Raw genomic sequence first — 55123 nt, forward strand, 5'->3', positions numbered from 1 at the left:
CAGGAGGCTCCGTGCGGCGTCGTCACAGGCCTGAAATCGCGTGGTGGACCGCGCCGTTGCGGGGTGCGGAGACTATCCTGGAGGTATGAACAACGACGTTCTGAACACCTCGTCCAACGCTCCCGTCCTGGTGGGTATTGATGGTTCCGAGATCGCGCTGCGCGCCCTCGACCGTGCCCTCACGGAGGCGGCCGCCCGCAAAGTCCCCGTGCGCCTGTTGTGCGCGTTCCCCGTCGCGGTCGTGGGGGATCCAGGCCTGGAACAGCGCTTCCACGACGCCGTGAAGGCGGAGAGCGAATCCCATCTCGAGGCCGCCGAGGAGTACGCCCGCTCCCACGCCCCGGACGTCGAGATCCGCAAGGTCCTGGGCGAGGGCGACGCCGCTCGGGCCGTCCTGCACGCCGCCAAGGACGCGTGCCTGGTGGTCATGGGCAAGCGCGGTAAGGGCGATGCCCTGCGGGGTCGGCTGGGCTCGGTCTCCGCGGCCGTGGCGGCCCACAGCCCCGTGCCCGTGATCGTGGTCCCGCCCGGAACCCACGAGGACGACTCGGACGCCGAACTCGCCCGCGAGGAGGGCCGGGACGGCAAGGACGTGCGCGTCTCCGACGACCAGGCCCAGGGTGGAACCCGCACTCCTGCCTCCGAGATGGACTTCTCCGGCTCCGTGGTCGTGGGCGTGGACGGCGCGGGGGAGAAGAACCCCGCGGTAGCGCACGCGATCCAGTACGCCCTGTCCCATGACGCGACCCTGAGCCTCGTCTCCGTGAACGGCGCCCTGTCCGGGACCCCGGAGTGGTTCCAGGACCAGTACAACCAGACCTACTACTTCCAGGAATCGCTCGAACGGCTCTCAGAACTGGCGCGCACCATTGCTGAGCGGGAACCCCGGTTGCGGGTCACCCAGCACGCGTTCCTGGGCCGCCCCGGCCGGGTGCTCGTGCAGGCCACCCGGACCGCGGACCTTGTGGTCGTGGGCTCCCGCGGGATCGGTGGGTTCACGGGTCTGTTGCTCGGATCCGTGTCCCAGGCCGTGCTGAGCTCCGCTGCCGGGCCCGTGATGGTGGTCCCCAGCGGGCGCTGAGTCCCGATCCGCACTCCCCCTCGAAATACAGTTAAGAAACTAGGTGCAGACAGATGACACAGAACATCGTGGTGGCGTACGACGGTTCCGATCACAGTGAGCGGGCCCTGGACTGGGCGATCCTCGAGGCCCAGAAGCGGCAGGAACCGTTGAAGATCGTGCTCTCCATGGGCCGCCAGACCGGCCTGGACCAGTCCATCTATGGAGCCTTCGCGGATGCGCTGCACCAGGAGTCGGAGCGGCTGGCCACGCGCGCCGTGGAGAAGGCCAAGGCGGGCGGCGTCACCGGGCAGGGCATCATCGAGCGCGGCGACGCCGCCGGCGTGATCGTCTACGAGGCCCAGGACGCCTCCGTGGTGGTCCTCGGCAAGCGTGGGCACCACGGGGTGCGCGGGCGCGTGGGTTCGGTCTCCGCCGCGGTGGCCGCCCACTCCGCCGTGCCCGTGGTGATCCTTCCGGAGGAGTGGCGCCCTGGTGAACGTGAGACCCGGCCCGAGGGTGAGAGCTTCGAGGGTCGCGTGGTCGTGGGCGTGGACAAGCTCGGCGCCAAGAACAAGGCGGTGCCGCGGGCCGCCCGGTACGCCGCGGATCGCGGGCTGCGGCTCGCGATCGTGAGCGTGGTCCCCACCACGAGCTACCTGCCCATGAACTCCGCCGAGCTGGATCGCGCCGTGCAGGAACAGCTCATGGCCCCGGCCAAGGAGCTCACCGATTCCGTGGCCGAGGAACTGCGCAAGGACTTCCCGGGCCTGGAGATCGAGACCCGCGTGCTGGAGGGCCGCCCCGCGGACGCACTCGTGGACGCCTCCCGCACCGCCGAGCTGCTCGTCATGGGCACCCGCGGGTACGGCGGGTTCCGCGGTCTGCTCATGGGTTCGGTGTCCCAGGCCGCCCTCGCGGACGCCGAGTGCCCCGTGATGGTTGTTCCCACCGCGAAGAACTGAGGCTCCCGACGACGCGTCGCGCACGTCCCCTCCGCGGGCCGGTTTCCCTCCCGGGAGCCGGCCAGTGGCCGAGGGGCGGTCGGCAACGCCGGTTCGGGGCGGAGACCGAACCCGCGTCGGCTGCCACGCTGCCGACACGCCCGCCGGGGGCCGGGGTGATGGTTCTGTCCGCGCACGAGCGCACGTAGCCTGGCCCCAGCAACCCCGCGTGCACAGCGCCGAACCCCGAGACCCCCGGAGGACCCTCGTGACCACCGCCGAAACCCAGCCCGCGGTGCTCAGGCGCGCCACCCTGGGGGGTGCCCTGGCCGCGGTGCTCGTGGCGGGCGCCGTCGCCCCCGCCCAGGCCCTGGACGTCCCGCCGCGGCCCGAGGTGGGCGCCGTTCAGGACCAGGCCGACCTGCTGACGGACGGCCAGGAGGAGCAGCTCAACCGGCTGATCGGCGAGAAGAATGATGAAAACGAATACATCCGCGCGGCGGTCCTCAGCGTGAACGACACCCAGGGCGAGAACATCGAGGATTACTCGCGCAAGGTCGCCACAGACTGGGGCGTGGGGGACGACGGGCGCAACAACGGCGTGCTGATCGTCGCGGACATGGGGGAGCGCGAGCTGCGCATCGAGGTCGGGGACGGCGCCCGGGAGGTGCTCTCGGACTCGGACGCCGAGAACATCATGGAGAACCAGCTCGAGCCCGGGTTCAAGGACGGGGACTACGCGGACGCGTTCACAAAGACGGTCACCAAGGTCTACGACGAGGCCGATCCGCAGGCCGCGGCGGACCGGGCGGCGAAGGGGCGCGCGGTGGCCACGGTCATTTTGTCGATCGTCGGCGTGGTCGTGCTCGGGGTCCTGGTGCTCGTCTGGCGCTGCCGCCGGAGCACCAGGCAGATCATGGATCAGGCGAAGCGGGAGATTGAGCAGTACGAGCGGGAGCATCCGGGCGAGGGGATCAGCACGAGCATGCGCCGGGCCTACCTGAAGTACCGCCTGCAGAACCCCAAGGCGCCGGGCCTCAACGACGATCCCGTGCGCCGCACGGACAAGGACGGCATCGAGCGGGACGTGCACTACGCCCCCACCTTCCAGAGCTGGTTGCCGCTCTACGCGGTTTCCCCGTCCCTGTACTCCGGGGGCGTGGTCAACGCCTCGAGCTCGTCGTCCGGCGGCTCCGGCGGCACGAGCTCGTTCGGCGGGGGCGGCGGCTTCACCGGGGGCGGGGCGTCCGGGAGCTTCTGAGCGGCACGCCCGCGGCCTGGACTGTTTTCGCGATGGCAAATCAGGTCGTGGCCAGGGGGTCATGACGAGACCCGCTGTGCCCCTGGTCACCCAGGGCGGCCATCGTGATCGCCATGCTCCCGTTCGGGTCCTGAGGCTGCCGGATCCTCCTACGACCGCGCTGCGGGACACCCTCACCGCGGTGTACGACCGGGCGACCTCGCAGGCCGCCTCCGACCGCGCCTTCTCGAAGTCGGGGTTCATTCTCTGATCGGGGCGGTGCTGCTCCTTGTCGTGGCGGACGTGCCGACCTTGGTGATGCGGGGCCTGCCGCGGAGTCCCGCCGAAGGGCGGCTCCAGCGGCCCCGCGTACGGCAACAGCTCGGGCCCGTCCGATTCCTCCGGTTCCTCATGCTCGTTCGGCGGCGGTGGAGGATTCTCCGGGGGTGGCCCCTCGGGGGGGTGCCGTGGGATCCGGCCCGGTGCGCGGTTCACACTTCCCGGTTCACGACGACCCGGTGGCCGAGGAAGATCTCCCCCCACGAGGACCACCTGGTCACCAAGGGTTCCTGTTCACCGGGCCCCCTGGAGCTGTGCGCATCACACGCACCGGCGGAGGCCCCGCACCTACAGGGAGGCGGATGGCCGCCGATCCTGTGCGGACGGGGGAGGTCCGGGGAAAGCGGGGCATCATGAACCCGATCGAGCACCTGCGGCCGTCCCGGCTGCCGGCGGGACCGCTGCTGTCCGCCGTGGTCCTGGGGGCCGGCACCCACGTGCTGGTCTCCCTGGGCGACACGGGCGCCTGCCGCCGCGCTCACGGCCGTCTGGCACGCGTCCCGTCCGCGGCACCGCGAGTTCGACGCCCGCTGTGGAGGGAGGGTGCCGTGGAGATATCACGCCGTAGCGGCACCACGGGCAGCACCCGCACCGGGCGTCGTCGTCGGCACCCGCCGCCACCGGCACCGCCGCAACGGCGGGCGTCACGGGCTCACACGGCGTCGAAGACGTTGAGGTAGCGCCGGATCCGTTCACTGTCCGAGGCAAAGAAGTCCTCCGGGGCGCCGTCGAAGCCGATCCCGCCGTCCGCGAGGAAGACGATGCGGTCCGCGACCCGGCGGGCGAAGCCGATGTTGTGCGTGACTACCACCAGGGAACGGCGCTCGCGGGCCAGGTCCACCATGACCCTGATGACCTCGGCCTCCAGCTCGGGGTCCAGGGCGGAGGTGGGCTCGTCGAAGAGCAGGTAGTCCGGCTCCACGGCCAGGGCCCTGGCGATCGCCACGCGCTGCTGCTGCCCGCCGGAGAGGTTGTCCGGGTACTCCTCCAACCGGTGGCCCATTCCCACGGACTCCAGCAGCTCCACTGCGCGAGCCCGGGCCGTGGCGCGGTCCGCCTTGCCGTTCAGCGCCGGGGGCATGGCCACGTTGTCCAGCACCGTCTCGTGCGGGAAGAGGTTGTAGCCCTGGAAGACCATGGCGGAGCGGCGGCGGATCGCGGAGATCTGCCTGCGGGTCAGCTGCGCACCGAAGGTCACGGAGTCCCCGTTGATGTCCAGGCGCCCGGACTCGGGGACCTCGAGCAGGTTCATGGTGCGCAACAGGGTGGACTTCCCGGAGCCGGACGGCCCGAGGATCACGGTGGTCTCCCCGTTGGGCAGCGCCAGGGTGATCCCCCGCAGGACGGTGGTGTCCCCGAAGCTCTTGGAGACGTCTGTCAGCTCAAGCATGGGAACTCCTGATATAGCGGTTGGACACCCGTTCGAGGCGGGACTGCAGCAGCGAGAGGACAGTGAAGATCGCCAGGTAGATCACAGCCACCTCCGCGTAGAGCGCGAGGGGCTGGAAGTTGGTCGCGGCGATCTGACGGCCCACCTGGAACACGTCCGCCAGGGTGATGACCATGACCAGGGAGGTGCCCTTGACCAGGTCGATGAGGTCGTTGCCCAGGGGAGGCAGCGCGATCCGCAGGGCCTGGGGCGCGACGACGTGGCGCACCGTCTGCCAGCCCGTGTAGTTCAGCGTCCGGGCGGCTTCGAGCTGGCCCCGGGGGATGGACTGCACGGAGGCCCGCAGGGTCTCGGCCGCGTAGGCCCCCGTGTTCAGGGTGAACGCGAGGATCGCGGAGGTCCACGCGGAGAGCGTGATGCCGGCGGCGGGCAGCCCGTAGAAGATGATGAACAGCTGCACCAGGATCGGGGTGCCGCGGAACAGCCACACGTAGAAGCGGGAGATCCACTGCAGGGGGCGGATGCCGCTCAGGCGCATGGTGGTGGCGAGCACCGCCACCACCAGGGCGAGGACGAAGGCGATGATGCTCAGCGGGATGGTCACCTTGACGGTGGCCAGCAGCAGCTGCGGAAGGGAATCGGCCCAAAGGCTCAGGAAATCGGTCATGACTCCGGGGTGAGGTCGGTGGACACGTATTTCTCGAAGATCTTGGCCAGATCGCCGTTGTCCATGTGGGTGGTCAGGGACTTGTCCACGGCGGCTCGCAGCCGTGGCTGGTTGCGGGCCATGAGCACCGCGGACTCCGAGGCGTCTCCCACCTGGCCGTCCAGGAGACGGATCCTGGCGTCAGGGCGCTGCTCGAAGAACGCCTGGAACGTCACGAAATCGTTGGCGGTCATCTCCACGCGCCCGAAGGTCACGAGCATGATGGCCTCGTCGAACCCCGTGGTGGGCACCAGCTGGGCCCCCAGGGCGGCCATGCTCTTGCCGAAGTTGGAGGTCTCGGTCTGGGCGGAGGTGTGCCCGGAGATCTCGTCAACGGACGTCAGCGGGGAGTCCTGGGCGACCCCGGCGCGGCCCTGGGAGATCGCGTAGGGGATGGAGAAGTCGAAGTTCTCCCTGCGCTCGGCCGTGGGTGCGATGTTGTTCATGACAAGGTCGTAGCGGCCCGCGTCCACCCCCGCGATCAGCGAGTCCCACTGGGTCTCAACGTAGGTGGCGCGCACCCCGAGGTCCTTGGCGATCAGGTCCCCGATCTCCTTTTCATAGCCCACCAGGGCGCCGGAGTCGTCGTGGTAGCCGTACGGGCGGAACGTGCCCTCCATGCCGATGCGCACCTCACCGGTGCGCTGGATCCTGGTCAGCAGGTCCTCGGAGGCACCCGAGTCCTCGGAGCCGCCGCCCGGTGAGCAGGCGGCCAGCACGGCAACCAGCCCCGCCAGGCCGGTGCCGCTGAGCACGGCCCGGCGGGATGCTCGACGTGAGTCCACGGTGGGTTCCCCTCTCAGGCCGCGTCGAGGGCCTGGGCGAGGTCCGCGATGAGGTCCTCGACGTCCTCGATGCCCACGGCCACGCGCAGCAGGTTCTCGCTCAGGTGCGCCAGCTCGCGGTCCTCAGGTGAGTATGCCCCGTGGGTCATGGATGCGGGGAGGCAGATCAGAGACTCGATGCCGCCCAGGCTCACTGCGAAGCCGAAGATCTCCAGGCGGCCGAGGAACGCCCGGACGTCCTTGCCCGGGAGGAGCTCGAAGGAGAACAGCCCCCCGAGCCCGTCCGCCTGGGCCTCCTGGATCCGGGCCTCCTCCTCGTCGAAGGATCCGGGGACGAGGACTCGCGCCACCTCGTCCCGGCCGCGCAGGAACTCTACGATCCGGTGGGCGTTCTCCTGCTGGCGGTCCAGGCGGATGCCGAGGGTCTTCACGGACTGGATCAGTCGGTAGGAGTCGATGGGGGAGAGCACCCCGCCCGAGACCATCTGTGCCAGGTGCAGCTGCTGGGCCATCTCGTCGTCGTTGGTGCTGACCACGCCGCCCAGCAGGTCCCCGTGGCCGCCGAGGTACTTGGTGGCGGACTGCACGGTGACGTCCGCGCCCAGCTCCAGCGGGCGCTGCAGGTACGGGGTGAGGAACGTGTTGTCCACGACCACCATGGCGCCGTGGCGGTGGGCAAGCTCGACGACACGTCGGATGTCGGTCACGCGCAGCGTGGGGTTGGACGGCGTCTCGAGGAACACGATGCGCGTGCTCTCGTCGAAGTCCTCGTCCGAGAGTCGGTTGAGGTCGTCGTGGAAGTGCGTGGTGATCCCGCGCTTGGGCAGCTCAATGGTGGCCCACCGGTAGTTGCCGCCGTAGACGGGCAGGCCCATGATCACCGAGTCACCGGCGTGCAGGGTGCCGAGCACGGCCCCGGTGGCAGCCATGCCGGTGGCGAACGCGAAGGAGTGCCGGGCGCCCTCGAGCGCCGCCAGGGTGGTCTCGGCATCGGTGCGCGTGGGGTTCGACCCGCGCTGGTACTCGAAGGGACCCTCGCCGCCCTCGGTGGGCTGCAGGAACGTGGAGGCGGTGTGGATCGGGGGCACCACGGCACCCAGGGCGACGTCGTGCAGCGCGTGGATGGTGCGTGTGGTGAAGCCGGCCAAGAGTTCCTCCGTCGTGAGTAGTCAGAGAGGCCAGGTCTACACGGATCGGCGCGCCGGTGCGAGTCTGTTGCGCCGGAAGTCGTGATGTGGCGCAGCGGGGTTTCCCGTCCCGGTGCTGGTCGGGGGGCGTCCTGCGCCCTGCCCGAGTTCGTCTGGGCGCTCACCCCGACCGTGCTCACCCCCGGCGGGCGGCCACCTGCTCCAGCAGCATCCGGTGCAGGGTGGTGTCCCCCGTGAGCTCCGGGTGGAAGCTGATGCCCAGCACGCTGCCCTGGCGCACCGCCACCACCGCACCCCGGTGGCGCGCGAGAACTTCCACGCCGTCGCCCGCACGGGTCACCTCGGGGGCGCGGATGAAGGCCGCGCGCACCACGTCACCGGGCGCCACGACGTCGCTCGCTGGGCCCTCCCACGCCAGCTCCACCTCCGCAGAGGACACCTGTGAACCGAACGCGTTGCGGTTCACGCTCACGTCCAGCACCCCGAGGGACTGCTGGCCGGGGGCCGGATCCTCGATCTCGGAGGAGAGCATGATGAGCCCGGCGCACGTTCCGAGCGTGGGCAGGCCTCCGCGGACCACCCGTTGCAAGGAGTCGAACAGTCCGAACGTACGGCACAGCCGGTCCACCGTGGAGGACTCCCCGCCGGGCAGGATCAGCGCGTCGATGCGGGGGGCGCCGTCCGGGTCCACGAGGTCATCGGCGGAGCGCACCTTCACGGCGCGGGCGCCCAGGGACTCCACCGCGCGCACGTGCTCCACGACGCCGCCCTGCAGGGCGAGCACGCCCACAGTGGGGTGGGCGCTCGGGCCCGGCAGGGCGGCGTCGTCGTGCGGGTGGTGCTGCGAGGGGGACCCGCTCACCAACCGCGCTCCGCGAGGCGGTGGGGTGCGGGCAGGTCCGCCACGTTGATGCCGACCATGGCCTCGCCCAGGCCGCGGGAGGCCTCTGCGATGCGGGTGGGATCGTCGTAGTAGGCGGTCGCGGCCACGATGGCGCGGGCGCGCTCGGCGGGGTTGCCGGACTTGAAGATGCCCGAGCCCACGAACACGCCGTCCGCACCGAGCTGCATCATCATGGCGGCGTCCGCGGGGGTCGCGATCCCCCCGGCGGTGAACAGCACCACGGGGAGCTTGCCCGTGCGGGCGACCTCCGCCACCAGCTCGTACGGCGCGGACAGTTCCTTGGCCTTGACGTAGAGGGCGTCCGGGGTGGAGGTGTAGAGGCCCTGCAGCTCGGCGATCTGGGCGCGAATGGTGCGGATGTGCTTGGTGGCCTCGGAGACGTCCCCCGTTCCGGCCTCGCCCTTGGAGCGGATCATGGCCGCGCCCTCGGTGATCCGGCGCAGCGCCTCACCCAGGTTGGTCGCACCGCACACGAACGGGACGTTGAAGCGGTGCTTGTCGATGTGGTTGACGTAATCGGCGGGGGAGAGCACCTCGGACTCGTCGATGTAGTCCACCTTGAGGTGCTCGAGCACCTGGGCCTCCACGAAGTGCCCGATCCGCGCCTTGGCCATCACGGGGATGGACACCGAGTCGATGATCTGCTCGATCAGATCGGGATCACTCATGCGCGCCACGCCACCCTGGGAGCGGATGTCCGCGGGAACGCGCTCGAGCGCCATCACAGCCACGGCTCCGGAGTCCTCGGCGATCCGGGCCTGCTCAGCGGTGACCACGTCCATGATCACACCGCCCTTGAGCATGTCGGCCAGGCCGCGCTTGACGAGGCGCGATCCGGTCACGGGGGTGGGGTCCTGGGCGGAGGTCTGCAAGGTTTCGGTCATGGCCTCCATCCTGGCAGCGTGGGTGGTCCATTGACAGAGCCAAAATCGACGAAATGAAGTGGTCCACTTACGCAACGACCGGCACTTAACCCGCGGCCTCTGGCAGCCGTCGATCGATACGCTATCGAAATCTAAGTAAGTATAAAAATATTTATATAATGCTTTACACTTCGGTACATGGACCTCGCAGCCAACCCCTACAGCCCCGGATCCGGGCTGCGTCCCAAGGTGCTCAGTGGCCGGGAGGCAGAGATTTCCGCCTTCGACCTCATGATCGCGCGCGCCAAGCTCCACCGCCCCAACAGGGGCATGGTGCTCACGGGTCTACGCGGAGTCGGAAAGACCGTCCTGCTCAACGTCCTGCGTGCGCATGCGGACAATCACGGCTGGCTCACCGTCCAACTGGAGGGGCGGGCGGAGGCTCGGGGCAGGCAGGACGTGAGAGACAGGTTCGCCCGGGAACTCGTGGTGGCGGCTCGGCGTCATCTCGGCCGTCACCCCGGTCAGTTCTTCGCTGATGCGCTCACGACCATCCAGTCCTTCAGTGTCTCCGTGGGGACGAGCGGTGTCTCGGCCAGTGTCGATCTTCATCCCGTACGCGCGCAGTCCGGGCGGATCGACATCGATGTGGAAGAGCTGGTCGAGGATCTCAGTGAACCACTGAAGGCACAGCACAGCGCATTCGGCCTGTTCATCGACGAGATGCAGGACCTAGACCCGGACATGATGAGCGCAATCGTCACGGTCCAGCACATCGCGGGCCAGCGTGACTGGCCGTTCTACGTGATCTGCGCCGGTCTGCCGAACCTTCCCACGATCCTGAGCGCCACACGCAGTTATGCGGAAAGACTCTTCGACTACCGGGTCATCGGACCGCTGGACCCGGAGCAAGCGCGATACGCGGTGGCACGCCCGGCCAAGGACGTGGGCGCCGAATTCGACACCGAGGCGCTGAACGCCATCGTCGCGGCGTCGGGTGGTTATCCGTACTTCATCCAGGAGTTCGGGAAAGCAGTGTGGGAAGTCGCACCGACCACGCCGTTCACGCTCGAGGACTCGAGGGTGGCCATCGAGAAGGGGTGGGCGCAACTGGACTCCGGATTCTTCCCGGCCCGCTGGGGCAGGGCGACGCCCAAGGAGCGCGAGTACATGAGCGTCATGGCGGTGGACGGTGCGGGCCCCTCCCGCACGGGTGAACTCGCAGCCCGGCTCGGTACCAAGGCCAGCAGCCTGGGCCCTACAAGAGCGCAACTGATCCAGAAGGGGATGATCTACGCTCCCGATCACGGTCAGGTGGCGTTCACCGTTCCCGGCATGGCCGGCTTCATCGCCCGGCAGTCCCGGGAATGAGGCACGCCAGGGACACCGACCTCCCCCTGACCGTCGATCGCACCGCGAGCACGGGTCTGGGGGAGCAGCTCGTGCGGCAGATCCGCGAGCTCGTGGCGCGCGGGGTGCTGCGCCCGGGCGACCCCCTACCCTCGTCCCGGGCCCTGGCCGCCCGGTTGGGAATCTCGCGCGGAACGGTCACGTCCGCGTGGGACGTCCTCGCGGGTGAGGGCTACCTCGTGGCCGATCGCGGTGCCACGCGGATCACCCCGCATCTGGACATGCGGCGCGATACAGGGCCCGTTGCCCGTGCCGCCGCTGCGACCGCCGATGCTCCTCGAGCCCGCCCGTCCGGCCCGGTGCCCGGGGGCGACGCCGCGGCGTCGCCCCACGCCGGACAGCATTCCACCCCCACGTCGCCTCGTGCTGACATACCGGCCGCGGGCATTCCCGCCCCGACGACGTCGCCCGCGCTCCCTTCGCAGCGCACGGCCCGTCGGTCCGCCGTGCGGCCCGAGATGATCGACCTGCGCCCTGGGAAGAGCACCATCACGTCCCTGGACACCCCCGCGTGGCGCGGGGCGTGGCGGGACGCGGCGAGCGGCGTCGCCACGGGGCGCACCCTGCGCACCGATCTGCGGGACCACCTCGCGGACTACCTGCGGCTCAATCGCGGGATCGTGCGTTCTCCCGAGGACATCCTCGTCACTGCGGGCGTGCGGGACGGGTTGCAGCTCGCGTTGCGGGTGTTGGGGCTCGCACACGGCAGGAGGCTGCGCGTGGCCGTGGAGAATCCCGGGTACCCCGCGCTTCGTCGTGTGGTGCGCGCGCTCGGGCACATCGCCCTGCCGGTGGGGGTGGACGAGCACGGTCTCGTGCCCGAGCATCTGCCCAGCGGGTGGTGGGGCGCGGCGGGGCGGTGGGACGTCGCCCCCGCGCCGGACGCCATCGTGCTCACGCCCGGACACCAGTACCCGCTGGGCGGGACCATGCCCGTGACGCGCCGGATGGAACTGCTCGCGTGGGCCCGTGAGCACGGCGCGCTCGTTCTCGAGGACGACTACGACTCCGAACTGCGCCACAGCGCCCAACCCCTGCCCGCCCTCGGGGCATTGGACACCGCCCGGGACACCGTGGTGACCCTGGGCAGTTTCGCCAAGGTGCTCGGCAGTTCCGTGGGCGTGGGGCACCTCGTGGCCCCGGATTCCCTTCTCCCGGACCTCGAACGCACGCGTGCGGAGCTGGGTTCGCCCGTCTCGCTCATCGCCCAGGAAGCGCTCGCGCGGTTCGTGGATTCGGGGGAGTTCCAGCGCCACACGGCCAGGATGCGCCGCTCCTTCCGACGACGCCGCTCGCTGCTCTCCGACGTCCTCGGCGACCTCCCGCACGTGAGTGTTCTGCCCATGGCCGGCGGTGCCCACGCGGTGCTCGCCGTTCCGGACGAGGACGCCACGATCGAGCGCGCACGACGCCGCGGGGTCCTCGTGGGTGCCCTGGGCGAGTACTGGACGGGGCAGGGCCGCGAGGGTGGTGAACGTGGTGGGGCAGGGGCGTCGTCGTCGCTGGCGGAAGCGGACCGGGGACCCGACGAACGGGGCGGGGTGGTGCTGGGCCTGACCGCGCCGGACCGGGACGTGGAACGCGGTGCCCAGGTGCTGCGGGAGGTACTGGGCGAGCCCTGAACCCGTCCAGGGAAGCTCGTTAGACTGGGCGGGACATCCCCGGCAGATTCAGGAGTTCTCGGCGTGCCCCAACAGATTTCCGCACCGCACGGCGGGCAGGACCGCGGCAGGTCCCGCGGGGCCGACGTGCGCCACGACCTGTGGGGACCCACCCTGCTGCGCGCCGTGGTGGCGCTGATCTTCGCGGCGGTGACCGTCTTCTGGCAGGAACCGTCCCTCGGGGCGGGCCGGTGGGCCATGGCGTTCTTCCTGGTGGGAACGGGCGTCTCCGCGATCTTCCTGCAGCTGCGGCTGAACCGCCGCGAGGACGTGGACCTGGGCCCGAGCCGGAACATCCCGCAGTCCTACGGTGTGCTGTACGTCCTGGGCGGGGTGCTCACCGCGGTGGTTGCGAGCAGCGACTGGCTCTTCGTCCTGTTCTCCGCCGTGATCCTGGGTCTGTGCGGGATCACCGAACTGGTGTTGGGCATGCGTTTCCGTGGCCAGTTCCCGCTGGGTCGTGACTGGACGCTGTGCGGCGTGGTGACCGTGTTCGCGGCCATGGGTATGGTGCTCGTGGAGACCCTCGGAACCAAGGCAGAACTTGGTGTGGTGGGCGGTGCGGCTATCATCGTTGGCGTCACACAGCTCATCGCCGCACTGAGCCTGCGCCACGATGCGCGCGCAGCGGACAAGGCCCTGACGGACCCGGGCCGTACGGCCTGAACGCGTACACTGACACGTTGAACTCGCGGGCGGATCCCCTACCCCCGCCCCACACCCCGACCACCGCCAGGAGGAATCACGTGGCCCAGCGCACTGAGCACAATGGCCGGCGCAGAACCGATATCAAGGGGCCCCTGATCATCTCGGCCGTTCTGGCGGTCGTGGCCTTCGTGGTGGTGTCCGTGGTAGCAGCGGGCGGCACGGACAACGCCGCCCGGATGGGCCTGGGCCTGATCGCGGCGGGCATCGCGTTTATCGCCTCCGTGGTGGTGTGCGCGACCCTCATGCTGCTCGAGAAGCCCAACGCGGAAGAGCTCGGTCAGGGCACCGGCGTGAACCGGTCCTCCGCCAAGCTGTACGCGGAGAACAAGGCCCGCCGGCAGGCCGAACAGGCGCGCGGGGAAGGTTCGGCGGCGACGTCGTCCGGTACCGCCGGTGCCGCGGGGGCGGCAACCACCGATGAAACCCAGTTCGGCCAGCGCGTGCGCCCGGACACCAAGGGTGAGGAGCCGGGCTCGAGCGCTCGTTGACCGCAGGGATCAGGGCTCCTATAGAGAGCGGAGGCCCCGGGGAACCAGTGGTTCCCCGGGGCCTCGCTTTCTTACGCCGTGTCACCCGTGCCGTGCGGCTCTGGTCGCATGACCCGTGCCGTGCGGCCGTTCGGCACGTCGAGCGCACTCAGCGCGCGAACCGCTTCAGCCGCAGCGAATTCAGCACCACGAACACCGAGCTGAAGGCCATGGCGGCGCCGGCGATCATGGGGTTCAACAACCCCAGGGCCGCCACCGGAATGGCCACGGTGTTGTAGGCGAAGGCCCAGAACAGGTTGGACTTGATGATGTGCAGCGTCTGCCGGGAGAGCTTGATCGCCAGCGGGATGGCCGTGAGGTCACTGCGCACCACGGTGATGTCCGCGGCCTGCATGGCGGCATCCGTGCCGGAACCCATGGCGATGCCCAGGTCCGCGCGGGTCAGGGCGGGGGCGTCGTTGACGCCGTCACCCACCATGGCCACCACGCGGCCCTGCGACTGCAGCTCTTCCACGGCCTGGACCTTGCCGTCCGGGGTGACGTCCGCGATCACGTCTTCCGGGGCGATCCCCACGTGGGCGGCCACGGAACGGGCCACGGCGGCATTGTCCCCCGTGAGCAGCACCGGGCGCAGCCCGAGCCGCTGGAGTTCCGCGATCGCGGCCGGGGCCTCGTCCTTCACGGTGTCCTGCAGGTCGATGAACCCGGCCACGCGCCCGTCCACGGCCACGAGGATGGTGGTGAAACCGTCCTCGCGGGCGCGGCGCAGGGCCTCGGACTCGTCCGCGGTCAGCCGGATCCCGTTCTGGGTGAGCCAGGATTCCCGGCCCACCACGACGGCGCGCGCGTTCATGCCGTCCGGGACGTACCCCTTGACGCCGCCGCCCGGGGCGGACTCGAAGCGGGAGACCTCGTAGCGGTGGGGCGTGGCTGCGGTGATCGCCTGGGCGATCGGGTGCTCGGAGTAGCTCTCCACGGCCGCGGCCAGATCCAGCACCTGATCCCGCGACCACGAGTTCACCGGCGTCACGGTGGTCACCGCCATGTCCCCGTGGGTCACGGTCCCGGTCTTGTCCAGTACCACGGTGTCCACCGAGCGGGTGTCCTCCAGTACCTCCGCGGAGGTGATCAGGATGCCCAGCTGAGCGCCGCGCCCGGTCCCGGTCAGCATGGCCGTGGGGGTGGCCAGACCCAGGGCGCACGGGCACGCGATCACCAGGACGGAGACCGCCGCGACGAACGCCTGGTTCAGTTCCCCGGACACGAGCCACCAGATCGCGAAGGTCAGCACCGCGATACCCATGACCACGGGCACGAACACGGCAGAGATCCGGTCCGCGAGACGCGCCACGGGGGCCTTGGTGGCCTGCGCGCGCGCCACGGTTCGGCTCATGGAGGCGAGCACGGTGTCCGCACCCACGTGGGTCGCCCGCGCCAGCAGACGACCCGTGGTGTTCACGGTGGCACCCGTGAGTTCATCCCCCGGGCCCACCTCCACGGGAACGGATTCCCCGGTGAGCATGGAGGCGTCCACGGCGGACTCGCCCTCCACGACCACGGCGTCCGTGGCGATCTTCTCGCCCGGGCGCACCGTGAAGGTGTCCCCCACGCGCAGCTCGGACACGGGCACCGTGCGTTCGGTGCCGTCCTCATCCACCACGGTGGCTTGCTGCGCGCCGAGATCCAGCAACGCCTTGAGTGCCTCACCCGAACGGGATTTGGCGCGGGCTTCGAGCCAGCGGCCCAGCAACAAGAACGTGGTGATGATGGCCGCGGACTCGAAGTACAACTGGTGGCTGGACATGTCCATGGCCATGTCTGGATGGGCATGGGCGGTCATGTCCGGCTCCACGAGCAGGTGGCCCAGCGAGAACAGGTAGGCCGCGGTCACGCCCAGGGACACCAGGGTGTCCATGGTCGTGGAAAGGTGGCGCGCGTTCACGGCGGTGGCCTTGTGGAAAGGCCAGGCCGCCCACGTGACCACGGGCAGTGTCAGCAGCGCGGCCACCCAGCCCCAGTGGGGGAACTGCGCGCCGGGGACCATGGAGATCACGAAGACCGGCACGGAGAAGACCGCGGCCACGATGAACCGCTTCTTGAGGTCGCTCATCCGCCGTTGCGCGGGGGTGGTCTCGAGCGCGGGATCCCGGTGCTCGTTCTCGGCCCGCAGGGTCTCCTCGGCGGTTCGCTCGGGGGTTGTCTCCGAGGACGCATGCCCGCGGGGGTATGCGTCGGTCGTCCCGAGTGCCGATGACGCCCCGCCCCGCGTACCCGCGTGAGCGGCGTCGTCGGCTTGTCTGGGCGTTTCGGCAGGAGCGGAGGCCCGCTGCACGCGGTCCCCACCCGTGATCTCGGCGCCGTAACCGGCGTTGCGGATGGTGTCCAGGATCTGCTCGTCGGAGACGTCCCCGGGGACCTTGACGGACGCGGACTCCAGGGCCAGGTTGACCGCGGGATCCACGCCGTCGATCTTGCGCAGCTTCCGCTCGATCCGTCCCACGCAGGACGCACACGTCATGCCCGTGATCTGCAGGTCCAGATCACGCAGCGGCCCGTGCACCTGCGGTTCGGCCGTAGCTGGTTCAGACGACGGCATACCCGGCCTCTTCCACGGCCGCGGAGATCTCGTCCGAGGTCAGTTCGCGCGAGCTCTCGATGGTCACGGGGGAGACGCCGCCGGCGTTGAGGTCCACGGCCACGGAGGTGACGCCGGGAACCTCGGCCAGTTCCTCCTTCACGGAGGCGACGCAGTGTCCGCAGGTCATGCCGGAAACGTTGACGGTGGTGTTCATGGGATTCTCCTCAATGCTCGTGATTCTCCTGCCGGGCCGTACGGCCCGAAGTCCTGGTGGCCGCGGCGTGGGCCGACGGCGCCCGCTCAGCTCTTGACGAGCCGGGCGATCGCGGCGTTGGCCTCCGCGAGTTTGGCGTCCATGTCCGAGGGGTCCCCGGAGTCGTGGGCGGCCTCCACGGCGTGCTTGACGCAGTGACCCAGGTGCTCTTCCATGAGCCCCAGGCTCACGGATTTCAGGGCGGACTGGATGGCGGAGATCTGGGTGAGGACGTCGATGCAGTAGGTGTCCTCGTTGATCATCCGCTGCACACCGCGCACCTGACCCTCGATGCGCTTGAGGCGGCGGGCATAAGCCGCCTTGTCCTGGGTGTACCCGCGGGTGGGGGTCTCGGGGCTGCTCATGGGTCCAAATTATACCCTACGGGGGTATGGGTCAAGAGGGCCGCCGGGGGCTTCCGGCCGAGGTCCAGGCCTCACGAATCCTTGATTCGGATGGCTACTCGGGGGGTCGAGTGCCTGCCGACTCGGCAACCCTGCGGTTGTGCAGCACCCTGCCCACGGGGGAGTCATCAGCACAAAGGTGGGCACAGGATCCCGGTACCAGGCGGACGGTGACGGCCGCTTACGCCGGGCGATCCACCTGTACTCAGACCGCGATGCACGACCGGAGAACGTGGTCCCCTTGCGAGGAAGTTTCCGATGGTGCGCCACGACCCCCCCGGCTCACCGGAGGACTGTGTCGAGCGGGGAGTTTTGGGGGCGAGGACGTCATTGGGGCCTTTTTCGCGTGTGAGGACTCGAGTGGATTCGATTGCTTTTACGAATTCCGCAGATGATGCTGATCGCCCACAGGATCACAATGGGCAGGGGCGCGAGAGTCATCCAAGAGGGGTTATCGATGACCGTCATGCCATCGCCGACGTTGTCCCACGTGCAGGTATGTCCTAGGTGTACTGACCGGGGACGTTGATCAATCGTGAGAAGGGCGCCTGGTTGCCGCAGGCGGTGTGCGGCCGATGCTGGTTGTAGTGGTGCAGCCAGGCGGGCAGGGTGTCTCGGCGTTCTTGTTCGCTGGTATAACAGCGGGCGTAGGCCCACCCGTCAGCCATGGTGCGGTGGAACCGCTCGATCTTCCCGTTGGTCTGCGGCCGATACGGCCGAGTGCGCTTGTGCGTGATTCCCAAGTCGGCGCAGGTGTCGCCCCACAGGTGTGAGCGGTAAGCGCCGCCATTGTCGGAGAGGACCCGCTCGACGGTGACTCCGCAGGCGTTGAACCACTCGACAGCGCGCACGAGCACGGCGGTGGCGGTGACGGCAGTTTCGTCGTCATGGATCTCGGCGTACGCGACGCGGGAGTGGTCGTCGATGACGGTGTGGACGAAGGCCTTGCCCATCAACGGATCCCGGTACTTGTTTCTCGGCTTGTCGGGCGTGGCGGCTCTGTGCTTCTCGCCTTGTCGCCGGCCGACGTAGTGCCAGCCGCCGCCGTCGGGGATGTTGCTGAGCTTCTTCACGTCGACGTGGAGCATCGCGCCGGGATGGTCGTGCTCGTAGCGGCGCACCGGTTCGCCAGTGGCGCGGTCAACGTGGGAGAGCCGGTTCAGGCGCGCGTCAACCAGGATCCGGTGAACAGTCGAGGGAGCGATGCCCGAGCGGCAGGCCAACTGCACCGGGCTCTCTCGAAGGCGGAGCCGTAGCTGGATGCAGCGCCGAGTGACCTGAGGGCTGGTCTTGTTCGGCGACCGATATGGCCGTGAGGAGCGGTCCTGCATGGATTGGCCGGCGCGGTAGCGGTCGGCCCAGCGCTTCACGGTGGGTTAGGAAACTTGGAAGCGGGCGGCGACCTCGCTGACCGGCCAGCCTTCGTCGACGATGAGACGGCCGACGATCAGGCGGTGGCGGGGTGTGAGAGCGGCGTTGGCGTGTGACATAAAACCTCGTGCAGACATTGTCGTGGCGGCGAGCTGGTGCTCGCCGCCACGTGGGGCCTCTTCTCGGTTCAGTCGATGGGGCTGACTCGGATGAGGTTGCCGTCGGGGTCGGCGATTACGAAGGTGCGACCGAACACGTCGTCATGGGGTTCCTCGACAACGCGCACGCCCTTGGCGGTCCACTCTTGGTAGACGGCGTCGATGGCCGAGGAAGGACCGGGGACCATGAGTCCGATCTCGCTCGTGCGAGGTGTCTCAGGAGTGGTGTTCTCGTTTCCGCCGGTCCAGATGGCGAACAGCACCCCGGGTGCCACCTCGAAGGCGACGTAGCGCGGGCTGGTGAAAGTGGGTTCGATGTCGAACAGGCCGCTGTAGAAGGCGGTGGACCGTTCGGCGTCGCTGACGTAGGTCAGGAACAGGTTGGGTGCCGGCATGGATGTCTCCTTCGGATCGGTGGATCAGGTGGCTTCATCCGATCAGTCAAAGACGACATCTACTGTCATGTTTTCTGTGAGAATCGGGGCATGAAGTCCTCGAGGCTCTTGTCGATCCTGCTGCTCCTGCAGACCCATGAGCGGATGACGAGCAAAGAGCTGGCCCGGCGGTTCGAAGTATCGCCGCGCACGATCCTGCGTGATGTCGAGGCGCTGTCGGCCGCTGGCGTCCCGGTCCATACGGAGCAGGGCCGGGGCGGGGCGATTGTGCTGGACCGCCGATCCCGTCTCGATGTGGCGCGTCTCGATCCTGCCGAGCTGCAGTTGCTGACCGTCGCAGGACTGGAGGCCAACTTCTTCGAGCAGGTCGGGCTGCAGGCAGTTCACACCAGCGCCCGGGAGAAGCTGGCGGCCGTTGCCACGCGAAGGCAGGCTCCTACCACCTCGCCCATGTCCGAGGTGCTCCTCATCGACCCATCGGGGTGGTTTACGACCGGGCAGGAACTCGACCTGACCGACCTGCTGGCCGCAGCACGCGAACGACGACGCATCCTCCTCCGATATCGACGCAGCGGGGAGGCAATCGGGCAGTGGCTCACTGCAGACCCCTATGGGCTCGTGAACAAGGCCAGCTCTTGGTACCTCGTGGCTGACGTTGACGGGCAACCCCGCCTGTTCAACACCAGCCGCATCGAAGATTGTGAGTCCCTCACGGACACCGCGGCGCTGCGACCAGACTGCGATCTCCGGTCGGTGTGGCGGGACCTGCTGGCCAGCTTCCACCCGGAGCCCGGTGTCGAGGTGCACGCGCTGCTGCGCTCGACCCGTCTGGACCTGGCCCAGCGAATCCTCGGAACACGCCTGGTCAACATCACCAGTACTGAGGACGACTGGACCTCAATCGTCGTTCACTACCCCGACGTCGAATCGGTGCGACAGCTCCTCCAGTTCGGCGACCACATCCGCATCCTGAACCCGACCGAAGCGGCCGCTCGGTTCCACGACCTCGCCGCCCAAATCATGCAGGCTCACGCCGCAAGCAGCTCAACCAACGTCCCCGGGCAGTACAGCTAGACCACCGTGGTCTCTCCGGGGTGCCCGGCGATTTCCTCGGTGGCGACCGCGTGGAGGATCACGTACATGGTGTCCCGGCGGGGGATGCCGTGGCGGTCTGCGCTGCCCTTGAAGTCCATGCCCATACCTAAAGCGTGGCACAATAGACGGCTACATTAAATTGGGTGCGTCACGGGGGTGGAGTTGCCTTCGTCGATCCGTTCTGGTTGTAACGGTTACAGAATCGCGTCGATGATGATGAAGCCGGCAAGGAGGGCGTAGACGGCCGCGGCAACGTAGTTCAAGACGGTGCCCGCCCGTCGACTGGTGGTGAACCGGGTGTGAAAAGCCCCGGCCAGCACGCCGATGGCTCCATAGAGCACGAGTTCGGTGGTCACGTTCACTGCACCCAGCAGTGCCATCTGCATTGTGATGTCTGAAGCGTTGCCCGTGAAACGGGGTAGTACGGCGAGGAAGAATAAGATGAGTTTGGGATTCGTGAGACTGACCATCAGGCCACGGAGGTACCACCGCCCTGCCCTCACTTTCGCTACGGCGGATGCCGCCCGTGCATGACGCACCGTTGTGATCGCCAGCCACAGGAGGTAGGCCCCACCAAGAAGCTTCAATGCGGTCAAGAGGTGGGGGTGGGTTTCAGCGATCCTGCCGAGGCCGATGATAACGGCTGCGGCATAGATGCTCATCCCAGTGGCAATGCCAAGGATGGCCTTCACCGCTGCTCGCTTACCTCCTTGGAGACCGACGGCAAGCATGTATGCCATGTCTGGACCGGGTGGGATGAGGAACACCAGGATGACCCCGAAAAAAGGCGGGAAGGACGGTCCAATCAACCACGGGGGTGCTCCTTATCCAAGGCTCCGGGACTGCCGGCGCACCTTCAGACCATACCCGTCCCAGTGCGGCCCCACTTACAGTCCTCCAGTGGTGAAGCAGGCAGATCGCAAGTGCACAAACGGTCGTTTGAGCTCCAGTCGGCTCAGGGCGTGGTGGGGGTGCGTCCCGGACGCGTAGGTCGTGTGCCCGGCCAGGTGCGACAACGCGGCATGAGCGTAGACGGGGAGAAGGGCCCCAGGTGACGAGTCATCTGAGGCCCTTCTCAAGTCTGCGCGTAGGCGACTAGCTCACAGCCAGAGCGGTAGGGACTGCTGTACGGATAGGTGACACCGAGCCTGGCTGGCCGACGCGGGTCGGCCTGGAAGGATGATCACCGTGCCCAAGTCCTACCCTCAACAGTTCCGTGACGATGTCGTGCGTGTCGCGCGCGCCCGTGAAGCGGGCGTCACCCTCGCGCAGATCGCCAAGGACTTCGGCGTCCACGAGATGACGCTGCGCAAATGAATCCGCCAAGCAGGCATCGATGATAGGTACGCTCGATCCAGGTGATGATCCCGATGCGCAGCTCCGTGTGTGGCTGGCAGCGATACATGGCGGGCTTCTGGTGACACTGAGTGGCGCCACCCAGCCCGGGCCTACCATCGCCGGGGCTAGCGGACCTATGCTCCTCAGAAGACCGATCTCGAGCTCCTTATCCGTGGGGCACTCCTGCCGTCCGGCACTTCGCAGTTACGCGCAGTCTTCGATGAAGGCCGAACGCCGAGCCTCAGGGACGGAACTTCGCCCCCATGTCGCGTACCCGCTCACAGATGGTGATGACACGCGGTTTCCACACCGTCCCTCGCGCTTGGCCGGACGGTCTCTGAGGCGTCACTGTCAGATACCGGCCGATTCCCGTGCTGGGTACGCTTCGCTTTGGCCGCCCCAACGCGACTACCTGCTTGTCGTGAACCCCTGCAATATCGTTCATCGCCCCCGTCAAGTGCGTCATCGAGCCGGCCGACCCGTGTGCTATGGCGTTGCGGGTGGCGACCATGAGCGAGAGGACCTTCCAGTCCAAGTAGTCCAGCGACTTCGGTAGCGCAGCCAGGCTCGGTACTAGGTGATTGTTCGCCTTGGCGTCCGAGGATCGCTGATTCTTAAAGGTGAGGTTGTAGTCGTTGGGGTCGAGCATTCCCGTGATCCGCGCCATCGTCGGATGCTTGGGCAGCGCGACCTCGAAGCGTCCCTCGGGATCCGCCTGGATGCCGTCGATCAGCGCCTGGACCGTCTCGTCAGACTTCGCCGCTTCGACCACGCGGTTGGTCACCCAGGTGCGGAACTGGGTCGCGTTGCAGGCAATGGCTCGTATATGCCAGTCGGTACGGAACGACTCCCAGTTGGTGGCGCAGGCGCTCAACGTGGCCTCAGAGGTGGCATGCAGTGCGGATGGGCCGAGCACATCCGCCTGCGCCTGGATCGCCCACCAGTGGTCGATGACGCGCTGCTGCGCCTTGAGGTATGCGTCGACGGGTTTGTGGAGGTCCGGGGTTCTGGTCACCCGCCTGATGCTACCGGTGCACGACGATGAGCGTTCGTCTCCGATTCCTCTGCCGATGCGCAACTGGCATGACTACATCGATGCACAGACCGCCTAGGGTGAGCCGTAGGCGGTGGCGCGCGCACCCAAGCCGAGTTCGCCGAGCTGTTCAACGTCTCTCGCACCACCATCTATCGCGAGTTGCGCCGCACCACGGGCTAGAACTGCCCGCGTGTGCACCGCCACTGAGCGATCACAGAAGCCCGCCACCAAGCCATCACATCTACAGCTCCGTGGAGTCTTCACGGGTCTTCCCGGGACGGTTGCCGTCGTCGATGCCTGCTTGGCGGATCCATTTGCGCAGCGTCATCTCGTGGACGCCGAAGTCCTTGGCGATCTGCGCGAGGGTGACGCCCGCTTCACGGGCGCGCGCGACACGCACGACATCGTCACGGAACTGTTGAGGGTAGGACTTGGGCACGGTGATCATCCTTCCAGGCCGACCCGCGTCGGCCAGCCAGGCTCGGTGTCACCTATCCGTACAGCAGTCCCCCCCGTCACCCCTGGGGCCACTCACCCTCGTGGCCTGAAGTGAAGCTGCTGAAGGTATGGCTCCGAGCAGTGCAGAAACGGTCGAATACATGACAATGGAAGTGCAGGGTGCTGGTGGGGTACATGCGTGTGTCCAAGGCCGACGGGTCCCAGACCACCGATTTGCAGCGCGATGCCCTGCTCGCCGCCGGTGTCGAGGCTGATGCCCTGTAAGAGGACAAGGCTTCCGGCAAGACCAACGACCGCCTCGAGCTGGCCGCCTGCCTCAAGGCCCTGCGCTCCGGGGACACCTTGCTTGTATGGAAGCTGGACCGACCCGGGCGGGACCTGCGCCACTTGGTCAACATCGTGCACGACCTGACCGAGCAGGGCGTGGGATTGAAGGTGCTCACCGGCCAGGGGGCGGCGATCGACACCACCACTGCCTCGGGCAAGCTGGTGTTCGGGATCTTCGCGGCCTTGGCCGAGTTCGAGCGCGAGCTAATCTCCGAACGCACCAAGGCCGGCCTGGCCTCGGCCCGGGCTCGGGGCCGCAGGGGCGGGCGTCCCTACAAGATGACCCCGGCCAAGATCCGTCTGGCGATGGCCTCGAGGGGGAAGAGTGACACGAACGTCAGCGCGCTGTGCAAGGAACTGGGCATCACCCGCCAGACGCTCTACCGCCACGTCTCACCTACCGGTGGGCTGCGCGAGGCCGGACGCAAGGTGCTGGCCCAGCGGCGATGAACATCTGCGTGGCTGCGGGGCTGACTTGTGTCTAGGTCGTGGAGTGGCCCGGTGTTGGCGGTTCCCTCAGACTCAGGTGAGTTGGAGGGTGGTGAGGCAGGTGGCGGCTCCGTCGCTGGCGGAGAAGGTGCTCTGGCCGGTGTACCCGTCGTAGGTGACTTCGATGGTGCCGGTGATCCCTCGGGGCAGCCAAAAACCAGCGAAACCGTTGTTGAAGGTGGTGACCTGTTCTTCGATGAGGGTCTGGCCGGTCGCGTCGTCGGTGATGCGGACGGTGATCTGTTCGTTGGCCAGTTCGCCGCGACAGGTGGTCAGGGAGTGGTAGTGGCACTCGTGGGTCTGATCGAGGTAGGGGGCCAAAGACAGGTAGAACCGGTCCTGCGGCAGCGGGAGAATCAGTTCCTGTTCCGTGTCGGCGAGCAGGAGGTGATCGGCGCGGACCGAGGCCATTAGCTCGGTCGGGCGCTCAGTGACGGGGACCTGGTCGAGGTGGTCGATGATCTGCACGGCGTCCAGTCCGGCCAGATCATGATCGGCGAGGAATCCGGACTCACTGGTGGTCGCCGTGGTGCTTGTTGCTACCGGCTGGGCCTGTGGCGCGGCGGTGCATCCGGTGAGGGCCAGCAGCAGCGCCCCGGCCACGATCAGTTCTCGTTTCACTCAGTCCATTTTACGGCTGGCTCGCCGTTGATTTCGGGCGCCGCGGGACGGGGTGTATGAAGATCCGTTGAAGATTTCCGCGTTAAGGGACCTGGCTGAACCCCTCCGACGGGGGCGGGCGCGACACTGGTGGAATGGACATTCATCCGGGGCCACGGGCTCACCGTGTGCTGGTGGTCGATGACGAGAAGCCGTTGGCGGAGATGGTCGCCACGTACCTGGAGCGCGCGGGTTATCAGGTCACCACCGCGCACACCGGCCTGGAGGCTTTGCAGGCGGCACATGCCCTCGGTCCGGATGTGATCGTACTCGATCTGGGGCTTCCCGGGATGGACGGACTGGAGGTATGCCGGCAGCTGCGGACCTACTCGGAGTGCTATGTGGTGATACTGACCGCGCGCGGTCAGGAGGAGGACAAGCTGGCCGGGCTGGCCGCCGGGGCCGATGACTACCTGACCAAGCCGTTCAGCGTGCGGGAGCTGGTGGCCCGGGTGCAGGCGGTGCTGCGTCGGCCGCGCACTACCGTGGACGGCACTGAACCGGCACAGGTGTTTGAGGACCTGGTGGTGGATCTGGTCGCTCATGAAGTTCGGGCACAGGATGCGGCGGTGGCGCTGACCCGCACCGAGTTCGACCTGTTGGCGGCCTTGACGGCCCGCCCGCGCCAGGCCTTGTCCCGGCGACAATTGATCAACGTAGTCTGGGATCCGGCCTGGGTCGGGGATGAGCGGATCGTGGACGTGCACATCGGAAACATGCGCCGCAAACTCAACGAGGATCCGAACCGCTATATCGAGACGGTGCGGGGCGTGGGCTACCGGATGGCACACCGATGACCGGTCCTTACCGTCCCCGAGGAATGGCCTCTCGGTTCTTCCTGGCCCAATTGCTGGTGGTGGTCGCCAGCATCCTGGCGGCGGTGGTCATCGCCTCCCTGATCGGCCCCCCACTCTTCCATGAGCACCTGCTGCGGGCCGACGTGGCGCCGGAGGCCAGTCAGGTGCTGCACGTGGAGCGAGCCTACCGAGACGCCAACCTGTGGACCCTGGGGGTGGCCCTGGCCACGGCGCTGGTCCTGGCCACCGCGGTAGCCTGGTTCTTTGCCCGCCGTATCCACGCGTCCCTGCACTCGCTTACCGGCGCGGCGGCCTCGATGGCCAGCGGCCACTATGGCACCCGGGTTCCCGCCACGGGAGCCGGGATCGAGGTCGATGCCGTGGCGGAGGCGTTCAACACCATGGCCGAGCGCCTGGACGGCACTGAACAGACCCGCCGGCGGTTACTGGCGGACCTGGCCCACGAGATGCGCACCCCGGTCTCGGTGCTCACCGTCTACCTGGACGCCTTACACGACGGGGTCACTGCCTGGGATCAGACCACCGCAACGGTGATGACCGATCAGCTAGCGCGGCTGACCCGGCTGGTCGAGGACATGCACGATGTCTCCCGCGCCGAAGAGGGCCGACTCGACCTGGACTGCGCCGACGAAACCCTCGGCCGACTGCTCCAAGCCACCACGGAGACCCATCACGAGGCCTTCGCCGCCCAGGGCGCCCAGCTGATCCTCCAGGTCCGTCAGGACAGCACGGTGCGCGTGGACCGGCAGCGGATCGGCCAGATTCTGGACAACCTGTTGACCAACGCGCTGCGCCACACCCCGACTGGCGGGACCGTCACCCTCAGCGCCGACCGGGCCCCCACCGGCCAGGCCCGGGTCACTGTCACCGACACCGGAGAGGGCATCACCGCCGAGCAGCTGGGCCAGGTCTTTGAGCGGTTCTACCGCGGGGATTCAGCCCGCGACCGTGATCACGGCGGCTCCGGGGTGGGTCTGGCCATCGCCCGCGCCCTGGCCGAGGCCCACGGCGGAACCCTAACCGCCGCCTCTATTGGGGGCGGCCACGGGGCCACCTTCACCTTGTGCCTGCCCGCGAACCACCTCGAGCCGCCACCTGCGGTAAACGGCGCCTAACACTCCTTATAAAATACCCCTTGGGGGTATACTCTAAAAGAAAAGTCTTCGTTCTGAAAGGAACACTCATGACCCCGACCCACCCTTTATTGCCGATGGCCTCCGCCGGCTGTGCCTGCTGTGCCTCCACCCAAGATGGCTCAGGCCAGGACATCCCGGCCGCCGTCCCGACCACCCCTGAAACAGACGAGCCTGGAGCACCGGCCCCGGCTCCGGCAACCACATATCGAGTGGAGGGTATGACCTGTGGGCACTGCGCCAGGGCCGTGACTGCGGCCCTGGAAGCGGTGGACGGCGTTCGCGCCGCGAGCATCGAGCTGGTGCCCGGCAGCGTCTGCGCGGTGACCGTCACCAGTGACCGACCTGTGCCCTTCGACACCGTCCGGGCGGCCGTCGAAGACGCCGGCTATAGCCTCGCCCCGTCCTAACGGTTCAGCACGCCCGCACCATCAACCACCCACTCCAGCGGGAAGGACACCATGAGCAACCCGCATCATGACCACCCCCACGGCCACCAGGCCCCGCCGGCGGGCCCACACGCCGGCCACCGAGACCACCACCAAGGCCATGGTGGCCACGCCAATGCGGCCACCCACGGCCAGGCAATGCCGGGTGGACACGTGCACTCGGCGGTGGACGAAGAACACCACGTCCACTCCCATGGCGAGCACGCCGGGCACAGCACGGCGATGTTCAAGAACCGGTTCTGGTGGTCGTTGATTCTGAGCGTCCCGGTGGTTATCTTCAGCCCCATGGTCGCCCACCTGCTGGGCTATCACGTCCCCGAGTTTCCCGGTTCGAACTGGATCGCCCCGGTGCTGGGCACGATCATCTTCGTCTATGGCGGTACCCCGTTCCTCAAAGGCGGGCTCCAGGAGATCCGGTCCCGTCAGCCGGGGATGATGCTGTTGATCGCGATGGCCATCACCGTGGCCTTCCTCGCCTCCTGGGTCACCACCTTGGGTGTCGGTGGGTTAGACCTGGACTTCTGGTGGGAGCTGGCCCTGCTGGTGACCATCATGTTGCTGGGGCACTGGATGGAGATGCGCGCCCTCGGGGCGGCGTCCTCCGCGCTGGACGCCCTGGCCGAGCTGCTGCCCGATACGGCCGAGAAGATCCCCGACCACGGCGGGGCCCCCGTAGCGGTGCCCATCGCCGAGCTGACGGTTGGTGACACCGTGCTGGTGCGCTCCGGGGCCCGGGTCCCGGCCGACGGGCAAATCGTGGACGGCGCGGCCGAGTTCGACGAGTCGATGATCACCGGCGAGTCCCAGCCCGTGGACCGCGGTCCCGGGGACACCGTGGTCGCCGGGACCGTGGCCACCGACAACACCGTCCGGGTCCGAATCGAGGCCACCGGTGAGGACACCACCCTGGCCGGGATCCAGCGGATGGTCGCCGACGCGCAAGACTCCTCCTCCCGCGCCCAGGCCCTGGCCGACCGGGCCGCGGCCCTGTTGTTCTGGTTCGCCCTGGCTGCCGGGATCATCACCGCGATCGTCTGGACGCTTATCGGCAGCCCGGATGACGCGGTGACCCGGACCGTCACCGTGCTGGTCATCGCCTGCCCGCATGCCCTGGGCCTGGCCATCCCGCTGGTCATCGCGATCTCCACCGAACGTGCCGCGAAGGCCGGGGTGCTGATCAAGGACCGGTTGGCGCTGGAAAAGATGCGCAGCATCGATGTGGTCCTGTTCGACAAGACCGGCACCCTGACTGAGGGTGCCCACGCCGTCGCCGGCACCGCCCCGGTACCGGGCGTGACCGAGGGTCGACTGCTGGCGGTGGCCGCCGCCGCCGAGGCCGACAGTGAACACTCGGTGGCCCGGGCCATCGTCACCGCCGCCACCGAGCACCCCGAGGCCTCGGCCCAGCCCCTGCGTGGCACAGGCTTCAGAGCAGCCTCCGGTCGTGGCGTGCAAGCCACCGTGGACGGGACCGAGGTGCTGGTGGGTGGGCCGAACATGCTGCGCGAGTTCGACTTGGCCACCCCGACGGAGATCACCGAGACCACCGAGGCCTGGGCCGACCGCGGCGCCGGCGTGCTGCACGTGGTCCAAGACGGGCAGATCATCGGCGCGGTGGCCGTAGAGGACCGGGTCCGCCCGGAATCCCGGGCCGCCGTACGCGCCCTGCAGCACCACGGGGTCAAGGTCGCCATGATCACCGGCGACGCCCGCCAGGTCGCCCAGGCCGTAGGCGTGGACCTGGGTATCAACGAGGTCTTCGCCGAGGTGCTGCCCCAGGACAAGGACACCAAGGTCACCGAGCTCCAACAGCGCGGGCTGAGCGTGGCCATGGTCGGCGACGGCGTCAACGACGCCCCCGCCCTGGCCCGGGCCGAGGTCGGCATTGCCATCGGCGCCGGCACCGACGTGGCCATGGAATCGGCCGGCGTCGTGCTGGCCGGCAACGACCCCCGCGCGGTGCTGTCGATAATCGAGCTGTCCCACGCCAGCTACCGCAAGATGATCCAGAACTTGGTCTGGGCCGCCGGGTACAACATCGCAGCCGTCCCGCTGGCCGCTGGCGTGCTCGCCCCGATCGGGTTCGTGCTCTCCCCGGCCGTCGGCGCAATCTTGATGTCACTGTCCACGATCATCGTGGCCCTGAACGCCCAGCTGCTGCGCCGCACCGACCTGGACCCGGCCCACCTGGCCACCACCACCGCCGAAGACCGGAACGCGGCAGCACGGTCGGCCGCCCCGGCAGCCACCCACTGACTCTGACCCCGATACGAGAAGGAGAACCACTACCATGAAACGCACCACCACCCTGGCCAGCCTGGCCCTGGCCTCCACCCTGGCATTGACCGCCTGCGGCGGCACAGACGCGGATAACACCTCCACGCCGCCCGCCACCGCCTCGACACCGACCACCGCGACTTCAGATGCCTCGCCCACCGACACCACCCCCAGCCACTCCGAGGGCATGGGCGGCATGGGCCACCAGCACGATTCCCACGGCGGCCCGGCGCCGGAGGGGATCGAGCCTGCCACCGACCCCACCTATCCGGTCGGCACCACGGTGACCCTGACCGCAGACCATATGCCCGGGATGCAGGGGGCCGAAGCGACGATCACCGGTGCCTTCGACACCACGACCTACTCGGTGACCTACACCCCGACCACCGGTGGTGAGCCCGTCACCGACCATAGGTGGGTCGTGCACGAAGAACTTCAGGACCCCGGTCAGCCGCCCCTGCAGGAAGGCACCCAGGTCGTCCTGGAAGCCGATCACATGGCCGGAATGCAGGGGGCCGAGGCGACGATCGAGGACTCGACCGATGAGACCGTCTACATGGTCGATATCGTGATCGACGGCATGGAGATGACCAACCACAAGTGGGTCGTCGAGAGCGAGATCCAGCCCGCCCAGTGATGCTACCCGGCTGGCCCTGCCCGGATAGTGCTGATGCTGCCCGGTCTCGGACCAGCGGACCCCACCGGACTGGGCCGGGACACAGCACACGGGGACCTGCCCTGCCTTCCTCATGAAGGTCGGGCAGGCCCCCGTGCCGGAGACAACCGCTCAGACCCTCCTGCAGCGAGCCCGCCTCGTCAGGACAGACCGGCCAACACTCAGCCCACGGAGGCCAGCAGGTCGGCGCAGTCCTGCTCGCACCGCCGGCACGCCTGCGCGCACACCTTGCAGTGCTCATGCATCTCCGCATGGGAAACGCACTCATCGCCGCACGCCTTGCAGGCCACCCGGCAGGCCTCCAGCAAGGCCCGGGTGGTCTCCACATTGGTACCAGTCTGCCGGGACAGCACCGCCCCGGTGACCACGCAGACGTCTGCGCAATCCACGTTCAGACCGATGCACTGCCGCAGCTCGGCCACCATGTCCTCGGCCAGGCAGGCATCCGCGCAGGCCGTACACGTCTGGGCACACTCGAAACAGGCTTCAATGCACTCGACCAGCTTCTGCCGGTCGATGTTCCCCAGCTCCTTCGGGTAGGTCTCCAGCATCGAGCTCACATGATGGGTCACGGCTTCCTCCGTCGGCGATCCAATCGAGAAGACGAACTAGCCGGAGCTAGCCCGCCCTGCCCTCGACCGTAGGCCTCCGTCAGCGGCCGACTCAAGAGTCTCACTCTTAACCTCGATCCACCGACTCAGGTTAGGGCCGGCGGCCGATATCCCGGATCGGCACTGAGCCGTTTTTTGGCGTGACGTGGTGGCCGGCCTCGCTACCGGTGGTGTTCCACTGATGTTCTTTCGGTTGTGCCGATGCCCGGCGGGTGGTCGGTTGGTTATGCCGGTTGCGGTGGCGGGTGGACGGCGGTGAAGAGCCGCTCGAATCCCTGTTGCCAGGGCCATGCCTGGGGCAGGCGGATGCGGATCCTGCGGGCGCTGGAGGCGATCCGGGCTGGCAGATTCACGAGCCTGGCCCGGATGGTCCCGGTCCGGGCCCGGGCGAACGGTCCGGCAGCGAGGATCCCGGCGGTGCGGGTGAGGTTGTAGGCCATCACCGCGCAGACCAACCAGGCGCCGTTGGCCCCGAAACGGCCGGAGGGCAGGTGGGCCAGGGCGCTGTCCTTCAAATCGGCGTTGACCTGCTCGATGACCGCGTGGCCCCGGTGGGTCTGGTCCGCGGTCACCGTGTCCAGCACCTCCGGGTCGGTGGTGGTGAAGAAGGCGTGGAACCGGTGGGTGTCGAACAGTGTCGGCTGGTCCGTGTCCTGGGGGTTCAGCTCGGGGATTCGGCGCACCACCAGTCGACCGGGGACCCGTTCGGTTTTCTTCCTTGAGGTGAACGCGGTGAAGGGGACCTCGGCCACCTCCGCCTTGGAGATCCACGTGCCGGTGTCCTCGTCGAAGATCGCCTGCGGGTACCTGATGCCGGTCCACGCTTTCTCGTCGATGCCGGCGATGGCGGCCTTGACGGCCTTGTCCATCTTCACGGTCACCGACACCTCCGCCCCGGCGGTGAGCGCGGCGGCCACGGTGGCATGCCCATAGAAAGCGGAGTCGGCCCGGACCAGCACCCGGGCGCCGGCCGCCGGCACCAATCGCTTGAGGATGGCCAGCGAATCCCCGACCAGCCTCGAGGCCCCGCGCGGGGAGCCGACCGAACCGCGGCGCAGCCGCTGACCCAGGATCACCGGGGCCGCGGTCTCGGTGCTGGCGGTGGCCAACAGGGCGTTGAGCCCACGGACCCCGGAGTACCCGTACCCGGAACCCTGCTTCTGGTAGCCGTGGACCTCGATGATCGTGTCGTCCACATCAACATAAACGAACTCCGGATCCGCACCGGCAGCGCCGGTGCGTCCCAGCATCGGGGCCCGGCCGGCCAGGTTCACCAGGAACCGGGAGGCGACCGCGTCGAGTTGGCGCACGTGCCCGCAGGTGAACTCACGCAGGAACGAGCCCAGGGTCGAGGGCGCATAGCAGCCGCCGAACACCCGTTTCATCGCCCCGTGGCGCAGTACGGCCATGTCATCGATCGAGTCCGCCCCCGTGCACATGCCGGCCACCAGGGCCGCGACCTTCGCCCCGGCGTTGGCGCCCTTGTCGGTCGGCACGCTCAACCGACCTCCGGCCAGCTGGTGCAGGCCGGCCTCGGCGGCCAGTTCCATCACCGGCACCAGCCCGGCGGACCCGATGAGGTTCGGCTCGTCGAAGGAAACTGACACGGCAGCAGGCGTGTGGGAAACTTGCATCTGCGAGATGCCCTCTCATCGCGGTGGAACGGAACCCTGAATAAGTCCCATTCTTCCCGGTCAGACGGGCATCCCGTCTTTAATTGCGGCCCAAGCCCAGCATGCTCATCGGTGGATCAAGGCTAAGGCTATTCATAACTAAAAGGTGAGGCCCAGGCGGTGGAGCGTGATTGGTCGGTCGTGCACCACCGCAACGCGGCCGCGCGCTGAACGGCGCTTAGCTTCGATGGATGCCCCCTTCTTGACCCCATGCCCGGGCGCGCTCCACGCTCATGCGGGTGCACGTCTGCACTGGAAGCAGCTATTAGCCTTGATCTATGCAGACGCAAATGGATCGTGGAACCGCCCGGGATGCTTTGACAAAGTTCGCTCGGGAGTGGACGGAGCGTATCGAGGGGTGGCGGGCCGACGGTCAGACGCACACCGAGAGGTCCTACGCGCAGCAGTTCTGGTCTGCCCTGCTGCGCTGTTTCGGGGTGATCCCGGAGCGGATGGACTTGTTCGAACGAGACGCCACCCGGGCTTCCACCGGGGGCACCGGGTACATCGACTTTTTCTGGTCGGGTGTGGCCATCGGTGAGGCTAAATCCCTGGGTGAGGACCTGGGGAAGGCCCACCGCCAGGCTTTGGACTACCTCTCGGGCGGGTCGATCAACTCCTTCGAATGGCCGAGATTTGTGCTGGTCACCGATTTCGCGCACCTGCGGGTGGAGCGGATGGGTGATGATCCCTGGACGGTCGAGTTCGATTTGGCCGATGCCCCGGCCCATGTCGATCAGCTGATGTTCTTGGCCGGACAGGAGACCGTCACCAAGGCTGAGGAGAAGGCCGCGTCCCTGGACGCGGCGGCGCGCATGGCTGCGCTGTGGCAGGCAGTGGTCGGGGACGAGGCCGATCAGGGTGTCGGCGATGAAGCCCCGACTAATCCTGAGGACGAGGACGCCTTGGCTCAGGAGGCTTCGGTGCTGTTAACCCGGCTGCTGTTCCTGCTCTACGGCGATGACGCCGGGCTGTGGGAAGACGATCTGTTCCGCCGCTGGGTGGAGTCCGACACCACCGCGGACAACCTCGGCCCGCAGCTCCAAGGGCTGTTCAACCTGTTGAACACTCCCGAGTCTCAGCGCCGACGGGTGCCGGCTACCTTGGCGAAGTTCCCCTACGTCAACGGCGGCATCTTCGATGGCTCGTCCCCGGTGCCGTACCTCACTGCCGAGATGCGCCAAGCCCTGATTGAGGCTTGCCGGTTTAGGTGGACGCACATCTCCCCCGCGGTCTTCGGTGCCCTGTTCCAGTTGGTGAAGTCCAAGCAGGCCCGCCGTGGGGACGGTGAGCACTACACCTCTGAGGCGAACATCCTCAAAACCATCGGCCCGCTGTTCTTGGACGAGTACCGGACCCGCGCGGACCGGTTGATCGCCAAGAAGTCCGCCACCCGCCGGGAGTTCAATGAGCTCCAGGACGAGATGGCAGCGAACCTCTACCTTGACCCAGCCTGTGGGGCGGGGAACTTCTTGAACGTCGCCTATGCACGGTTGCGTGAGATTGAGACGGATTTAATCGTCGCCCGCTCTAAGCGGTGGGGCACGATGGACCTGACGTATGACGTGAGCTTCGAGCAGAAGCTGACCATCGACCGGTTCTGGGGTTTCGAGATCAACTGGTGGCCGGCGAAAATCGCTGAGACCGCAATGTTCCTCGTGGACCACCAGGCCAACCTCGCCCTGGCTAAAGCCCGCGGTGCGGCACCGAACCGCCTGCCGATCCGCATCACCGCTCACATCGTCCACCACGACGCCTTGACCTTGGACTGGGCCCAGACCCTGCCCGAACCAACCGGGCAGACCTACGTCTTCGGCAACCCACCGTTTCTGGGGGACCACACCCGCACCGCAGCGCAGCTGTCGTTAATGCGCCAAGCCTGGGGTGGTGCTAAGCAGCTCTCCCGGTTGGACTTCGTCACCAGTTGGCACGCAATGACGTTGCGACTGCTGGAGAACCGTTACGGCGAGTGGGCGTTCGTGACCACTAACTCCATCACCCAAGGCGACCAGACAGCCCGGTTGTTCGAGCCGATCTACGATGCCGGGTGGCGCATCAAGTTCGCCCACCGCACCTTCCAGTGGGACTCTGAGGCCCCCGGAAAAGCTGCTGTGCACTGCGTCATCATCGGCTTCACCCGTGACCGCGCCACAAAACGCCGGTTGTGGGACTACGCCACGGTGCGCTCCGCCCCGGCCGAGATCTCCGGGGTCAAGACCATCAACGCCTACCTCGTGGACGGCCCCGAAGTCCTGGTCGGCAAACGCACCACCCCGCTGGCCCCGGACCTCCCCAAGGTCGTCAAGGGTTCCATGGCTACCGACGATGGCAACTTTGTCATCACCCCGACGGAGTATGACGCCGTGATGGCCGACCCCGTGATGGTCCCGTACGTGCGGCCCTATGTCGGGTCCAAAGAGCTGCTGAGCAGCCAAAAACGCTGGTGCCTGTGGCTGCGCGAGATGAACCCCGGCGACCCCGCCCGCTCTCCCGAGCTCAAACGCCGCCTCGAAGCGGTTGCGGCTTCACGTCAAGCTTCTAAGGCACCCACCACACAGGACTGGGCTCGGTTCCCGCACCTGTTCCGCCAGCTCGGGTTGGTTTCCGACGTCCCCTTCGTGGGCATCCCCGAGGTCAGCAGCGAGAACCGCCACTACTTGCCCGTGTCCCATTTCGAACCCGAAGTCATCATCTCGAACAAGGTCTACGGGGCCGTGGACCCGCACGGCATCATCTTCGCCGTAGCCTCCTCCTCCATGTTCTGGACCTGGATGAAGACGGTGGGCGGTCGGATGAAGTCTGATCCGTCGTTTTCCAGCACGATCACCTGGAACAACTTCCCCATGCCTGCGCTGACCGACGGACAACGCACGGCGTTGGCCTCCGCTGGGGCCAAGATTCTCGATGCTCGGGCGCAACATCCTGACCGGCCATTGGATGAACACTACGCGGCGCTGGGCATGACGCCTGAACTGGTGCGCGCCCATGACCAGCTCGACACCATCATGGACAAGATCATCGGCGCGTCCCGCCGATGCCGCACCGCCCTGGAACGACAGGAACTGCTCTTCGAATCCTATGTGCGCCTGACCCGGTAGAGGACCCGCCTGGCTTTCGCACAGGCCGTGCGCTTGGCGCACGCCAAGTGCCGAGCGATCTGGGGACGTGCCCACGTCAACCACGTCGGGGCCCGGGGGCGGGTGTCACTCCTCCGCAGAGGTTGCGTCGCGTAGCCGTGTGATGGTCCAGCGGCTCACCCCGTGCAGTGCCGCGACTTCGGACACGGACAGCCCGCCACGTAGCGCGGCCAGCGCGGCCGCGCGCTGGGAGGGGTTGAGCTTCGGTGGGCGGCCGCCCACGCGGCCCTGTGCTCGTGCGTGTTCCAGTCCTACGCGGGTGCGCTCCTGGATGGTCTCTAGCTCCTGCTGCGCCAGGGCGGAGAGGATGCCCACCATCAGCCGCCCCTGGCGGGTGGCGGTGTCCAGGCCCATGTCCAGCAGCACCAGCCGCACGCCTTCCTCGTTCAGCTCGGCGGCGGTGTTCACGGTGTCGCGCATGGACCGGCCTAGCCGGTCCAGGCGGGTGACCACCAGGGAATCGCCGGTACGCAGGTGGCTGCGCGCGGCGTCGAGGCCGGGGCGAGTGGAGCGCGCACCGCTGATCGTGTCCGTGAAGACGCGTTCGCATCCTGCGGCCGTCAGGGCTGCGCGTTGGGTCTCCAGGGAGGCTGATTGCTCCCGGGTGCTCACGCGGGCGTATCCGATTCTCACGGGGTCTGCGGGTTGGACGTGCGGGTCTCGTGAGCGGGTGGGCCGGGCGGCGGGATCGTCGCCGCATGAGCGTCGATGGTCTCGGGCAACCACCCTTTCGTCTTGCCGATCATCGCATCCGGGGGCAGCGGGTAGCGGCGCAGCCGGTGATAAAAACCCTCGCGGGTGAGGCCCTGCCGCACGGCGGCTTCGGTCGCGGAGAGGTAGACCTGCATCTCATCTTCTTCTTGTTGGAGTCGCTGGGTACGCTGGGGTGTCCTTTCGGGACATTCCCCGCGCAGGCGGGGAAGCGCCCCGGCCCAGCTTGCAAACCTGGCCGGGGCGCTTTTCTCATGCCCGCTCGTGGCGGGCCACTGAGGCCCAAAACTCATCAGTCGTCACGCTCAGCTCGAACCACACGTTCCCGACGGTCTGGCCGCGATCGTTCTCGTGGTGGTGCTGGGTGATGCACTCGGCGGCAATCGCATCGAGGTCATACTGATCGGTGAGTTCACCCAGGGCGGGGATGACTTCGTGGGCAACGGCATCGTTCATCGTGGCGTATCGCATGGCGTGTCTTTTCAGTGTGTTGCCGGGGGTTGCCTCCCTGACACTTATCACTTTACACGGTGTGTAGTAATAGAACAAGGGGTAAGCGTGTAAAAACGGTCGTTTCTGCGCGTCTCTCCGACGACCTCCAGCAGAGGTGTGACTGTTGCAGGTGTGTGGCGGCATTCTTGCTGAGATACGTGGCGGCAAGGGCTGTCCATCCAGGAACGACACTGTCCGCAAGCTGGGGCCAGCAACGATCGCCAGGACGTCGGCATCGACAATGGCCGGAGATCTCTTTGTGGTGGAGGCTGCCGATCAGGAAGCGTGGTTAGAAACCGAAGGCCCCGCCGCTGACCAGGATGAAGAAACCCAAGCCGATCAGCACGATGGGGAACAGGATGTGTTCCCAGCGCTCCAGGACCTCGGCGATCGGTCGGCGGGTGGCGACGAACTTGGCCAGGCCCACCAGCACCGCGACCAGGGCCAGGAACACGATGCAGTAGGCAGCCACAGCCCCCGGGCCGACGCTGAGGAAGGCCGGGGCGTAGACGCCGATGTTGTCCCCGCCGTTGGCGAAGGTCACCCCGGCCACGGTCCAGACGGCGACATTCTTGCCCTCGATCTTGACGTCGTCATCATCGTCTTCGCCTCTGCGCCACCCCTGCCAGGCCGCCCACACTCCCAGGCCCAGCGGGATGAGCCCGAAGTAGGGGATGACCCCCGGGGGCAAGAACGCGCCCGCGCCTAAGGACACGAGCACTGCCGCACCCAGGATGCCGGCGAAGCCGAGGTACTGGCCGACCAGGATTCGGACGGTGGTCCCACGCTGGCCCGCACCGCGGCCGAAGAACAGGGATAACACGATGATGTCGTCGATGTTGGTAACCAGGAACAGACCGATCGCCTGGAGGGTTGAGGACAGGATCACGCGCCCACCCCCTTCTCGCAGCAGCCGGGCACGGAGCAGGCCGGGTCCAGGCACGGGGCACTCTCATCCACCGCGAGGGTGACCTCGATCAGAGCAGTCAGCGCCCGCGCCAGGTGTGCATCGGCGATCTCGTACCGGGTCTGGCGGCCCTCGGCCACGGCGACCGCGATCCCGCAGTCCCGCAAGCACGCCAGGTGGTTCGACACGTTCGACCGGGTCAGCCCCAAGTCCCGCGCCAGTTCGGCCGGGTAGGCCGGCCGTTCCAGCAAGGTCATCAGGATCCGCGACCGGGTGGGGTCGGCCATCGCCCGGCCCAACCGGTTCATCACGTCAACACGAGAAACAATAGTCAGCATTCGCTGAACTATACAGTATGAGCTGAACTTACAGTGTCGCCTCGTAAAGCATGGGATGCGAGACGTCTCGTGAGCGCCTACGTGAGGGCATGACGAAAGCGCGAATTTCCGGGTTTCTTCTACCCTCGGCGATTCTCGCAACTATGTATCGTAACCCAGTGACTAGAGTTGTGTACTCATCGTTGGTTGCGAGACACTCGGGGTCGTCATGGGAAAGCTCATCGGTTATGCGCGGGTCTCGACCCGGCGGCAGGATGCCGACCGGCAGGTCGAGGACCTGCTAGCGGCCGGGGTCCGGCGGGATGACCTCTACGTCGATCAGGGGGTGTCCGGGGCCCGGGCCTCCCGGCCGAAGTTCGACAAAGCGATCGCCGCGCTGCATGAGGGGGACACCCTGGTGATCACCACCCTGGACCGGGTGGGCCGGTCCACCCAGAACATGCTCGCCTTCGCCGAGACCCTCAGAGAACGAGGTGCAGGGCTGCGGGTGCTGAACCTGGGTGGGGGAGACGTGGACACTCACACGCCGATGGGCTCGATGGTGTTCACGGTGATGGCCGCCTTGGCCCAGATGGAGCTGGAGATCAAGCGCGAACGCATCACCGACTCCGTCGCCAAACGACGGGCCGCCGGTCAGGACCTCGGCGGCCGGCGCCCGACCTTTACCGAGTCGCAGATCCGCAGTGCCGCCCACCTGGTCGAGTCCGGCCAGCCCGCCACACAGGTCGCCCGCGATCTGGGCATGTCCCGAGCCACCCTCTACCGACGCATCCGCGACCTACCCGCTGCAACGTAGCGCTCTTGACACAGCCCCTCGTCTGCAAGCGGCAACATGGGGGGCATCCAGACTTATGCCATACATCGGTGCCATGCCAGGAGACTGGAAGACAGGTGCCAAGGTGGGGACGATACTGCCGTCTACTGGCGCCGACTTCTGCGGGCGACTTGGGTGATTGTGACCCTAGCCCCTTTCATTTTGCCCTGTCAGGTGGCGCGGCGGCGATGACGCCAGGCTGCGATGCCGGCCAGGACGGCAGCGACGGCGAGGAAGGGCAGGCCGAGCCGCCAGACCTCTCCCTCGACCTGCGTGGCCAGGCCGATGCAGGAGACGAGACCGGCGACCGGCAAGAAGGACGGGACGCGGAAATGGCGGTGCTGAACGGCATCGCGGCGCAGCACCAGGACGGCGGTGTTGACCGCGGCAAACACCACGAGCAGCAGCAGGACCATGGTGCTGGCGAGAATCTCGAGCGTCCCAGTGAGGGAGAGAACCAGGGAGAGGCCGGTGGTGACGATGATGGCCACCCACGGTGTCCGACGGCGGGGCAGTAGCCGGGCCAGCCCTGCTGGCAGAAGTCCGTCGCGGGCCATGCCGTAGGCCAGGCGGGAGGACATGATGCCGGTCAGCAGGGCGCCGTTGGCCACTGCCACCAGGGCTATGAGGCTGAAGACCACCGGAGGGATGATGCCCGCGGCGGTGACGACCTGCAGCAGAGGAGCGCTGCTCTCGGCCAGGTCAGCCGTCGGGACGACCGCCGAGGCCGCGACCCCCACCAGTGCGTAGACAACGCCGGCGACGATGAGAGCGCCGAAAAGCGCCCGGGGGTAGGACCGGGCCGGATCCTTGGTCTCCTCGGCGATGTTCACACTGGTCTCGAAGCCCACATAGGAATAGAAGGCCAGCACGGAACCGGCGAAGACGGCGGCGAGTGGGCCGTTCTCAGATGTCCCCAGCTCGGTCAACCGACTAAGGTCGCCGTCACCCCGGGCCACCACGATCGCGCCGAGGACAATGACCAGGAGCAGGCCGGAGACCTCGATGATCGTGGCCACCCGGTTGGCGCCCATCGACTCCGAGATGCCCCGCGCGTTCAGTGCTGCGAGCAGACCCAGGAAAACGACCACGACCAAGGTTGTGGGGAGGGTGATGAACTCTGTCAGGTAGTCACCTGCGAAGCCCAGGGCCAGCGCCCCCACTGAGATGATGCCCGCCGAGAGCATGCAGAACCCCACCAGGAAGCCGACGAACGGACCGAAGGCCCGGGTGGCGTAATGGGATGACCCGCCGGCCCTCGGATACTTGGTGGCGAGTTCGGCATAGGAACCGGCGGTGAGCAACGCGAGAACGAGGGCCACCACGAGCGGCACCCAGACGGCGCCTCCCGCGATCCCGGCGATCTCACCGGCCAATACGTACACGCCGGCACCGAGCACGTCACCGAGGATGAACAGGAACAGGCCCGCAGTGGTGACCGTACGGCGCAGACCCCGCCCTTGGGCGCTGGTAGAGGTTGATGACATGAAGCAACAGTAGACCCGGCTGGCCGCCAGGGTACTCAGTTTGCTCAGACCCGCTCCGATACCAGCAGAAGAGTTGAGTCCTGACTGGACGCTCGAGATCCTCGGCACCACCGTTCTGCACCAGGGTATGGATTAGCTGCCCAGGACGATGGTGGATACGAACATCTCTACCCCGCCGGCCAGTTATGTCGACCAGACGTCGGGTCCGTCGATGGATTCGGAGTCGCCCGGCTCGCCCCACTGTTGGAGTCGACTCCGACACAGAGTCGGCTCAGACGGGGAAATACTGCAGTTGGTTAGCCCTTGGGGTGAGGCAGTGCGGCAGTTACCGTGAGTCGAGTCAGGCCGATACGCGGGGAGGGAACACCCTGCCCGCCTAGAGAAGGAGACGCAGTATGTTCATTCATCAGCAGAAGCTCCAGTACAACTCCAGACCGGAGAAGCCTGATGCGGTGTATGCGCGCAAGCTTCAGGAGGTGATCGGGGGCCAGTATGGGGAGATCACGGTGGCGATGCAGTACAGCTTCCAGGCGTGGAACGCGCACATTCCCGGCAAGTACCGTGACCTGTTGTTCAGCACGGCGGCGGAGGAGTTCGGCCACGTGGAGATGCTGGCCACCATGGTGGCCCAGCTGCTGGAGAAGGCGCCGTTGGGTATCACCGAGGATGCCGTCCAGGATGATCCGGCCGTGGCCGCGGTGATCGGCGGGACGGATATGCAGCAGGCGATCGTCTCCGGTGCCGGGGCGCGGCCGGTGGACAGCATGGGCAATCCGTGGACTGCCGGGTATGTCACCGCCAGCGGCAACCTGCTGGCGGACATGACCTCGAACGTGAATGCGGAGATGCAGGGCCGGACCCAGGTGGCGCGGCTGTATCACATGACCGACGATCCGGGGATCCGGGACCTGTTGTCCTTCCTGCTGGCCCGGGACACCATGCACCAGAACCAGTGGGTCGCGGCGGTGCGTGAGTTGCAGGCGGACGGTCTGGAGGAGATGCCGGTGCCGAGCAACTTCCCACAGTCCAAGGAGGCCAGCGAGCACGCCTACACCGCCTACAACTTCTCGGACGGGGAGGCGATGGAGCAGGGATCGTGGGCCTCGGGCCCGACCCCGGACGGCAAGGCCGAGTTCTCCTATCAGCCCGAGCCGATGCCGGGAGTGCCGATGCCGCCTCCCACCCATCCCGATGCCCGGTTCTACGGCACCACGGAGCTGCCGAACATCGTCGAGAAGGCCGCTGGAACCATTCAGGACAAACTCAACAAGGAATAGGCCCGCGGGCGACCTTCGACGGTGTCCCCGGTCGCATCCAGCTGATACCCTCGCGTTCACCCACCCCGCATGTATCAACACATCTACAACCTCTGGAGGCTGCAATGATCAAGTGGCTTCACAGCATGGGAATCAAGTCCGAGTACGCCTACGCGGCCGGTTTCGGCTCCATCGGGATGACGTTCGCGTCCTGGCTCGCCTCGCGCGGCAAGCCCGATGACTCACGGGCACAGTCCGACCGCTGGGGCATCTTCGTCGGCCAGTGGGCACCGACCTTCCTGGCTGTCGGGATCGCCCTGCGGCTGGAAGAGCAGAAGTCTTTGACCATGAAGAAGTGACTCCCTAAGTCACTAGCGCAGGAAGAGCCCGGGGCCGGTCGGTCCCGGGCTCCTCGTGTCGCAGGCCGGAGAAGAGATGATTCGTTCCCGAGATCACGGAGACACTTCATGAGCGCCCCGAGCGGGGCGCCTCCTACCAGTGCCGCACCGCCTACATCTACGCCACCACGGAGAAGGGTGCCAAAACCCTCCGCGCGGAGCTGGATGCCGCGCAGACCGCCGATCCGTCCGTGGCTTGGACGGCCGCGATACGCGGGATCTCTACAACCTGGTGGAGGAGATCGCCCAGAAGGGTGCAGCGGTCGGGTTCGTTTCGGAGCGGATCACCGTGGACTGCCACGGCGCGTCTCCACTAGATTCGTTGATGCTGGGAATCCTTGCGGCCTTCGCGGAGTTTGAGCGGCGCAGGATCAAAGAGCGACAGGCTGAGGGGATAGCGATCGCGAAGGCTAGCGGGAAGTATGCGCAGACTCCCAAGCTGTCGGCAGACGACGTAGAGCAGGCGCGGGCCATGGTCGACATGGGGATCCCCAAAACCGAAGTGGCTGCGCGGTTCAAGGCCGCCAGACGTTCTATACAGCCCTTGGGACTGCTGCACGAATAGGTGTCATCTGATCTGTGACGCTGTGAGGCATCGCTAGAAGAATGAACACCGCGCCCAAGCCCCATCCCCAGGAGTTCCGCGACGACGTCGTGAACGCCCCAGGGGGCAGGACAAGGGGCAACGGCGTCCACCAGATGGACTTACCCGCTGGCCTCACCGGATGCCAAAGCGAGGTAGCGGTATACAGTAGCCCGGCTGACCCCGAGCAGCTTGGCGATCTCCGGCGGCGTGAGTCCCGCATGCCGGTACTGGCCAGCCTGGCGAACCCTTTCCGTCTCTGGGGTGACTGCCGGCCGACCACCTCTACGGCCGCGGGCCGCGGCCGCGGCCAACCCGGCCTTGGTGCGTTCGGCAAGTTGGTCGCGTTCGAGCTGCGCGAAAGCGGACATCACTGTGAGCATTGCCTTGCCCATCGGCCCGGTGGTTGCGATCCCCTCGGTAAGGGACCGGAAGTTGATGCCCTGGGACTCGAGCCGGTCAATCAGCTCAAGCAGCTGACGGGTGTTGCGTCCCAGCCGGTCGAGTTTCCACACCACGACCTCGTCCCCGGCGCGGGCGTGCTCGAGCAGCTTGTCGAGCTGGGGGCGCTTGGCCTTGGTCCCACTGACCCCATGGTCGGTGTAGACCTTCTGGCATCCCGCGTCCTTCAGTGCGCGGGTCTGTAGGTCCGCGTTCTGCTCGACAGTGCTCACGCGCGCGTATCCCAGGCTTGCCATCCGGTCCTCGTCTCAATAACTCGACTGTTTTCGGTTTGTTGAGACGATAGCAAATGAGACAGGCAAATGAGACAAAAGGGCACGGTTGTGGCGTTGGTGGGTTGCGTGTGGAGTTCGCCGGTAGGTGGCGTGCTTCTAGTTGTTGTGGGTCATGAGGTTCTTGTCGCGGGTGCGTCGATGAGATGAGGAACGGGCTCCTCGCCACAGGATGGAAGTTCCTACACCGTCCGTCCGTACGAGAGAGCCCGTTCATGACCCACCGTAATGCACCCCTGACCCCGACCGGCCGGCTGCGCATGGTGGCCCGTCACCTCGAGGACGGGATCCCCAAGGCCCACGTCGCCGCCGAATTCCACGTCAGCCGTCCGACGGTGTCCACCTGGGTGGCCCGCTACCTCGAAGACGGCGAGGATGGCCTGGCCGACCGGCCCTGCACCCCTGTCGGGAGTCCGTTCCGCACGGCCCCGGAGGTGGTGGAGCGCATCGACGCCCTGCGCCGGGGCCGGAAGTGGTCGGCCCGGCGCATCTGGCACCACCTGAGCGCCGGCGGCTACGACAACGACCCCCAGGACGAGAAGGGCCCCGGGCCCTTCCACGCCCCCGTGACCATCGCGCTGCGCACCGTGGGCCGGTGGCTGGCCCGGCTGGGGATCTCCCGGTTGCGCGACCTCACCCCGGACGGAGAGGACTCCCGCCGGGTCCCGCGGCGGATCACCGCGCACTGGCCCGGGCACATGGTCCACCTGGATGTGAAGAAGGTCGGCAGGATTCCCTACGGCGGCGGGTGGCGTGCCCACGGCCGCGGCACGACCAAGGCCCTGGCAGCCAAACGCGGTCCCGGGGCCAGGATCGGCTACACCTACCTGCACACCGCCATCGACGGGTTCTCGCGCCTGGCCTACACCGAGGCCCTCGACGACGAGAAGGCCACCACCACGATCGGGTTCTTCGCCCGGGCGAGGGCGTTCTTCGCCGCTCACGGGATCGAGCGGGTCCACCGGGTGGTCACCGACAACGGCGCCAACTACCGAGCCAAGGACTTCACCCGCACCGTTGAGGCCCTGGCCTCGAAGCACCAGCGGATCCGCCCCTACATCCCGAGGTACAACGGCAAGGTGGAGCGGTACAACCGGTTGCTCGTCGACGAGGTCCTCTACACCCGGACCTACGCCACCGAGCACGACCGCCGGACCGCGATCGGGACCTGGGTCAATCACTATAATTACCACCGCCCGCACACTGCCTGCGGCGAGAAGCCCCCGGCCTCACGCGTCCCGGCCCGTGTCAATAACGTCATGCCCTCTTACATCTAGGGAAGAAGCCATGTTGTTGACGCGTGCCGGGGTTCATGAAGCCGGGAAGCCGGTGGGGCGCCGAATGCTGTGGGCGTACGGTGGAATCAGAACGACGTGATCCGGTGATCAGGTGAGCGACCCATCCCTGGTACCGTCGCGCCCACTTGGCTAGAAGGGAACGGCATGAGCACCCCCTCCCACGGCGAGGACCTGCAGGGGTCGCCGGCGCGGATGTCCCCGGATGCTACCCCGGTGTCTGCTCGGCGGCGGATCCCGTTGCGGTCGACCTGCGCGCAGCCCCACGCCTGTCCGGCGCCGGTGCGGATGCGGGTGCTGTCCCGGACACCGATGTTCGCCGGGCTGGTCGAGGAGCAGCTGGCCGACATCGACCGGAGGATGACCTCCCTGTCCTGGGCTGAGGGGGACGCGCTCCACGTCGAGGGCGCACCGGCTGAGCACCTCTACCTCGTAGCCGCGGGACGGGCCAAGGCTTACCGGACCGCCCCGAATGGGCAAGAGGTCGTGGTGGAGCTACTGGGGCCGGGAGACCTGTTCGGCGGGCTGCGCGCCCTCGGCCAGGAAGCCTACGCCGAGACTGTCGAGGCTTTGACCACCGTGTGCGCCCTGCGGATCGGCGACGATGCGTTCCGCCAGATCCTCGGCGAGCACCCAGAGGTGGGGCTGCGGGTGCTCGAGGACACCACAGCGCTGCTCGCCCAGGCCCGCGCCGACGTCACCCGGCAGTCCACGGGCACCGTGGCCGAGCGACTGGCGGCGGTCCTGCTGCGCCTGGCGGAGAAGTTCGGGGAGCCCGCCCGCGAGGGCGGGACCTTGATCGAGCTGCCGCTGTCGCGGGCGGATCTGGCGGGGATGACCGGGTCGACCCCGGAGTCCGTCTCCCGGGTGATGAGCCGGTGGCGCAAGGACGGTGTCATCGACGCCGGCCGCCGCTGGACTGCCGTGCGTGACCCGCGCTGGCTGGCGGAGATCGCCGGAGCGGAGGCCTGACCCCCGAGCTTCGCGGTTGATTGACGCCCGTCATGGTCCGAGGACCCGGTCCTTCGTAGGTTGGAGACACACCCGATGAGGTGAGTACTCCACAACAGGGAGAGGAACCATCACCATGACCACCACCACAGCCACCACCACTCACACGGTCCTGCGCGCCGAGGGCTTCTCCTGCCCCTCCTGCGTGGCCAAGATCGAGAAGCGCGTCGGGCGTCTGAAGGGCGTCGACGCGGTGAAGGTCCACTTCGCTTCGGCCCGCATCGAGGTCGACCACGACCCTGCCCACGTGAGTGTGGAGGACATCGTCGCCGCTGTTGCCAAGACCGGCTACACCGCCCGCCCCGCCGCCTTCTGACCCGCCGCACCCACAGCCCGCGCCGCTGCCGGGACCTCCCCAGGAGGTCACGGCAGCGGCGCTCTTCGTTGCCCGCCGAGCCGGCGCTCATTGGCCCTTCCTGCGATCGTGCGGTTGATTGATCCCCGACATGTTCGGGTCCGTGGGCTGTGCGTAGCGTCGTGAACAAGCTCCCATCAGGGGCGAGAACGGTTACCAGGAAGGACGGACATCATGAACAGGGTGCAGAGGTGGATTTACGGCCGGTGGGCGATCCCCGCGGTTGCGGGGGTGCTGATCCTTGCCTCGTTCGCAGCGTCCGAGGTTGCTGGCTCGGTCCTGTGGGCGGATGTGCTCATGCTCGCCGCCGCCGTCGTCGCCGGCTACCAGATCGTGGTCAAGGCCGTGCGGGCGTTGGCCGCCCGCATGGTCGGGATCGACCTGCTGGTGGCGGTCGCCGCGATCGGGGCGGTCATCATCGGCAATTACTGGGAGGCCGCCGCGGTGACTTTCCTCTTCGCGGTCGGTCATGCCCTGGAGTCCGCCACCCTGAACAAGACCCGCTCGGCGCTGGCCGAGCTCGTTGCGGTCGCCCCGGACACCGCCGTCGTACTCCGTGGCGGGGAACAGGTGGAGGTTCCGGCCGCGGATGTGGTGATGGGTGAGATCGTGCTGGTCAAGAACGGGGCCAAGGTTCCCGTCGACGGCCAGGTCGTGGCCGGCACCGGTGCCGTGGACGAGGCCTCCATCACCGGCGAGTCCATCCCGGTGGAGAGAGGTGAGGGCGATCAGGTCTTCGCCGGCACCGTCTCCCGCGGCGGGTTCCTGCAGGTGCTGGCCACTGGCATCGGTGCCGACACCACCCTGGCGCGGATCATCCACCGGGTGGAGGAGGCCCAGGACGCCAAGGCGGCCACCCAGGCGTTCATCGACCGGTTCTCCACCTGGTACACCCCCGCGATCATGGTCCTGGCCCTGGCTGCCGGGTTGATCACCGGGGACGTGGTGCTCGCCCTGACCCTGCTGGTCATCGGCTGCCCCGGTGCCCTGGTGATCTCCATCCCGGTCGCCATCGTGGCCGGCATCGGCCGCGCGGCCCGCAACGGCATCTTGATCAAGGGTGGGGAGTTCTTGGAGACCTCCGCGAAGATCACCGCCGTCGCCGTCGACAAGACCGGCACGCTCACCGAGGGCCGCCCGCAGTTGACCGACGTGGTCGTGCTGGACCCGGCGCTGGACCGCGCGGGCGTGCTGGGCTGGGCCGCGGCCGCGGAAGCTGGCTCCGAGCATCCCCTGGCCCGCCCGATCCTCGACGCCGCTGCGGCCGAGGGCGTGGGAGCCTCCGCGGTTCCCGAGGCGGTCGACCCGGTCCCGGGCAAGGGCATCGTGTCGACCACTGACGAGGTGCGGGTGCTGATCGGCAACGCCGCGTTGCTGGAGCAGTACGGCATCACCGACCCGAAGGCTGCAGCTGCGGCTCAGGAGCTGGCCGCGGCCGGGCGGACCCCGATGATCGTGGCCGTCGATGACGCCGTGGCCGGGGTGCTCGCCGTGGCCGACCAGGTCCGCTCCGACGCGGCCGAGATGGTTGCCCGGCTGCACGAGGCGGGGGTGGAGAAGGTCGTCATGCTCACCGGTGACGCCCCGCTGGTGGCCCAGGCCATCGGCCACGTCACCGGCGTCGACGAGGTGCGTGCCGGGCTGCTGCCCGAGGACAAGCTCGAGGCGGTGGCGGCGCTGCAGCAGGAGGGCCACGTGGTGGCCATGGTCGGTGACGGCGTCAATGACGCCCCCGCCCTGGCCACCGCGGACATCGGCGCGGCGATGGGTGCGGCCGGCTCGGCCGTGGCCGTGGAGACCGCCGACATCGCCCTGATGGGCGACAACCTGCTGAAGCTGCCCGAAGCGATCGGGCTGGCCAAGCGCACCGTGACCGTGATGCATCAGAACATCACCGTCGCCCTGATCACGGTGGTGCTGCTGCTGGCCGGGGTCTTCGCCGGCGGGGTCACGATGTCGATCGGGATGCTCGTCCACGAGGCTTCTGTGCTCGTCGTGATCGCCAACGCCATGCGCCTGCTGCGCCGCACCCAGGACACCACCCCCACCCGCACCACCACACCGGCCGTCCCGACCACGAACCGGGTGACCTCCCGGTCCTAGGACACCACCGTGGCGGGCGGCCCCACCCCAGGACCGCCCGCCACGGGGCGGAACGCACCACCAGTCCTGCCCGGCCCCGGGCAGAAAAACCACCATCACTGCAGGAGGAACATCATGAGCGCGCAAGAGCACTTCACCATCGAGGGCAACATTGAGCACTTCACCATCGCCGACATCGCCGGCCGCAACCCCGACTTCCGCCGGGTGCTGTGGACCGGCCAACACTCCCAGATCGTGATCATGACCATCCCCGCCGGTGGTGAGATCGGTGAGGAGGTTCACGAGCACACCGATCAGATCCTCACCTTCGTCGCCGGCACCGGGGAAGCCGACCTGAACGGGCACACGCATCCGATCGAGGCCGGTGACCAGTGCGCGGTCCCGGCCGGGGCCCGGCACAACTTCCGCAACACCGGGGATGAGCCCCTGGTGCTCTACACCGTCTACAGCCCACCCGAGCACGCCGCCGAAGCCGCCTACGCCACCAAGGAGGAGGCGGACGCGGCCGAGGCCGCCGGCCGGGACGAATCCCCGACCACCTGAGCCCGCACCCGTCCACACCTTCTAGAGAAGAAACGAGGAAGACCATGTCCACGGTCTACGTGTTCACCGACTTCGGCGGTCCTGAGACCCAACAGCTCCTCGATCGGCCCGCCCCGCAGCCTGGCCCGGGCGAGCTGGCCGTGGAGGTTCGGGCCGCCGGGGTGAACCCCGTCGACTGGAAGATCCGCTCCGGGGCACTGGGGCGGGACCGGGAGCTGCCGGCCCCGATGGGCCGGGAGGTCTCCGGCGTCGTGACCGATCTCGGGGAAGGCGTGGAGGGTTTCGCGGTCGGTGACGAGGTCCTCGGCCCCGTCGCCGACGGCCACGGCGGGTTCGCCGAGCACACCCTCGTGCGGGCGGCCGAGGCGGTGGCCAAGCCCGAGGAGATCTCCTTCGCCGACGCGGCGACCATCCCGGTGGCTGCGGCCACCGCCTATGACGCCACCCACCAGATCGAACTCGACCCCGGCCAGAGGCTGCTGATCCTCGGCGCCGGCGGCGGGGTGGGACTGATGGCCGCCCAGATCGGGTCCGTCCACCAGTTCACCGTCATCGGGGTCGCCAGCCAGTCCAAGCGCAAAATCGTCGAATCCACTGGGGCGACCTTCGTTCCCTCCGGGAAGGGCGTGGCCGACCGCGTCCGCGAGGTCGCCCCCGAGGGGGTGGACCTTATCGTCGACCTCGTCGGAGGTGAGGCCCTGCGCGAGGTTGTTGGTCTGGTTGCCGATCCGACCAGGATCATCTCCGCGGCCGACGCCACGACCGCCACAGAACTGGGCGGGGCGGCACTGGAACGCACCCAGGAGGCGATGGAAAAGATCACCGAGGTCATCGAATACGGACTCGTCGATCCCCACGTCACCGCCTGCTACCCCCTGACAGAAGCAGGACGGGCGATCGCCGAGGTCGAGACCGGCCACGCCACCGGCAAGATCGTCCTCGAACCCACCCCGTGTGCTGATCCTGGGCACGCCCGGAGCCTCGTGCGGTGAGAACAAGGGCGCCAGTGTGGCGGCCCCAGCCCATTGACGGGGGCCGCCACACCAGCACCTGTCGAACCATCTTGAGGCGGGGCGCGAGAGAGCCGGTCTAACATACGGAAGGAACATCCCATGCGCCAGAAGACCAGTCCGACCACGAGCCCCCGCATCGCCACGGCGACGCGCACCAGCGTCGAACCCGTCCAGCTCCAGCAACTGATCAAGAACGCGGAAACAGCCGCCGCCCAGTACGACCGGGACGAAGCGAGGGTCGAAGGGTGGGCACGCGATTCCTTCCCCGCCTCCGACCCGCCCCAGAACTACTAGACCCCAGGGGTTGACTGCTCGGGCGTCCCGAGGAACTACGGGTGCTCGGCCCCGGCCGGGGAGAGGCAGATGCCTCCACCCCGACACAGGGTCGGTGTTCCCGCCAGGGCGGGAGGCGTCACCGCAGGCGCAGCGGGGCGGTGGCGAAACCGCCGACCGGTGGCAGTTCGCGTTGCCGCGGCCGGTCCGGGTCGGGTTCGATCGCGGCCGTCGCCGCCAGGGCGGCGCGGGTCAGTGCCCGCAGCTCGAGGGTCGCCAGGGGCCTGCCGGGGCACACATGCTTGCCGATCCCGTACACCAGGTTGTACGGGGCGTTGCCGACCGGGTCGAACGCCTCCGGGTCGCCGAAGATCCGCGGGTCACGGTTGGCGGAGGTCCAGTTCAGGAGCACCCGGTTACCAGCGGCCAGTTCTCGACCACCGACTGTGACGGGTTCCGTCGTGATGCGGCGGTTGGCGACGAACGGGTCGTCGATCCGCAGGATCTCGTCGAGGATCGCGTCGAACTCCCGGTCGGACACCTCCGAACGCAGCCGGTCCTGCAACTCGGGATGGTCGGCCAGATAAGTCAGTACCACGCCGGTGCACAACGCCATTGATCCCAGGTCCCCGCCGGTCCAATTGCGCAGGATCGAGACGATCTCCTCGTCGGTGAGCTCCCGCCCATCAACCCGGGCACGCACGAGCTCGGTGGTCACGTCATCGGGCGCGTCGTCGCCGGCCTCACGGCGGACGTCGGTCAGGGACCGGATGATGGCGTCGAAGCGCTGGGCGACCTCCGCGGTGCGAGAAGCGTCTCGGGAGCGGGTGGCGGCATGGTTGTCCTGCATCCACTGCAGCAGATCCTCCTCCAGGCCTGCAGGCCACCCCAGCCAGGCCGTCTGTGCCCGCACCGCGAAGCGGGAGCCGATCTCGACGGCGTCGATCGGGCTGGGGACCTCGAGCTGGCCCACCAGGTCGGTGGCGACCCGCTGCACCACCGGCTCCAGGGCGCTCATCCGCTCAGGGGTGAAGTACCGCTCCACGAGGGCGCGGAAGGCCGTGTGGGTAGGACCGTCAAGACCGTTGGGCACCTGGAGGTGACGGGAGACCGCGTTGGAGAAGCTCTCGTGGTCCAGCGCGGCGGCGGTGACGTCAGCGTGGGTGAACAGCGTCCAAGCACCACTGGTGTCGCGGGCTACGGGACAGCGTGAGCGCAGCTCGTCGTAGGCGGCCACGGGGTTGCGACGGACCTGCGGGCCCCGCGGGTTCCAATCGGACTGGACGGGATCCGTGGCAGGCTCCGGCGCCACCACGGGACCAGTGACCGGGTCCGTGTCGGGGATGATCTCGTCGCTCGGCATGTGCTCCGTCATGCTTCCATCCTGGCATGGGCCATCTGAGTCAGGAACTCCCTCCCAGTACATGTGAGGCAGTTCACTGGGCAACTACACCTTTCGGCTACCTCAGGGACTCTCCTCCTGCCAAACCCAGGATGCTTCACTAGGGACTGCCGCATGGATAGGTGACATCTGATCTGGCTTGCCCACCGGGCGGCCTGGAAGGATGTGCACCATGCCCGCTCCCTATCCCCAGGAGTTCCGCGACGATGTCGTGCGGGTGGCCCGGACTCGTGAGAACGGCGTCACCATCGCGCAGATCGCGAAGGACTTCGGCGTCCACGAGATGACGCTCCACAAGTGGATCCGCCAAGCTGACATCGACGACGGCAGCCGCCCCGGCCGGAGCCGTGAGGAGTCGACGGAACTGCGCGATGCGAGGAAGCGGATCCGCCTGCTCGAGCAGGAGAACGAGGTCCTCCGCCGCGCAGCCGCCTATCTCTCCCAGGCGAATCTGCCGGGAAAAGGCTCTACCCGCTCGTGAGCGAGCTCGCCGACGATGGAATCCCCGTCGCGGTGTCCTTGCGGGTCCTGAAGCTCTCGCGCCAGCCCTACTACCGCTGGCGCAAACAGCAGGTCACCGAGGCCGAGCTCACCGAGGCCTACCGCGCCAACGCCCTGCTCGACGCCCACCGCGACGACCCTGCGTTCGGCTACCGATTCCTCGCAGATGAAGCCGCCATCGCTGGCGAGGTGATGAGCCAACGAACAGCGTGGAAGATCTGTCGTGACAACCAGTGGTGGTCAGCCTTCGGCAAGAAGCGCGGCAAGAACGGTAAGCGCCCCGGACCGCCGGTCCACGACGACCTGGTCCGGCGCGACTTTACTGCGGATGACGTCAACGAGCTCTGGCTCACCGACATCACTGAGCACTGGACCGACGAGGGCAAGCTCTACCTCTGCGCCATCAAGGACGCGTTCTCCGGTCGCATCGTCGGCTACTCCATAGACTCCCGGATGAAGGCTCGTCTCGCGGTGAACGCCCTGGACAGCGCAGTATCTCGGCGTGGAGACGCGGCCGGCTGCATAGTGCATTCGGACCGCGGATCCCAGTTCAGATCACGAAAATACGTCCACGCATTGAACGGTCACCACCTCATCGGATCGATGGGCCAGGTCGGTGCCGCCGGCGACAACGCCGCTATGGAATCCTTCTTCGCCCTGCTCCAGAAGAACGTCCTGGACCGAGGCCGCTGGAGGACCCGAGAAGAACTCCGAATCGCGATCGTCACCTGGATCGAACGGACCTATCATCGACGCCGCCGACAGGCTCGCCTGGGCCGATTGACCCCCATCGAATACGAGACCATCATGAACCCAGCCGTGAGCCTTGCGGCCTAACACCCCGACTGTCACCTAAACGTGCATCAGTCCCGCCCACCCGTCGGCCATGGTGCGATGGAAACGCTCGACCTTCCCTGAATCGGCCTGACTTTCGTTCCTATCGGGAGCCTTGTCCGGCAGTTGCTGGATTGGCTGATTCGAGGTCAGCGTAGTACGCGTTCTCGACCTCGGTGGGGGTGCGCATGTCGAGCTCGCCATGGAGGCGCTGATTGTTCCACCACCACACCCACTCGAGCGTCGCCAGCTCGACCCGTTCGACCGTGCGCCAGGGCCCTTGCTGGCGGATCAGCTCGGTCTTGTAGAGGTTGTTGATGGCTTCCGCCAGGGCGTTATCAAATGAGTCGCCGACGGTTCCCGTCGATGGGACAGCACCGAGTTCGACGATCCGGTCGGTGTAGACCATCGCCATGTAGTTCGACCCGTGGTCGGAGTGATGTGTCAGCCCGGTGAGATCGCCGCCGGCACCCCAGGCCGCCATGTCGAGGGCCTGCATCGGCAAGATCTCCGACCGCAGCGTCGATGCGACGTTCCAACCGACGATGCGTCTCGAGTAGACGTCGGTGACGAACGCAACGTAGGCGAATCCGGACCACGTCGCGACGTAGGTGACGTCGCAGACCCAAAGCCGCCGTGGTGCGGGAGCGGTGAAGCGTCTGTTCACCAGATCGTTCAGGAGCACGGTCGTCTTGTCGGAGCGCGTCGTGAACACCCGCTTCGACTTCGTCACGCCACGCACCCCGGCAAGGCGCATGAGGCGCTCGGTCTGGTCACGGCCGATGTCCCATCCCTGCCGACGCATCAGGGCGTGCATCTTCCGGCGTCCATAGACGCCGTAGTTCTCCGCATGAAGCCGCGCGATCTCCGGCACCAGCAACTCGTCCTTCAGATGCCGAGCCGACGGGGCACGGCCGACCGCGGCGCGATAACCGCGCGAGGTGAGGAACCCCTGGACCGCCGGGCGCAGGACCCAGCAGATGAGCTCGACCCCGAAACGATCCCGATGTTCATTGATGAACCGGATCATTTCGGTCAGGGGCGGTCGAGCTCCTTCGCGAAAAACACGCTCGCGGCCTTGAGGATCTCGTTCGCCTTGCGGAGCTCGGCGTTCTCCTTCTGCAGCCGCTTGATCTCCGCCGCCGCATCCGTCGTCAGCCCGGGCTTCACCCCGGCATCGACCTCGTACCGGCGTTGCCACAGCCGCAGCGTCTCCGGGCTCATACCGAGCAGTCCGGCTACGTGACGGACCGCGCTCATCATCGTCGGGTGCTCTGGCCGCGACTCCGCGAGCATCCGCAACGCACGCTCACGCATCTCCGGTGAATACTTCCTGTTCATCGTCTTCCATCCTTGCTTGAAGAACGGAACGAAAGTCAGGCCGATTCAATCTAGTTGCCTTCGACACGAAGCGCGACGACTGGCGCTTGTTCCGCCTCGACCACATCCACGACGCAAGCCCACGGCCAGCAACTCGCGACTTCGACCTGCCGGACTTTCCCCACACGTCCATCGAGGACTGGCTCACCACCGATTTCGGACGCCACCCAGCCCAGGTCAACTAACCTCTCCGGTCAGTATACCTAGGGGTGCCCAACTCCATCCCGGCCGCCCGTAAATCGAATCTGCCCTTAGCAGCTTGCATGAAACGGCGTCGTTGTAAATGAGACGCTCTGCTGTGAGCGCTGCGGCCCAGGCGGCCACAGAAGCGCCCCACAGCAGAAGGCTCAGCAAGACGGGGTTTGTGCGGCGACGAACGTTCAAAATATGCCTTCCTGGGGTCACGCTGACAGGCGATGTGTACAAGCCGTGCCTGGCTTGACCTCGTGCGTTCCGGGATCTGTGTTGCATCACCCCGCCCAATGCAGCGAACCAGGTACCTATAGATGGGCCATGAAAGAGGGCTAACGGAAGTGTCCCGATTCGGACTGACTGGTATTGCTCAGCGCGTCGTCTTGCTCAGATGAGGAATTCGCGGGGTCAGAGGGTTCCGGCCCGGTGGCCCTGCGGTTGTGCAGGGCCATGTATACGACAGAGGGGGCCATCAGGATCAGGACGAATATCGCGATCCAGTACCAGGCCAGGCCGTCGGAGAACACGGCCCCGGAAATCAGTAACAGTATCCCCGCCATGCGGAACGCAAACGCGCGGCCCGGGTTGTTGGGTGGGAGGCCTATCCAGGTCGGGATTTTTGCGTGCGGGTTGGCGTTGACGATCATGTGGGTCGCGTAGAAGAACGACGCGCACCCGAGGATCATGAGAAGAACGGCAATCACTGGTTGTCCTCCTTGTCAGGGCGAAGTTCACGTGCGATGGGCCGCTCATACGTGACGTTGCCCCGGTCGTGGGCCGCTGCGGGTGTCCCGTTGGGAATCGTCTGGTTGTCGAAGCGGACTCCTCGCGGGTTGGGTGGTAGGGCGGCCAGGATGAGCAGCGCGAGCGTGCCCAGCCCCGGGATGAGGAAGAGCATGAACCACAGTCCGGAGGCGTTGATGTCATGCAGTCGTCGGACGGACAGTGCGATGGCGAAGATGAACAGGAGGACGGAGACGAGCAGCGTGACCAGGGCGAGTAGCATCAGCGCGACGCTGCCTCCACCGTCCACGTCCGGCCAGTCCAGGTACCCCCGGTCCTGCGCGAAGTTGTAGGCCACCGAGAAGAGGAACGAATACAAGGCGATCCACCAGTATTCGGATCGCGACGCACGCCCGGAGAACGTGGTCCCCTTGCGCAGGAAGTTACCAATGGCGCGCAGGGGGCCGACGGACTCACCGGGCTGCGTTGAGCGGGGGAGCGGCTGGGCCGGGCACGTCATGGGGTTCTTCCTGTCGGGAACGCGGACAACGAACAAACCACGTTAGTGGCGGAACGTCACCGAACCCAGTGGCCATCCGGCCAGACTTCCCCTGAGGGCAGGGGCCCGTTCCTCGACACGGGCGCCCATGCTCCGGCGTGAGCTGCCGGGGGCGTTTATGGGATTGTGGGTCCATGGCTTCCAAGATCGAGGACTACGCCCTGCTGTCCAACATGCGCAGCGGGCCGTTGGTCTCCCGTCATGGCTCGGTGGACTGGTGGTGCGTCCCGCGCTTC

58 protein-coding genes and 4 pseudogenes (1 of these 62 only partly in view) are annotated in these 55123 nt (G+C 67.3%); 32 read left to right on the plus strand and 30 right to left on the minus strand.

Going from position 1 to position 55123, the window contains the following annotated elements; translation table 11 throughout:
- Nucleotides 1–85: 85 nt before the first annotated feature.
- From HBK84_RS00470 to HBK84_RS00485, 4 genes are all read left to right on the plus strand, one after another.
- Nucleotides 86–1081 (plus strand): universal stress protein, encoded by a 996-nt coding sequence (locus HBK84_RS00470; RefSeq protein WP_167317905.1) that lies wholly within the window; start codon nt 86–88, stop codon nt 1079–1081.
- A gap of 53 nt (nt 1082–1134) precedes the next feature.
- Nucleotides 1135–2025 (plus strand): universal stress protein, encoded by an 891-nt coding sequence (locus HBK84_RS00475; protein WP_167317906.1) that lies wholly within the window; start codon nt 1135–1137, stop codon nt 2023–2025.
- Between the two features lie 247 nt (nt 2026–2272).
- Nucleotides 2273–3265 carry a YgcG family protein gene (locus HBK84_RS00480; protein WP_144997475.1) on the plus strand — a complete coding sequence of 331 codons (993 nt, stop codon included), beginning with the start codon at nt 2273–2275 and terminating at the stop codon, nt 3263–3265.
- Nucleotides 3266–3326: 61 nt separating this feature from the next.
- Nucleotides 3327–3515 (plus strand): hypothetical protein, encoded by a 189-nt coding sequence (locus HBK84_RS00485; RefSeq protein WP_144997473.1) that lies wholly within the window; start codon nt 3327–3329, stop codon nt 3513–3515.
- Between the two features lie 720 nt (nt 3516–4235).
- Here HBK84_RS00485 and HBK84_RS00490 read toward each other — a convergent pair.
- From HBK84_RS00490 to pdxS, 6 genes are all read right to left on the minus strand, one after another.
- Nucleotides 4236–4973, minus strand: coding sequence for an amino acid ABC transporter ATP-binding protein (locus HBK84_RS00490; RefSeq protein WP_144997471.1), 738 nt, complete (start codon nt 4971–4973; stop codon nt 4236–4238).
- The gene (locus HBK84_RS00495) at nt 4966–5640 is read right to left on the minus strand and encodes an amino acid ABC transporter permease (RefSeq protein WP_144997470.1); all 675 of its coding nucleotides are present in this window, start codon (nt 5638–5640) and stop codon (nt 4966–4968) included. Before HBK84_RS00495 ends, HBK84_RS00490 begins: the two co-directional genes overlap by 8 nt.
- Entirely contained in the window at nt 5637–6464 is an 828-nt protein-coding gene (locus HBK84_RS00500) for an amino acid ABC transporter substrate-binding protein (RefSeq protein WP_167317907.1), read from the minus strand. Before HBK84_RS00500 ends, HBK84_RS00495 begins: the two co-directional genes overlap by 4 nt.
- A gap of 14 nt (nt 6465–6478) precedes the next feature.
- The gene (locus HBK84_RS00505; protein ID WP_094393213.1) at nt 6479–7612 is read right to left on the minus strand and encodes a PLP-dependent aspartate aminotransferase family protein; all 1134 of its coding nucleotides are present in this window, start codon (nt 7610–7612) and stop codon (nt 6479–6481) included.
- Nucleotides 7613–7787: 175 nt separating this feature from the next.
- Nucleotides 7788–8474 (minus strand): pyridoxal 5'-phosphate synthase glutaminase subunit PdxT, encoded by a 687-nt coding sequence (gene pdxT, locus HBK84_RS00510; RefSeq protein ID WP_186317159.1) that lies wholly within the window; start codon nt 8472–8474, stop codon nt 7788–7790.
- Entirely contained in the window at nt 8471–9400 is a 930-nt protein-coding gene (pdxS, locus tag HBK84_RS00515) for a pyridoxal 5'-phosphate synthase lyase subunit PdxS (RefSeq protein ID WP_167317908.1), read from the minus strand. The genes pdxT and pdxS overlap by 4 nt, the downstream gene beginning before the upstream one ends.
- A 177-nt stretch (nt 9401–9577) precedes the next feature.
- On the opposite strand from pdxS, the gene HBK84_RS00520 reads away from it, so the two are divergent.
- From HBK84_RS00520 to HBK84_RS00535, 4 genes are all read left to right on the plus strand, one after another.
- On the plus strand, nt 9578–10750 hold the full coding sequence (locus HBK84_RS00520; protein ID WP_167317909.1) for an ATP-binding protein: 1173 nt from the start codon (nt 9578–9580) through the stop codon (nt 10748–10750).
- Nucleotides 10747–12411 carry a PLP-dependent aminotransferase family protein gene (locus HBK84_RS00525; protein ID WP_167317910.1) on the plus strand — a complete coding sequence of 555 codons (1665 nt, stop codon included), beginning with the start codon at nt 10747–10749 and terminating at the stop codon, nt 12409–12411. The genes HBK84_RS00520 and HBK84_RS00525 overlap by 4 nt, the downstream gene beginning before the upstream one ends.
- A 63-nt stretch (nt 12412–12474) precedes the next feature.
- Nucleotides 12475–13116: a hypothetical protein gene (locus tag HBK84_RS00530; RefSeq protein ID WP_240919035.1), complete on the plus strand. Its 642-nt coding sequence runs from the start codon at nt 12475–12477 to the stop codon at nt 13114–13116.
- Nucleotides 13117–13196: 80 nt separating this feature from the next.
- The gene (locus tag HBK84_RS00535; protein ID WP_167317911.1) at nt 13197–13646 is read left to right on the plus strand and encodes a hypothetical protein; all 450 of its coding nucleotides are present in this window, start codon (nt 13197–13199) and stop codon (nt 13644–13646) included.
- Nucleotides 13647–13794: 148 nt separating this feature from the next.
- Here HBK84_RS00535 and HBK84_RS00540 read toward each other — a convergent pair whose 3' ends face one another.
- From HBK84_RS00540 to HBK84_RS00560, 5 genes and pseudogenes are all read right to left on the minus strand, one after another.
- Nucleotides 13795–16242: a cation-translocating P-type ATPase gene (locus HBK84_RS00540; protein WP_167317912.1), complete on the minus strand. Its 2448-nt coding sequence runs from the start codon at nt 16240–16242 to the stop codon at nt 13795–13797.
- Nucleotides 16229–16438 carry a heavy-metal-associated domain-containing protein gene (locus HBK84_RS00545; protein WP_035960929.1) on the minus strand — a complete coding sequence of 70 codons (210 nt, stop codon included), beginning with the start codon at nt 16436–16438 and terminating at the stop codon, nt 16229–16231. The genes HBK84_RS00540 and HBK84_RS00545 overlap by 14 nt, the downstream gene beginning before the upstream one ends.
- 86 nt (nt 16439–16524) lie before the next feature.
- Entirely contained in the window at nt 16525–16842 is a 318-nt protein-coding gene (locus HBK84_RS00550; protein WP_167317913.1) for a metal-sensitive transcriptional regulator, read from the minus strand.
- Between the two features lie 542 nt (nt 16843–17384).
- Nucleotides 17385–18371 (minus strand): annotated as a pseudogene (locus tag HBK84_RS00555) (IS481 family transposase).
- A gap of 68 nt (nt 18372–18439) precedes the next feature.
- A complete protein-coding gene (locus tag HBK84_RS00560) occupies nt 18440–18805 on the minus strand; it encodes a VOC family protein (protein ID WP_167317914.1) in 366 nt (121 codons plus the stop codon).
- Between the two features lie 90 nt (nt 18806–18895).
- Here HBK84_RS00560 and HBK84_RS12605 point away from each other — a divergent pair, with 90 nt between their 5' ends.
- The gene (locus HBK84_RS12605; protein ID WP_206069169.1) at nt 18896–19879 is read left to right on the plus strand and encodes a YafY family protein; all 984 of its coding nucleotides are present in this window, start codon (nt 18896–18898) and stop codon (nt 19877–19879) included.
- On the opposite strand, the gene HBK84_RS13015 is transcribed toward HBK84_RS12605, so the two are convergent.
- Nucleotides 19876–20004, minus strand: a complete 129-nt coding sequence (locus tag HBK84_RS13015; protein WP_255458070.1) for a hypothetical protein — start codon at nt 20002–20004, stop codon at nt 19876–19878. The genes HBK84_RS12605 and HBK84_RS13015 overlap by 4 nt on opposite strands.
- 90 nt (nt 20005–20094) lie before the next feature.
- The gene (locus HBK84_RS00575; RefSeq protein WP_167317916.1) at nt 20095–20640 is read right to left on the minus strand and encodes a LysE family translocator; all 546 of its coding nucleotides are present in this window, start codon (nt 20638–20640) and stop codon (nt 20095–20097) included.
- Nucleotides 20641–21088: 448 nt separating this feature from the next.
- Between HBK84_RS00575 and HBK84_RS13020 the strand changes: the two genes are divergently transcribed.
- Nucleotides 21089–21217 (plus strand): hypothetical protein, encoded by a 129-nt coding sequence (locus HBK84_RS13020; RefSeq protein WP_255458072.1) that lies wholly within the window; start codon nt 21089–21091, stop codon nt 21215–21217.
- A gap of 262 nt (nt 21218–21479) precedes the next feature.
- On the opposite strand, the gene HBK84_RS00580 is transcribed toward HBK84_RS13020, so the two are convergent.
- Entirely contained in the window at nt 21480–22253 is a 774-nt protein-coding gene (locus HBK84_RS00580) for a hypothetical protein (RefSeq protein WP_167317917.1), read from the minus strand.
- 126 nt (nt 22254–22379) lie between these two features.
- On the opposite strand from HBK84_RS00580, the pseudogene HBK84_RS00585 reads away from it, so the two are divergent.
- Nucleotides 22380–22454, plus strand: a pseudogene (locus HBK84_RS00585) (HTH domain-containing protein); the annotation flags it as partial.
- 61 nt (nt 22455–22515) lie between these two features.
- Here the strand turns inward: HBK84_RS00585 and HBK84_RS00590 are convergent.
- Nucleotides 22516–22713: a transposase gene (locus tag HBK84_RS00590; protein WP_167317918.1), complete on the minus strand. Its 198-nt coding sequence runs from the start codon at nt 22711–22713 to the stop codon at nt 22516–22518.
- A gap of 179 nt (nt 22714–22892) precedes the next feature.
- On the opposite strand from HBK84_RS00590, the pseudogene HBK84_RS00595 reads away from it, so the two are divergent.
- A pseudogene (locus HBK84_RS00595) lies at nt 22893–23510 on the plus strand (recombinase family protein).
- A 72-nt stretch (nt 23511–23582) separates the two neighbouring features.
- Here HBK84_RS00595 and HBK84_RS00600 read toward each other — a convergent pair.
- Complete coding sequence (locus HBK84_RS00600) at nt 23583–24170, minus strand: CueP family metal-binding protein (protein WP_167317919.1); 588 nt, start codon at nt 24168–24170, stop codon at nt 23583–23585.
- A 134-nt stretch (nt 24171–24304) separates the two neighbouring features.
- Here HBK84_RS00600 and HBK84_RS00605 point away from each other — a divergent pair, with 134 nt between their 5' ends.
- The 3 genes from HBK84_RS00605 to HBK84_RS13025 all read left to right on the plus strand — a co-directional run bounded on the left by HBK84_RS00605 (nt 24305) and on the right by HBK84_RS13025 (nt 26570).
- Entirely contained in the window at nt 24305–25006 is a 702-nt protein-coding gene (locus HBK84_RS00605) for a response regulator transcription factor (RefSeq protein ID WP_167317920.1), read from the plus strand.
- Nucleotides 25003–26142: a cell wall metabolism sensor histidine kinase WalK gene (locus tag HBK84_RS00610; protein ID WP_167317921.1), complete on the plus strand. Its 1140-nt coding sequence runs from the start codon at nt 25003–25005 to the stop codon at nt 26140–26142. Before HBK84_RS00605 ends, HBK84_RS00610 begins: the two co-directional genes overlap by 4 nt.
- Nucleotides 26143–26237: 95 nt before the next feature.
- Nucleotides 26238–26570: a heavy-metal-associated domain-containing protein gene (locus HBK84_RS13025; protein WP_197493132.1), complete on the plus strand. Its 333-nt coding sequence runs from the start codon at nt 26238–26240 to the stop codon at nt 26568–26570.
- A gap of 21 nt (nt 26571–26591) precedes the next feature.
- Here HBK84_RS13025 and HBK84_RS12745 read toward each other — a convergent pair whose 3' ends face one another.
- Complete coding sequence (locus HBK84_RS12745) at nt 26592–26813, minus strand: hypothetical protein (protein ID WP_240919036.1); 222 nt, start codon at nt 26811–26813, stop codon at nt 26592–26594.
- An 18-nt stretch (nt 26814–26831) separates the two neighbouring features.
- On the opposite strand from HBK84_RS12745, the gene HBK84_RS00620 reads away from it, so the two are divergent.
- The gene (locus HBK84_RS00620) at nt 26832–28865 is read left to right on the plus strand and encodes a copper-translocating P-type ATPase (RefSeq protein ID WP_240919037.1); all 2034 of its coding nucleotides are present in this window, start codon (nt 26832–26834) and stop codon (nt 28863–28865) included.
- A 34-nt stretch (nt 28866–28899) separates the two neighbouring features.
- Entirely contained in the window at nt 28900–29523 is a 624-nt protein-coding gene (locus HBK84_RS00625) for a YdhK family protein (RefSeq protein WP_121031023.1), read from the plus strand.
- A 200-nt stretch (nt 29524–29723) separates the two neighbouring features.
- On the opposite strand, the gene HBK84_RS00630 is transcribed toward HBK84_RS00625, so the two are convergent.
- Both HBK84_RS00630 and HBK84_RS00635 read right to left on the minus strand, forming a co-directional pair.
- On the minus strand, nt 29724–30134 hold the full coding sequence (locus HBK84_RS00630) for a four-helix bundle copper-binding protein (RefSeq protein ID WP_167317923.1): 411 nt from the start codon (nt 30132–30134) through the stop codon (nt 29724–29726).
- 263 nt (nt 30135–30397) lie between these two features.
- Nucleotides 30398–31807: an IS1380 family transposase gene (locus HBK84_RS00635; RefSeq protein ID WP_167317924.1), complete on the minus strand. Its 1410-nt coding sequence runs from the start codon at nt 31805–31807 to the stop codon at nt 30398–30400.
- A gap of 317 nt (nt 31808–32124) precedes the next feature.
- On the opposite strand from HBK84_RS00635, the gene HBK84_RS00640 reads away from it, so the two are divergent.
- Entirely contained in the window at nt 32125–34944 is a 2820-nt protein-coding gene (locus HBK84_RS00640) for a DNA methyltransferase (RefSeq protein ID WP_167317925.1), read from the plus strand.
- A gap of 105 nt (nt 34945–35049) precedes the next feature.
- On the opposite strand, the gene HBK84_RS00645 is transcribed toward HBK84_RS00640, so the two are convergent.
- The 5 genes from HBK84_RS00645 to HBK84_RS00665 all read right to left on the minus strand — a co-directional run bounded on the left by HBK84_RS00645 (nt 35050) and on the right by HBK84_RS00665 (nt 37431).
- The gene (locus HBK84_RS00645; protein ID WP_167317926.1) at nt 35050–35616 is read right to left on the minus strand and encodes a recombinase family protein; all 567 of its coding nucleotides are present in this window, start codon (nt 35614–35616) and stop codon (nt 35050–35052) included.
- Nucleotides 35613–35831: an XRE family transcriptional regulator gene (locus HBK84_RS00650; RefSeq protein ID WP_167317927.1), complete on the minus strand. Its 219-nt coding sequence runs from the start codon at nt 35829–35831 to the stop codon at nt 35613–35615. Before HBK84_RS00650 ends, HBK84_RS00645 begins: the two co-directional genes overlap by 4 nt.
- A 115-nt stretch (nt 35832–35946) precedes the next feature.
- Nucleotides 35947–36165: a hypothetical protein gene (locus tag HBK84_RS00655; protein ID WP_167317928.1), complete on the minus strand. Its 219-nt coding sequence runs from the start codon at nt 36163–36165 to the stop codon at nt 35947–35949.
- A gap of 310 nt (nt 36166–36475) precedes the next feature.
- Nucleotides 36476–37075 (minus strand): cadmium resistance transporter, encoded by a 600-nt coding sequence (locus tag HBK84_RS00660; RefSeq protein ID WP_167317929.1) that lies wholly within the window; start codon nt 37073–37075, stop codon nt 36476–36478.
- Entirely contained in the window at nt 37072–37431 is a 360-nt protein-coding gene (locus tag HBK84_RS00665; RefSeq protein ID WP_167317930.1) for a helix-turn-helix transcriptional regulator, read from the minus strand. The genes HBK84_RS00660 and HBK84_RS00665 overlap by 4 nt, the downstream gene beginning before the upstream one ends.
- A gap of 208 nt (nt 37432–37639) precedes the next feature.
- Here HBK84_RS00665 and HBK84_RS00670 point away from each other — a divergent pair, with 208 nt between their 5' ends.
- The gene (locus HBK84_RS00670; RefSeq protein WP_167317931.1) at nt 37640–38227 is read left to right on the plus strand and encodes a recombinase family protein; all 588 of its coding nucleotides are present in this window, start codon (nt 37640–37642) and stop codon (nt 38225–38227) included.
- A gap of 188 nt (nt 38228–38415) precedes the next feature.
- Here the strand turns inward: HBK84_RS00670 and HBK84_RS00675 are convergent, their stop codons facing one another.
- On the minus strand, nt 38416–39732 hold the full coding sequence (locus tag HBK84_RS00675; protein WP_167317932.1) for an APC family permease: 1317 nt from the start codon (nt 39730–39732) through the stop codon (nt 38416–38418).
- Nucleotides 39733–40127: 395 nt separating this feature from the next.
- Between HBK84_RS00675 and HBK84_RS00680 the strand changes: the two genes are divergently transcribed.
- From HBK84_RS00680 to HBK84_RS00690, 3 genes are all read left to right on the plus strand, one after another.
- Nucleotides 40128–41009, plus strand: a complete 882-nt coding sequence (locus HBK84_RS00680; protein WP_035965578.1) for a manganese catalase family protein — start codon at nt 40128–40130, stop codon at nt 41007–41009.
- A 104-nt stretch (nt 41010–41113) separates the two neighbouring features.
- On the plus strand, nt 41114–41347 hold the full coding sequence (locus tag HBK84_RS00685; RefSeq protein WP_035965577.1) for a hypothetical protein: 234 nt from the start codon (nt 41114–41116) through the stop codon (nt 41345–41347).
- 139 nt (nt 41348–41486) lie between these two features.
- On the plus strand, nt 41487–41951 hold the full coding sequence (locus tag HBK84_RS00690) for a recombinase family protein (protein ID WP_084118215.1): 465 nt from the start codon (nt 41487–41489) through the stop codon (nt 41949–41951).
- A 140-nt stretch (nt 41952–42091) separates the two neighbouring features.
- Here the strand turns inward: HBK84_RS00690 and HBK84_RS00695 are convergent, their stop codons facing one another.
- The gene (locus HBK84_RS00695) at nt 42092–42667 is read right to left on the minus strand and encodes a recombinase family protein (RefSeq protein ID WP_035965574.1); all 576 of its coding nucleotides are present in this window, start codon (nt 42665–42667) and stop codon (nt 42092–42094) included.
- Nucleotides 42668–42918: 251 nt separating this feature from the next.
- On the opposite strand from HBK84_RS00695, the gene HBK84_RS00700 reads away from it, so the two are divergent.
- The 7 genes from HBK84_RS00700 to HBK84_RS00730 all read left to right on the plus strand — a co-directional run bounded on the left by HBK84_RS00700 (nt 42919) and on the right by HBK84_RS00730 (nt 49317).
- Nucleotides 42919–43980: an IS481 family transposase gene (locus tag HBK84_RS00700; protein ID WP_167317933.1), complete on the plus strand. Its 1062-nt coding sequence runs from the start codon at nt 42919–42921 to the stop codon at nt 43978–43980.
- 165 nt (nt 43981–44145) lie between these two features.
- Nucleotides 44146–44970: a Crp/Fnr family transcriptional regulator gene (locus HBK84_RS00705; RefSeq protein ID WP_167317934.1), complete on the plus strand. Its 825-nt coding sequence runs from the start codon at nt 44146–44148 to the stop codon at nt 44968–44970.
- Nucleotides 44971–45085: 115 nt separating this feature from the next.
- Nucleotides 45086–45325, plus strand: coding sequence for a heavy-metal-associated domain-containing protein (locus HBK84_RS00710; protein WP_167317935.1), 240 nt, complete (start codon nt 45086–45088; stop codon nt 45323–45325).
- Nucleotides 45326–45538: 213 nt separating this feature from the next.
- Entirely contained in the window at nt 45539–47467 is a 1929-nt protein-coding gene (locus HBK84_RS00715) for a cation-translocating P-type ATPase (RefSeq protein WP_167317936.1), read from the plus strand.
- Between the two features lie 114 nt (nt 47468–47581).
- The gene (locus HBK84_RS00720; RefSeq protein ID WP_052160849.1) at nt 47582–48010 is read left to right on the plus strand and encodes a cupin domain-containing protein; all 429 of its coding nucleotides are present in this window, start codon (nt 47582–47584) and stop codon (nt 48008–48010) included.
- A 44-nt stretch (nt 48011–48054) separates the two neighbouring features.
- On the plus strand, nt 48055–49002 hold the full coding sequence (locus HBK84_RS00725; protein WP_052160850.1) for an NADP-dependent oxidoreductase: 948 nt from the start codon (nt 48055–48057) through the stop codon (nt 49000–49002).
- A gap of 120 nt (nt 49003–49122) precedes the next feature.
- Nucleotides 49123–49317: a hypothetical protein gene (locus tag HBK84_RS00730; protein WP_035964360.1), complete on the plus strand. Its 195-nt coding sequence runs from the start codon at nt 49123–49125 to the stop codon at nt 49315–49317.
- A 118-nt stretch (nt 49318–49435) separates the two neighbouring features.
- Here HBK84_RS00730 and HBK84_RS00735 read toward each other — a convergent pair whose 3' ends face one another.
- Nucleotides 49436–50671 (minus strand): cytochrome P450, encoded by a 1236-nt coding sequence (locus tag HBK84_RS00735; RefSeq protein ID WP_035964369.1) that lies wholly within the window; start codon nt 50669–50671, stop codon nt 49436–49438.
- A gap of 199 nt (nt 50672–50870) precedes the next feature.
- On the opposite strand from HBK84_RS00735, the gene HBK84_RS00740 reads away from it, so the two are divergent.
- A protein-coding gene (locus HBK84_RS00740) for an IS3 family transposase (RefSeq protein ID WP_240918877.1) occupies nt 50871–52036 on the plus strand; the annotation gives its coding sequence in 2 pieces (ribosomal slippage) (nt 50871–51155 and nt 51158–52036; 1164 coding nt in all).
- Between the two features lie 100 nt (nt 52037–52136).
- On the opposite strand, the gene HBK84_RS00745 is transcribed toward HBK84_RS00740, so the two are convergent.
- Nucleotides 52137–53374 (minus strand): IS3 family transposase gene (locus HBK84_RS00745; protein WP_370520555.1). Its coding sequence is split into 2 segments (ribosomal slippage): nt 52137–53095 and nt 53095–53374, totalling 1239 coding nucleotides; the frame shifts between segments, so codons are not numbered across the junction.
- Nucleotides 53375–53418: 44 nt separating this feature from the next.
- Here HBK84_RS00745 and HBK84_RS00750 point away from each other — a divergent pair.
- Nucleotides 53419–53598 (plus strand): annotated as a pseudogene (locus HBK84_RS00750) (WYL domain-containing protein); the annotation flags it as partial.
- A gap of 339 nt (nt 53599–53937) precedes the next feature.
- Here HBK84_RS00750 and HBK84_RS00755 read toward each other — a convergent pair.
- Entirely contained in the window at nt 53938–54309 is a 372-nt protein-coding gene (locus HBK84_RS00755) for a hypothetical protein (protein WP_167317938.1), read from the minus strand.
- Nucleotides 54306–54848 carry a DUF805 domain-containing protein gene (locus tag HBK84_RS00760; protein WP_167317939.1) on the minus strand — a complete coding sequence of 181 codons (543 nt, stop codon included), beginning with the start codon at nt 54846–54848 and terminating at the stop codon, nt 54306–54308. Before HBK84_RS00760 ends, HBK84_RS00755 begins: the two co-directional genes overlap by 4 nt.
- A gap of 137 nt (nt 54849–54985) precedes the next feature.
- On the opposite strand from HBK84_RS00760, the gene HBK84_RS00765 reads away from it, so the two are divergent.
- On the plus strand, nt 54986–55123 hold the beginning of the coding sequence (locus HBK84_RS00765) for a glycoside hydrolase family 15 protein (protein WP_255458074.1). It continues 1977 nt past the right edge of the window; 138 of the gene's 2115 nt are visible here — the first part of the coding sequence; it begins with the start codon at nt 54986–54988; its stop codon lies off the right edge, out of view.

Origin of the sequence: Kocuria sp. KD4, from assembly GCF_011769905.1 — a bacterium.
GTDB lineage: Bacteria > Actinomycetota > Actinomycetes > Actinomycetales > Micrococcaceae > Kocuria > Kocuria marina.

Excerpts from the sequence above, each read along its gene's own strand:
- HBK84_RS00525 (WP_167317910.1), top strand. The coding sequence starts at position 10,747 with ATGAGGCACGCCAGGGACACCGACCTCCCCCTGACCGTCGATCGCACC.
- HBK84_RS00625 (WP_121031023.1), top strand. The coding sequence starts at position 28,900 with ATGAAACGCACCACCACCCTGGCCAGCCTGGCCCTGGCCTCCACCCTG.
- HBK84_RS00655 (WP_167317928.1), bottom strand. The coding sequence starts at position 36,165 with ATGCGATACGCCACGATGAACGATGCCGTTGCCCACGAAGTCATCCCC.
- HBK84_RS00665 (WP_167317930.1), bottom strand. The coding sequence starts at position 37,431 with ATGCTGACTATTGTTTCTCGTGTTGACGTGATGAACCGGTTGGGCCGG.
- HBK84_RS00495 (WP_144997470.1), bottom strand. The coding sequence starts at position 5,640 with ATGACCGATTTCCTGAGCCTTTGGGCCGATTCCCTTCCGCAGCTGCTG.
- HBK84_RS00725 (WP_052160850.1), top strand. The coding sequence starts at position 48,055 with ATGTCCACGGTCTACGTGTTCACCGACTTCGGCGGTCCTGAGACCCAA.
- HBK84_RS00560 (WP_167317914.1), bottom strand. The coding sequence starts at position 18,805 with ATGCCGGCACCCAACCTGTTCCTGACCTACGTCAGCGACGCCGAACGG.
- HBK84_RS00650 (WP_167317927.1), bottom strand. The coding sequence starts at position 35,831 with ATGCAGGTCTACCTCTCCGCGACCGAAGCCGCCGTGCGGCAGGGCCTC.
- HBK84_RS00685 (WP_035965577.1), top strand. The coding sequence starts at position 41,114 with ATGATCAAGTGGCTTCACAGCATGGGAATCAAGTCCGAGTACGCCTAC.
- HBK84_RS00610 (WP_167317921.1), top strand. The coding sequence starts at position 25,003 with ATGACCGGTCCTTACCGTCCCCGAGGAATGGCCTCTCGGTTCTTCCTG.
- HBK84_RS13025 (WP_197493132.1), top strand. The coding sequence starts at position 26,238 with ATGGCCTCCGCCGGCTGTGCCTGCTGTGCCTCCACCCAAGATGGCTCA.
- HBK84_RS00490 (WP_144997471.1), bottom strand. The coding sequence starts at position 4,973 with ATGCTTGAGCTGACAGACGTCTCCAAGAGCTTCGGGGACACCACCGTC.
- HBK84_RS00715 (WP_167317936.1), top strand. The coding sequence starts at position 45,539 with ATGAACAGGGTGCAGAGGTGGATTTACGGCCGGTGGGCGATCCCCGCG.
- HBK84_RS00735 (WP_035964369.1), bottom strand. The coding sequence starts at position 50,671 with ATGACGGAGCACATGCCGAGCGACGAGATCATCCCCGACACGGACCCG.
- HBK84_RS00620 (WP_240919037.1), top strand. The coding sequence starts at position 26,832 with ATGTTCAAGAACCGGTTCTGGTGGTCGTTGATTCTGAGCGTCCCGGTG.
- HBK84_RS00700 (WP_167317933.1), top strand. The coding sequence starts at position 42,919 with ATGACCCACCGTAATGCACCCCTGACCCCGACCGGCCGGCTGCGCATG.
- HBK84_RS00605 (WP_167317920.1), top strand. The coding sequence starts at position 24,305 with ATGGACATTCATCCGGGGCCACGGGCTCACCGTGTGCTGGTGGTCGAT.
- HBK84_RS00475 (WP_167317906.1), top strand. The coding sequence starts at position 1,135 with ATGACACAGAACATCGTGGTGGCGTACGACGGTTCCGATCACAGTGAG.
- HBK84_RS13015 (WP_255458070.1), bottom strand. The coding sequence starts at position 20,004 with ATGGGCATGGACTTCAAGGGCAGCGCAGACCGCCACGGCATCCCCCGC.
- HBK84_RS00760 (WP_167317939.1), bottom strand. The coding sequence starts at position 54,848 with ATGACGTGCCCGGCCCAGCCGCTCCCCCGCTCAACGCAGCCCGGTGAG.
- HBK84_RS00520 (WP_167317909.1), top strand. The coding sequence starts at position 9,578 with ATGGACCTCGCAGCCAACCCCTACAGCCCCGGATCCGGGCTGCGTCCC.
- HBK84_RS00550 (WP_167317913.1), bottom strand. The coding sequence starts at position 16,842 with ATGAGCAGCCCCGAGACCCCCACCCGCGGGTACACCCAGGACAAGGCG.
- HBK84_RS00680 (WP_035965578.1), top strand. The coding sequence starts at position 40,128 with ATGTTCATTCATCAGCAGAAGCTCCAGTACAACTCCAGACCGGAGAAG.
- pdxS (WP_167317908.1), bottom strand. The coding sequence starts at position 9,400 with ATGACCGAAACCTTGCAGACCTCCGCCCAGGACCCCACCCCCGTGACC.
- HBK84_RS12605 (WP_206069169.1), top strand. The coding sequence starts at position 18,896 with ATGAAGTCCTCGAGGCTCTTGTCGATCCTGCTGCTCCTGCAGACCCAT.
- HBK84_RS00470 (WP_167317905.1), top strand. The coding sequence starts at position 86 with ATGAACAACGACGTTCTGAACACCTCGTCCAACGCTCCCGTCCTGGTG.
- HBK84_RS00675 (WP_167317932.1), bottom strand. The coding sequence starts at position 39,732 with ATGTCATCAACCTCTACCAGCGCCCAAGGGCGGGGTCTGCGCCGTACG.
- HBK84_RS00545 (WP_035960929.1), bottom strand. The coding sequence starts at position 16,438 with ATGAACACCACCGTCAACGTTTCCGGCATGACCTGCGGACACTGCGTC.
- HBK84_RS00720 (WP_052160849.1), top strand. The coding sequence starts at position 47,582 with ATGAGCGCGCAAGAGCACTTCACCATCGAGGGCAACATTGAGCACTTC.
- HBK84_RS00705 (WP_167317934.1), top strand. The coding sequence starts at position 44,146 with ATGAGCACCCCCTCCCACGGCGAGGACCTGCAGGGGTCGCCGGCGCGG.
- HBK84_RS00640 (WP_167317925.1), top strand. The coding sequence starts at position 32,125 with ATGCAGACGCAAATGGATCGTGGAACCGCCCGGGATGCTTTGACAAAG.
- HBK84_RS00485 (WP_144997473.1), top strand. The coding sequence starts at position 3,327 with ATGACGAGACCCGCTGTGCCCCTGGTCACCCAGGGCGGCCATCGTGAT.
- HBK84_RS00710 (WP_167317935.1), top strand. The coding sequence starts at position 45,086 with ATGACCACCACCACAGCCACCACCACTCACACGGTCCTGCGCGCCGAG.
- HBK84_RS00695 (WP_035965574.1), bottom strand. The coding sequence starts at position 42,667 with ATGGCAAGCCTGGGATACGCGCGCGTGAGCACTGTCGAGCAGAACGCG.
- HBK84_RS00670 (WP_167317931.1), top strand. The coding sequence starts at position 37,640 with ATGGGAAAGCTCATCGGTTATGCGCGGGTCTCGACCCGGCGGCAGGAT.
- HBK84_RS00575 (WP_167317916.1), bottom strand. The coding sequence starts at position 20,640 with ATGGCATACATGCTTGCCGTCGGTCTCCAAGGAGGTAAGCGAGCAGCG.
- HBK84_RS00635 (WP_167317924.1), bottom strand. The coding sequence starts at position 31,807 with ATGCAAGTTTCCCACACGCCTGCTGCCGTGTCAGTTTCCTTCGACGAG.
- HBK84_RS00730 (WP_035964360.1), top strand. The coding sequence starts at position 49,123 with ATGCGCCAGAAGACCAGTCCGACCACGAGCCCCCGCATCGCCACGGCG.
- HBK84_RS00540 (WP_167317912.1), bottom strand. The coding sequence starts at position 16,242 with ATGCCGTCGTCTGAACCAGCTACGGCCGAACCGCAGGTGCACGGGCCG.